The organism is Clostridium sp. AF27-5AA (assembly GCF_003478415.1).
In the GTDB taxonomy this organism is placed as follows: Bacteria; Bacillota; Clostridia; order Lachnospirales; family Lachnospiraceae; genus Otoolea; species Otoolea fessa.
In genome coordinates, this window is record NZ_QUFH01000013.1 from 1 (window position 1) to 57,671 (window position 57,671).

Here is a 57,671-nt window from a genome sequence, read left to right on the forward strand (position 1 = left end):
AAAATATCCGGAAAAAAGAAACAAAAGCTTCATTTATGGAGAAAGCGGGATATTCAGAAACTGTGTGAACATCAGGCACATCGGAACGGGATTCGTGTCTCAAGAGTCAGTGCCCGGAACACCAGCAGGCTGGCCTGTGACGGAAGCGGAGCGGTAGTAAGAAACCAGGAGAACCATAGCCTATGTACCTTCCGGACCGGAAAACAGTATAACTGCGACCTGTCAGCATCCTATAATATCGGAGCGAGATATTTTATACGGGAACTTTTAAAACCCTTGCCGGAAACGGAAAGGTCTTCACTGGAGGTAAAAGTACCTGCAGTGAAGCGTAGAACCTCCTGTGTTTATGCAGATTTGAGAAAGCTTTATGTAGAAGTAAACAATTTAAAAGCGGCATAAATGCAGGCAGATATACAGCGGACTACCTGTAATGTGGAAACCAGCCGTATCCGGCATGGGAAAAGTGCGTATCCGCACGAATTCTAAGTTACTGGCGTATCCGCCGATATTTAGTCTTGCCGTTTAAAACGGCTGAGAAGCATGTGACTTTAGCCATGTGAGGTTCACCCCCATGGACGAAAATGTTATAATTTTTATACTTTGGTTGCCGGAATCCTACGGCACAATAAATCGAAATGAGATGAATAAAATGCAAAAAAATCAAAATGATAAATCATACAAGAGAGTACAGCCAAGTGAAAAGCAGGAATCCCGGATTCCAGCGGAAGGTGTTCGTTTAAACCGCTTTTTGAGCGAGGCGGGCATCTGCTCCCGGCGGGAGGCGGATCGGCGGATCGCGGACGGGCGTGTGACGATCGATGGGCGCGTGGCAGAGGTCGGGCAGAAGCTGATGCCGGGACAGCGCGTGGCGTGCGATGGCGTAGCGGTGTCCGGCAAGGATGCGCCGGTGCTTTTAGCGGTCAATAAGCCGCGGGGGATTGTCTGCACGACTTCTGATAAAGATCGGGCAGAAAATATCGTAGAATTTTTAGATTATCCGGTCCGGATTTACCCGATCGGGCGTCTGGACAAGGATTCAGAAGGGCTGCTTCTCATGACGAATGAGGGCGAGCTGGTCAACCGGATTCTAAGGGCTCGTTACGGACATGAAAAGGAATATCTGGTAACGGTGGATAAACCCATTGATAGTGAGTTTGTCCGGAAGATGAGCGCAGGAGTGAAGATTTTAGATACGGTTACCCGTCCTTGTGAGGTGGAAAAGACCGGGAAGACGAGTTTCCGGATCATCCTGACCCAGGGACTCAACCGCCAGATCCGCCGGATGTGCGAGGCGCTGGGGTACCAGGTGCAGACGTTAAAACGCGTCCGGATGCTGAACATTACGCTGGATGGGCTGAAAACAGGCGAGTACCGGGAAGTGACAGCGGCCGAGAGACAGAAATTAGAAGATATTTTGAACGGGAAGAAGAATGGCTGAGACAATGTTGTCTGGCAGTCAGTGCAGGTTCACATATGAGGTTGCATAGAAATGCTTGAAAACGCATTCAGAGGCAGTTGGAGAGAGCGATGGGAAAGGTGGAGTCAGATAGATGGCAGAGGACAAGACAAAACGGATACGGGAGCTGATTGGGACGCTGCGGGCAGCAGGGCGCGCCTATTATCAGGAGAGCCGGGAGATCATGAGCAACTTTGAGTATGATAAGCTTTATGATGAACTGGTTTCATTGGAGAAAGAGACGGGAATTGTGTTTGCGAACAGCCCGACGCAGAATGTAGGATATGAGGTAGTCAGTGCGCTTCCGAAGGAGCGCCATGAGAAACCGATGCTTTCGTTAAATAAGACGAAGAGCGTGGAAGAGCTGGCAGACTGGCTCGGCGGGCAGACCGGGCTTTTATCCTGGAAGATGGACGGTCTGACGATCGTCCTGACCTATCAGAATGGAACACTTGTCAAGGCGGTTACGCGTGGAAATGGTGAGATCGGCGAGGTTATCACGGCAAATGCAAAGGCGTTCGCCAATGTGCCGTTAAATATTTCCTACCAGGGTGAGCTTATCCTGCGCGGCGAGGCGATCATCCGGTATTCGGATTTTGAGAAGATCAATGAGCAGATCGAGGATGTCGATGCGAAATATAAGAATCCGCGAAACTTATGCAGCGGTTCGGTGCGTCAGTTAAACAGCGAAATCACAGCGCAGAGGCATGTCCATTTTTATGCGTTCAGCCTTGTAAAGGCGGATGGCATTGATTTCAAAAATTCGCGGAAAGAACAGTTTGAATGGCTGAAAACACAGGGGTTTGAGGTCGTAGAGTACCATGAGGTGACAAAAGAGACGCTGCCGGAGACGGTCAAAATGTATTCTGAGGCGATTGCGGAAAATGATACGCCGTCGGATGGACTGGTGCTTTTGTATGATGATATTGCCTACGGCCAGTCGCTGGGGCGGACGGCAAAATTCCCGCGCGATTCGATCGCATTCAAGTGGGCGGATGAGATTCAGGAGACGAAGCTTCTCTATATTGAATGGAGCGCGTCGAGAACGGGGCTGATTAACCCGGTGGCAGTATTTGAACCGGTTGAGCTGGAGGGAACGACGGTCAGCCGCGCCAGTGTTCACAACATCAGCATCATGGAGACGCTGGAACTGGGGTCAGGCGACCGGATTACGGTTTATAAGGCAAATATGATCATTCCGCAAATCGCGGATAACCTGACGCGCAGCGGCGTCCGGGATATTCCGGAGGCATGTCCGGTGTGCGGCGGTCAGACGGAGGTGCGCCGGATCAATGATGTAAAATCGCTTTATTGCACGAACCCGGACTGCCAGGCGAAGAAAATCAAGAGTTTTACTCTTTTTACAAGCCGCGATGCGTTAAATATTGCGGGGCTTTCAGAGGCGACGCTGGAGAAATTTATAGGTGTCGGCATGATTCATGAGTATGCGGACATTTTCCATCTGGACCGCCATCAGGAAGAGATCGTCGAGATGGACGGATTCGGGCAGAAATCGTATGACAATCTGATTGCGGCGGCTGAGAAAGCGTCCCACACGACCCTGCCGAGAATGGTGTACGGTCTGGGCGTTGCAGGCATCGGTCTGGCAAATGCCAAGATGATTTGCCGTCATTTTAAAAATGATTTTGAGGCGATGCGTCACGCCACCGTGGAAGATCTGGTCGAAATTGATGGAATCGGGGAAGTTCTGGCGCAGGCGTGGACGGCATTCTTTTCGGATGGAAAGAATAATACGATCGTCGATCATCTGCTGGCGGAGCTGACCTTTGAGGCAGGAGACGAAGAAAGCAGTGAGGGTGCAGATGAGGCATTCGCCGGGATGAATTTCGTCATTACCGGTTCGCTGGAACATTTCAAAAACCGGAAAGAGCTACAGGAGCTGATTGAGCGCCGCGGCGGCAAGGTGACCGGAAGTGTGACGTCCAAGACGAATTATCTGATCAATAATGATGTGGCGTCGTCGTCCTCGAAGAATAAGAAGGCGCGGGAATTGGGGGTTCCGATTCTTTCGGAGGAGGAGTTTTTGAAGCTATAAGAGAGGTGAAAAAGCTGGACACCAGACAGTGTTTAGCTGGCTTTTTTTTGAAGCTTGTGTTATGATTAGGAATGCTGATATAGTTTTTATTGTAAGTAGAAATGAATCATATCGGTATATAATAGAATCCTAAAATTCAAACGAATTTTATATAAAAAGGGGATATATAACCATGCCAATTAAAATACAAAAGGATCTTCCTGCTAAGGCAATTTTGGAATCGGAGAATATATTTGTGATGGATGAGGATCGGGCGATGAGCCAGGATATTCGTCCGCTTGAGATTTTGATTCTGAATCTGATGCCGATCAAGGAGGATACGGAGACGCAGCTTCTGCGGGCACTTTCGAATACGCCGCTGCAGGTGGACTGTTCATTCCTGATGCTGGAAACGCACGTTTCGAAAAACACATCGCAGACGCATTTGAATAAGTTTTATGTGACGTTTGACGAGATCCGCCGCAAGCGCTTTGATGGTATGATTATTACCGGTGCGCCGGTGGAGAATATGGAGTTTGAGGAGATCAACTACTGGGACGAGCTGACGAAGATCATGGAGTGGAGCAAGACGCATGTGACTTCGACACTTCATATCTGCTGGGGGATGCAGGCGGGACTCTATTATCATTATGGAATCCAGAAACATCAGAGAAAGACGAAGCTTTCCGGCATTTACAGACATCGTCTTTTGAACCGGAAGATCCCGCTGGTCCGTAGTCTCGATGATTATTTTTACTGCCCGCATTCCCGTTACACGGAAGACCGGGAAGAGGATATTCTGAAACATCCGGAATTGCAGATTCTGGCGAAATCGGATGAGGCTGGCGTATTTCTGGTGATGAACCAGGATGGAAGCCAGATTTTCGTTCAGGGGCATCCAGAGTATGATCGCATGACGTTAAACAACGAGTACCACCGCGATCTGAAAAAAGGCTTAAATCCGCAGGTACCGTGCAACTATTACCCGGACAACGATCCATTTTCCATGCCGGTGCTGAAATGGAGAAATATGTCCAACACACTGTACACGAACTGGCTGAATTACTATGTATACCAGATGACGCCGTACGTGCTGAAGGAGGACGAGCAGGAGTAGGAACAGAAATCTGCTATTTTATGAGAGTATAAGATATAGAAATAGAGATTTCGATAAAATTGATCGGGGAAAATATCTTCTTCGAACTGGATGGTGGGAGCCGCCGTCGGAGTGGTGCTGCTGGCAGCTGGAATGTTTTTGATTTGGAAGAACCGCAAATAAGGCTGCAGATTAATAAAACGGTAAAAAGATAGATATAATACAGATATGAAAAAATACAGGCAGGGCTGTCGGAATTTTGCACAGTGTGGTTGAAACCATGTGTGGGAAAGATTCTGACAGCCCTGTTTATGCGGATTTTTGTTTTTATTAATTCCAGAAATCGGTTTCTTCTTTCAACTCAATATCAGCTGCTTTAAAGACCGGATTCTTCCCAGCCTGTTTCTGTGCCCGGTAGTCTTCCAGGCAGCGGAGCGCCGGCTTGGCAATCAGGAAGATAATTGGTACGTTGATGACTGCCATCAGTCCCATCAGAACATCGGCGGTATCCCACACGATGCCGAGACTTGCCACAGAACCGATGAGGACAATCACGATAGCGATCACTCTCTGGGTAATCCGGATGCCCTTGACCGGAGTTTTGCCGCAGAGATAAGCCATGCCGGTTTCAGCAAAATAGTAGTTTCCGAGTAGCGTGGTAAAGGCAAATAAAATCAGGGCAACTGTGATAAATACAACACCTGCGGTGCCGAATACGTTATTCATAGCTGCCTGCACATATGCCATGCCAGCCATGTCTGCACTCGGTGCAACGCCGGAGCAGAGCAGTAAAAATGCGGTTGCAGAGCAGATGACAACAGTATCGATAAATACGGATAATACCTGAACAAGACCCTGTTTGACCGGGTGGCTGACACCCGCGGAACCGGCTGCGGTAGCGGAAGCACCGACACCTGCCTCATTGGAGAACAAGCCTCTCTTGATGCCGAGCATCACAACGGATCCCATGAAGCCGCCGAAGATAGCCTGAATATCAAAAGCCCCTTCAAAAATGCTTGCGAACATACCCGGAATCATGTTTCCGTGGAGAATAATCATCAGCAGGGCAGCTGCAATGTAAAGTCCGCCCATTACCGGAACAAGAATTCCTGTGATTTTAGCGATCTGTTTGCCGCCGCCGCTGATGCAGATGCCGAAGATAACAGCCTGGATGATACCGATGAGAATCGGAGTCAGGCTTGGATTGTAGAAACTGTATACTTTAAAAGAATCTGCCACATTGAAGGATGCAACGAGGTTAAATCCAACCATGTAAGTCAAAATCATGAAAATAGCATAGAGAACACCCAGCCATCTTTTTTTCAGAACGGCTTCAATATAGTAGGAAGGACCGCCGTAGCAACTTCCGTCCTCGGCACGGCGTTTGTAGATCTGTGCCAGCGTACTTTCTACAAATGCGGTTGCACTTCCGAGGATCGCGGTCATCCACATCCAGAAGATAGCGCCCGGACCGCCGAAACAGATGGCGGTAGAAATGCCGGCGATATTTCCGGTGCCGACGCGCGAAGCAGTGGAAACCATCAATGCCTGAAAGGCGGAAATAGACTCATCTTCCTTGTCGGATGGCTCCAGGATAACCCGGATAGATTCAAGTAAGTAACGAAGCTGTACCCCTTTGGTGCGGATGGTAAAATAGATGCCGCCGCCTACCAGCAGGATGATTAACACGTAGCTGTAAAGATAGTTGCTTGCTGTGCCGATTATCTTTGCGTATAAATCTGCCATTTTAAAATACCCCTCTCATACAATTTACATATCGTTTTTGCTATAAAGTGTGCCGCTGCGGATCAAACATATGGAGATGCAGCTCATGTGACATATATTCCAGTACGCATTCTCCAGCGACGCTGTTCCCCTTTTTATCTAACGCCGGTCCGAAGATGCCGATTCCCATCTCGCCGTCTACCACTGATAAAATACCGCCGCCGACGCCGCTTTTGGATGGGATGCCGACCCGGACGGCAAATTCGCCGGAACCATCGTACATACCGCAGGTAAACATGAGTGTTTTGACGATTTTAACCGCCTGGCTGCTTAAAAGCCGTTTTCCCGTGTCTGGATGAATGCCATCGTTGGCGAGAATCAGTCCCAGTCCGGCGAGGCTTTCTGCCGTCACGCTGAGAGAGCACATTTTGACATAAAAATGCAGGCTGTTTTCCACATCTTTATTCTTTTCGATGTACCCCTTGCTTTCCAGCAGATAGGCGATTGCCCGGTTGCGGGAAATATGAGACATTTCCGAGTGATAAACCTTTTTGTCGAGGTTGATGTCCGGATCCATGCAGAGAGCCCGGATGGTATCAAGCATGGTATCGAAACTGATTTCGGAAGCAAGGCAGCTTGCCACTACGATAGCGCCTGCGTTGATCATCGGGTTGTAAGGCGAACTGTCTGTATTTTCCAGTTTCATCAACGAGTTGAATGGATCGCCGGTCGGCTCCATGCCTACTTTTTTAAATACCTGGTCGAAGCCGCAGATTTCCAGCGCGACTGCAAGGGTGATGATTTTGGAGATACTCTGAATACTGAATCGGACTTTCGTATCTCCGACGGAAATCCGTTTGCCGTTCCGGCAAAAAACACTGACTCCGAGCTGACTGCCATCTACCTTTCCAAGCTCTGGTATGTAGGTGGCAACTGCACCCTCATGGGTATGTGTTTTTCCCAGTGCAACGGCCTGTTCAAGTACATCTCTCATACTTAAACGCCTCCTGTTTTTTATTCGGTGTTGCTTTCTGATAGTATGGTAGCATGGGGAAGACAGTTTGTATAATGCGTGTCAGCTTTAAGGGATATGACAAAAAGGTATAACGGGATATATATGTCAGATATGAATAAATATTTATGATGAACGGGGAAGAGGTGCTGAAAAGGATCAAAAAAAACTGCCGGGACGGCTGTGAATGTCCGGCAGCTTTGATGGTGTTTTTTTAGAGAAGTTTTTTCTTTAAGTCATAAATAAATTCTTGTACGATCGCCGTCATTGGCGTGTCTTTCCGCATTGCATATCCAAATTCCAGCATAAAACCACAGTTTGGAATCGGAATAGAAGTGGAGTGGTAGGAGGCTTCTTGTTTGGCGAAATCGTGGATGCCGATGCTGTAGCAGTCACTGATCGAGATCATGTACATCAGGGTGGCGCGGCTGGAAAGATAGGTGATTTTCGAGCGCATTTTTTCTGCATCCTGATCCCCTTCGGAGAGAAGCTGGTAAATATAATCATCGCATTGTCCAAGATACCAAAGAAAGCCGTACTCTGCCAGTGTGTGCAGGTTGACCGGTTTCTGTTGCAGCAGAAGCGGATGTTTGCGGGAAATGATAATGTGTGGTTCGATGTTGGCAAGAAAATGGTATTCCAGCCCTTTTGATTCGAGCAAGGCCTCCATTTCACGCCGTTTGCGGCTGTCAAAATGAAACACGCCTACATCGACACGCCCGGATACCACATCCTCGATGACTTCGTCTGAATTGCCTTCATACAGTCGATGGGAGAAGGATGGCTGATCGCGGTGACGCAGGACTATTTCACTGAAACTTTCCATGATATGAGAAAAACGTGTCATGGAGACAGCCAGCGGATCAGAAATTTTGATTTGTTCCTTCTTTTTCTGAAACCAGAGCTGTTCCATTTCGTCAATGATTTTTTCGGAATGTGTCAGAAATTCCATTCCTTCAGGCGTTAATGTTACGCCTGAGCGGCTGCGGTTAAAGAGCCTGGCGCCGAGATTTTCTTCCAGATCGTGCATGATTTTTCCAAGATACGGCTGGGAAATATAGAGCGCCTGGGCGGCTTTATTGATGGATCCGAGGCGCGCTACCTTGATAAAATATTCTAAATGCCGAAAATTGATATCGTATTTCAAAAAAGTTCCCCCTTTGTAAATCCCCCTGAATGTAATAAGTATAAAATAAAAAAATGTAAATTGCCAGAAAATACCTAAACATATTGCATTTAAGGGATATAGCAAAATAGCATATAATTTATTGTTTGACTGTACCTGTATGTAAGAGAAGCAGTCCTCCTATATACAGCAGGCAAAGGATACCGGACTGGATGAGGACAGGCGGAAACAGGTGAGGCAGGTAAGACGCGTTTGGAATAACTTCTAACATCCCAATCGAAACCAGCAGGCAGAATGCCGGTTTTACAATGCCCTGGCTGACTGGTAGGCGGATCGGGACTTCGCAGGCGAGGGCGTGGATGTGGAGAAAGGCGAGTACCAGTTCGCTGATGAGAAGCGCCGCCAGATAGGCGAAAATCCCCCATCGCGGGATGGCGAAAAGGACGAGCGACAGGGTGAGAAGCATGGAAACCGTATGGTGGATGAAGACGGTTCCCGTTTTCCCAAGCCCGTTTAAAATACTTCCCATGGTGGTGGAGAGGTAGAGAAACGGGCAGAGCCAGGATAAAATCTGGATGAAACGTCCGGCATCGGCGTTGTGGTAAAAGGTTTCGCCCAGTGCTGGACCGAAGCGGGTGAAGAGCCCGACGCAGAGAATTCCCATGTACAGGCTGTATCGGAGCGCCATGGAGATGGTGTGTTCGATTTTGTCCGGCTGATTCTGCGCCTGCGCCTCCGAGACTGCCGGGAGCAGGACGACGGCGAGGGAGTTGGTGATGGCGGATGGAAAGAGGACAAAGGGGAGTGCCATGCCTGTGAGGACTCCGTAAATACTGACCGATTCAACCCGCGAGAGCCCGGAGAGGAGAAGCTGGTTCGGTACAAAGATGGCTTCGAGACTCTGGAGAAAGCTGAGCGTGAGGCGATTCGCCATGAGGGGGAGTGCCATGGTGAGGAGGGGGAGGAGCAGGGGAGTAATAGGTGTGTTTGCATTTGGCAGTATGGCAACGGACTTCGAGCATCCATAAACTAACAGACAGAACACCGCCGAAGCCGCTTCCCCGATCAACAGCCCCCAGACAGCCAGCAGCACCGTGATCGGAATCCTGTTCGTGCGGCAGACATGGACGATCAGCAGGACGGAGAAAATGCGGATGCACTGCTCGACCACCTGTGAAAATGCCGGGACTGCCGTTTTTTTGAGCCCATAATAATACCCGCAGCAGCAGGCATGGATCGCGCAGAAGGGGATCGAGAGGGCGAGTGCGGGCAGAAGCGGCGCACATTCGGGCGCAAGAAGGACGCGTGCGGCGAGAAAATCGGCGAAGGTGTAGATCAAAGAGGTCAGCGGCAGGGCGATCGATAGTGAGAGTGCGAGGCTGACCCGCAAAAAGGCGCGTCCCTTTTCCGGGGAGGCGGCGGTCAGGCGGGAGAGCGAAGTCTGGATTGGACCGGCGCAGAGAGCAAATGCGATGCCATGTATGGGAAAAATCATCTGATATAAACCCAGACCTTCGGCGCCGATCGTCCGGGAGAGAAAGATGCGGTAGAAAAAGCCGAGAATCCGGCAGAAAAATCCGACTGCCGTCAGGAGCAGGGTTCCGGTAATCAAAGGATGAAATCTTCGCATGGCAGATCTCCGGGGAGGGTATGTCAGAAAAGTATATGAGGAGGAAGATGAAAGTAGAAGAAAACCAAGATGTTTATAAAACACTGGGGACACATTTTTTGGGAAACTGAAAGAAGACCCGAGTTGGCAGAAGGGCAGAAATAGCTTAAATTAAAGGATACAAAAATAAACTGTATTTAATACATAAATTAACAGATGGACATTGAGTTAGAACAGGAATATACTAAAAACATCAAAAAATAAAAAATTACTGCGAAAAATAACTGGTTGGTAGGGAAAAGAGTGTGAAGCTATGTTAGAAGGAATTGTATTACTTGCATTTATCGCGGCGCTGGCAGGCTGCGTGTTTACCGGCGTATCGGTGCTCTGGGCGCTGGCGGGCGGCTATCTGATCTTCTGTGTGTACGGTTTGATTCGGAATCACAGCCTTGCGGAACTCGGAAAAATGTCGCTTTCCGGCGTTAAAACCGTCCGCAATATCCTGATGATTTTCGGACTTATTGGCTTTATCACAGCGCTGTGGCGGGCGTCCGGCACGATCGCCGTGATCGTGTGCTGGTCGTCGAAGCTGGTGTCGCCGTCGGCATTTCTTGTGATCGCGTTCCTTCTTAACTGTATGGTGTCGATCCTGACCGGAACCTCCTTTGGAACCGGCGCGACGATGGGTGTTATCTGTATGGCGATGGGACGTGCGATGGAGCTTGACCCGTTCTGGATCGGCGGCGCGATTCTTTCTGGCATCTATTTTGGCGACCGCTGTTCACCGGTATCGTCCAGCGCGAATCTTGTCTGTGTGCTGACGAAGACGGATATTTATGAAAATATCCGCGAAATGGTAAAGACATCGCTGGTGCCATTTGTGGCTACATGTATTCTCTATTATATAGTGGGACGTTCCATGAGTGCCGGAAACGGACGGATGGATGTGGAAGGGCTGTTTTCCAATCGTTTTGTACTTCATTGGAGCGCGGTGATCCCAGCGGCGATTATCCTGGTGCTGTCTGTGTTCCGGGTGGAGGTCAAGAAAACGATGCTGATCAGCATTGTGTTGGCGGCGTTTCTGAGCGTGGTGCTGCAGGGGCGGACAATCGAAGAAATTTTACAGATGTGCCTGACCGGTTATCAGGCAAGCGATCCGGCGCTCAATTCTATGATGAACGGCGGCGGCCTGAAATCAATGATTAAGGTGGCTGCGATTGTGAGCCTGTCCTCCTGTTATGCAGGAATTTTCGAGGGAACTGGGCTCTTGAAGCCGATTCAGGGGAAAATAGAGGCGTTGAGCCGGAAAATTACTCCGTTTGGTGCGACCTTTGCGGTGGCGGCAGTTGCTTCCATGATCGCTTGTAACCAGACGCTTTCGATCATGCTGACCCATCAGCTCTGCAAGGAAGGAAATCCAGATAATAAACGATTTGCAATCGATCTGGAAAATACGGCGGTTGTGCTGGCACCGCTGGTTCCGTGGTCGATCGCCGGAGCCGTTCCTCTGGCAGCCGTCGGTGCTCCGATTGCGAGTGTGGTGGTGGCGTCGTATCTGTACATACTGCCGATCTGGAGTTTTTTGGTTCGTCTCATAAGAAGGCCGTAGGAAAAGGAGGAAGAGCCATATGAATTTACTCGAACTTTGCAACCTACAGGGTTCTTTATTCTTGATGATACTGGCGGGTGCGGTACTGAAACGGCGCGGGATCATCAGCAAGGAAGGCGAAAAATGTCTGACGGATCTCTGCGTGAATATCGTGATTCCCTGCAATATTGTGAAATCGTGCCTGATTTCATTTGATGCTTCGATTTTTAAAACGTGCGGGTTGCTGTTGGCGGTTGGATTTGTCTTGCAGCTTGTCTGTGTGGCACTCAACAAAGTGCTGTTTAAGGGATATTCAGAGCAGCACCGGAAGGTGCTTCAATACTGTACGATCGTTTCCAACGGCGGATTCCTCGGAAACCCGGTTGCGGAAGGCGTATATGGAAGTATGGGACTTCTCTACGCATCCATTTTCCTGATTCCGATGCGCGTTGTCATGTGGTCGGCGGGTACATCCTATTTTGTTGGAGGCGGTTCTGACCGGAAAAAGGTATTGAAAAATGTCCTGACGCACCCGTGTCTGGTCGGTGTCTACATCGGTATGTTCCTGATGGCGACACAGCTGCAGCTTCCGGGCGTGCTGAAATCGACGGTTACCTACATTGGAAACTGTAACTCGGCGCTGACGATGTTTATTATCGGTACGATTCTGACCGATGTGAAACTGCGTGAGATTATTAATCCGACGGCCCTCAAATTCAGTGTGCTCCGTCTGTTCCTTCTTCCGCTTCTGGCATATGGAATCAGCCTGGCGGCCGGATTGGATTCGGTGGCAGCAGGTGTGGCAGTCATCATGACGGGAATGCCAGCCGGTGCAACTGCAGCGATCTTTGCGGCGCGCTATGACAGCGATGCACCGTTTGCAGCGAAAACGGTAGTGCTCACGACGCTGATTTCGATGATTACGATTCCGGCGTGGTGTCTGTTTATAGGATAAAAAGAATAGGTAAGAAGCAACAATAATAGAAAGAATACTAGAAAAATTGAGAAAATAATGTAAATATGGTAAATGAATATAAAAAGACCTGAAAGGTGCGGTAAATGGCTGCTCTTCAGGTCTTTTATATTTTAAAATGAATCAAAGGTTAAGCAAACAGAGGTTGAAAGAATTAGTTTATGATTCTTATTCATTCGTTTCACTCTTTCGTGAAATCCGCGCTTCTTCCAGATAATTATACAGTGTATACTTGGAAATCTGCATCGCGTCGCACAGGAGCAGGCTGGTTTTTGTGATCTTGAAGACGCCTTTCTGGTCAAGATAGTCGAGTGCACGAATTTTTTCTTCCTTGTTCATCAGCATCATCGGTTTTCCGATCATGGACTCTGCCTGATAAATATAGTGCTTTAAAATATCATCGACATTCTTTTTGAGAATAAAGTCGCGGTCAGACATGGCTGCCTGATTTGCGCCATTCGTGCCGTCCGTGCTGCCAGTTCCGGAAAAGGTGCCATCAGAAGCCATTCCGGATGGTGTGCAGCCAGACATGCCGTCGATCTGTGCGCCCACAGCTGCCGATACGCCGATGGTGCCCGGGCGTCCGATCAGATTTTGCAGGGCGCTCTGTGCCAGATAGAGATCGCGAACATCCATATTTAAGCAGACAGATCCGATAATTTTGTGATGTTCGTCCTCGATGAGCGTTGTGCAGGACTTAAAAAGCCGGTCTTTCTGGCTGGTATCGAGGGAAATGATCGAATGCTTGAGCGGCTCGATATCATTGCCAAGCTGTGTGATCATGCCGCCGCGCGGGGAACCGCCGACGTCGCGCCCGCTTAGCTGTGAGTTGAATGCGTAGACGATCGTGTGATCGTAGCCTTTGCGGTAATCGTGGACGATGATCTCACAGTTATCTCCGAGAAACTTTTGAAGTCCTTCGAGAAAACGGATGAGAAACTGAAAGTCCATGTAGTTGGAAATTTCCATGAATACCTCCTTTGGGGTGCTCTGTGCCTCGAGTGTGTATCGCAAAATTTTGCGTCTTAAAATAATTCGGAAAATGAAATGCACAGGGATTGTCTTTCTTTTGTCAAAGTTCCTGAAAAAAATTTTATCGCGTTCATTTTGCTGCGTCAATCCTGTTTCTATAGAAAAAAGTTAGTAGATAGGGAACATAAATAAGAGAATGTTCTCCTTTTTTGTTTAAAAATCAAAAATTCAGGTACAAGATAACGGGAAATGAGAGCAAACCTGTTTCTTTCATCATACTCTCAGACAAACTGTTTGTCAATTAACAAACCAAACTGTAAGTTTTTCTTGACAATTTGTCAGTGCATCCCTATAATTGAGAAAAAATCAAACAGACAGTTAGTCAAACAAAAAATAAGTTTGGAAAAATACAAACTGAAAGTGAGGGAGCAGGATGGACAGGGACAGTTATGTATATAAGACACCGGCTTCAAAGCTGGTACAGGTGGCTGCGATTGCGGCGGAATACAAGGGCAGACCGGATATGCTGATGACAGTGATCATCCGGGCGCAGAAGGTTGTGTCGGCATTTTCCAAGGAGGTGGCGTCAGTCATCGCCAGGGAGATGGATATTCCGATGAACAAGGTGTACAGTTTCATCACCTTTTATGCGATGCTGTCGGTAAAACCGAGGGGGCGCTACATCGTCCGAATGTGCAAGAGCGCGCCGTGCCACGTACATGGGGCGCAGGCGGTCGTGCAGGCGCTGGAGGATCAGCTTGGCATCAGCATCGGGGAGACGACCGAGGACGGACGTTTCACTCTGGAATACTGTCCCTGCCTGGGACTCTGTGAAATATCCCCGGCGATCATGATCAATGAGCACGTGTACGGCAACCTGACGCCGGAATCGGTGCGGGATATTATCAAACAATATATACGGGAGGATGTGGAATAGTATGGAGGAAATGCACGTATTGCTGAAAAACCGCGGCAAGATTAATCCGAGAAGTTCACAGGAGTATGCGGACCGCGGCGGATTTGAAGCGCTGAAAAAAGCACTTTCGATGGACAGTGAAGCGATTATTGATGTGATCCGCGCCTCCGGACTTCGTGGACGCGGCGGTGCGGGATTCCCGACCTATCGCAAGATGGAGTTTACCGCCCACGCATCTGACCCAACGAGATACATCGTTTGTAACGCCGATGAGGGAGAGCCGGGAACGAATAAAGACCGGATTCTTCTCTCGACCGACCCGTGTGCGGTCTTCGAGGGCATGGCGATTGCTGGAAAAGCAGTCGGCGCCCATACCGGATATATCTATCTGAGAGCCGAGTATACATATTTGTTCCCGGTATTAAAAGATGCGCTGGAGGATGCGGAAAAACGCGGATTTTTAGGAAAAAATATGATGGAGAGCGGTTTTGACTTTGAAATCAAGTTCCGCTCCGGTGCGGGTGCTTACGTCTGCGGCGAGGAGACGGCATTGTTTGAGTCCATTGAGGGAAAACGAGGCGAGCCACGTTTCCGTCCGCCGTTTCCGAGCATTCACGGACTCTTTGGAAAACCGACCATGTTAAATAACGTAGAGACGCTGGCGAATATTGCACCGATCCTCTTAAACGGAGCGGAGTGGTACCGCAGCATCGGCACGGCAAACAGCCCTGGCACGAAACTTTTTACGGTTTGTGGAAATGTGGTCCGCAGGGGCGTATTTGAATTTCCGATGGGCGTGAACCTCAAAGATATCATTTATGAGGTGTGCGGCGGTATCGCGGATGGAAAAGGGCTTCTGGGCGTGCAGACCGGTGGTACCTCCGGTGCGATCATCAATGCAGATCAGATCGATATGACACTGGATATTGATACAGTTTCGGCATCCGGCGGACGTCTTGGCTGCGGTACGATTCTGGTCATCGACGACAGCAACTGTATTGTAGATATTGTGCGAAACAATTTGGACTTCTTCCGCGGCGAGTCATGCGGAAAATGTACACCGTGCCGCGAGGGCGGCCAGCAGCTTTACAACCTGGTAACCCGCATCAGCCGGGGGCTGGCGACTCTGCCGGATTTGGAAAAAATCGATGAGCTGACGGAGACGATGCGCCTGACTGCCCTGTGTGGTCTGGGACATTCGACCGCTGTTCCGGTGCAGACGAGCATCCAAAACTTCCGTAAGGAATATCTGGCGCACATCGACCGCGATTACTGCCCGGTCTGCGCTCAGGCAGCCGTGGCGGAAGGAATTTATGAAGCAGAAGAAGATTATAGAAACGATGGAAACAGCCGGATGGGAAGACGGCGTGCAGCAGTCGGTGAACGCGATGTCATGTATGATTCGTATGACGCGTATGCGAGACACCGCAGCCGGGGAACATCCTACGCGGGACGATTTGAGCGGAGAGGAGGAAGAGAAGCATGATGGTACATCTGACAATCGACGGGCAGCCGGTAGAGGTGGAGGAAGGAACGACGATCCTCCAGGCGGCGAAAAAAGCCTGTATCCACATTCCGACTCTCTGTTATCATGAGGATCTGAGCATCAAGGCGGTCTGCCGCATCTGCGTGGTCGAGGTAGAAGGACAGAGACTGCTTCCGACGGCGTGCAGTACACCGGTTTCGGAGGGAATGGTCGTGCAGACGGCCTCCCCGAAGGTACTGAAAGCGAGAAGAAATATTCTGGAACTGATTTTTGCGAGACATCCGCAGGAATGCCTCGTATGTCCGAAGGACGGAAAATGCGATCTGCAGAAGGTAGCGCAGGATGTCGGAATGCACCTCGATATCCGCTATGACAAGCAGCTCCGCCATCAGAAGGAGGACTGGAGTTCTCCGGCCATCATGCGGAATCCGCAGAAATGTATTCTGTGCGGGCGTTGTATGGAGGTCTGCAATGAGATTCAGGGAATCAACGTCCTTTCGAAGGAAAACCGTGGATTCCATACGCTGATTGCCCCGGCCTATGGGGAAAAACTGGCTGATACCAATTGTATTAACTGCGGCCAGTGCGTGCAGGTGTGTCCGACCGGAGCATTGACGGTGCATTATCATACCTACGGGTTATATCGCCAGAAAGAATTAGGCAAAAAACTGATTATCCAGGTGGCTCCGTCCGTCCGCATTACGCTGGCGGAGGCACTGGGTGAGCAGCCGGGTGTTGTCAGCACGGGACGTCTGGTGTCGGCACTTAAGCGCCTGGGCTTTTACAAGGTATTTGATTCTGATTTTTCCGCGGATCTGACGATCCTGGAGGAGGGAACGGAACTGTTAAACCGCCTGCAGAATGGCGGAACTCTGCCGATGATCACCTCCTGCTGTTCGGCGTGGGTCAAATATTGTGAAACCTATGCACCGGAGTATACAAAGCATTTATCGACGGCGAAATCTCCGCAGCAGATGTTCGGCGCGCTGATTAAAACCTGGTTTGCAAAGCGCGAGGGAATCGATCCGGGTGATATCTGCAGTGTTTCCGTTATGCCATGTACAGCAAAGAAATTTGAGTGTACCCGTCCGGAAATGAAGGACAGCGGCTACCAGGATGTGGATATTTCCATCACGGTTCAGGAACTGGCTGCCTTGATCCGTGCCGGTGGAATCGATTTTGCCGAGCTTCCGGATACACCGTTTGACGATCCATTTGGCGAAGGAAGCGGCGCGGGACTTATTTTCGGTGCGACTGGCGGCGTCATGGAGGCGGCACTCCGCACCGTCTACGCGGTGGTAACCGGCAAAGAGATGGAACATCTCGACTATACACCGGTCCGCGGCTTCGAGGGAATCAAGGAATCACAGGTTGATTTGAACGGCAGAGTCATCAAGGTAGCGGTGGCACATGGCATTAAAAATGCGAAAGTTTTGCTGGAAAAGGTAAAAAACGGAACCGCCGATTATCAGTTTATCGAGATCATGGCATGTCCGGGCGGCTGCATCGGCGGCGGTGGAAATCCGCCTAAGACATGGTCGATCATGGAGAAGCGGAAGAAAGCCATCTATGAGGCAGAGGCAGAGCTTCCGGTCAGACAGTCGCACAAGAACCCGGCGATCCAGAAAATTTATGAGACGTATCTGGGAGAACCGTGCGGGGAGCTGTCACATAAGCTGCTGCATACAGAGTACTGCAACCGGCAGGATCTGTTGCAATAAATTATTTTATTCCAACCATCATTTTCTTAAAAACAAGGTGAAAACCTGAGAACGGCTTCCAGTGCTGCCGCTCTCAGGTTTTTCACGTCCCACTACGGCTCCTCCCAGGTTTCAATCCGCGCCTTACGGTTCAAAATTCCTTTCTCCCATATCATTAAATGCATCTTAAATTCAATCGAATCCTGCGCTGTCGTAAAGGGTTCTTCACGCAGCAGTTCGGAGCGGATGCCGCGCTTTTCAAGCTCTTTCTGTCTTTTTTTGGCAAGAAGTTCGAGAGCCAGGTGACGGGTCTGCTGGGCTTTTCCGAAGGTGCGGGACGGGTAGGCGGAAGAGGCTTTTTGAAGCTTTCGGGTCAGGAGATCGACTGTCTTGGCATGGGCGTTCCGGTGCAGGAGGCGGGCAATCTGACGGGCGCGGCGCTTGGTGGGGTGCTGCTCATAGTCCTTCAGGCGATGTAGCAGTTTTGGATCACCGGCTTCGACGGCGATGGACTGGAAGACGCGCGAAGCGTCTTCGGTGAGATGCCAGGGATTTTCACGGATGACGCGGTATTTTTCCGGGACCGCCGGGTAGCAGCAGACGTTCAGTGGGGGAAATTCCGCGAGGGAGGCAAGCTCCTGCTCGTTTGCGTTGCAGGAGTTTTCCCCCAGATAGTCGAGTTTGTCGCGCAGGATGGCGATGCGGTATTCGAGCTGGCGGAGGTATTCGTAGCCTTTCATCCAGAAGTGCCCGATCTGACTGTAGTCATAGTAGTGATTTTCGAGAGTCAGATCTTCGAAAAAGAGTGTGACAACCGAGTCTCCCTGATGGACGATCAGGGCATAGCGTTCGTTTTCATCCTGGGTTAAGAGGGCATCGAGTTCGCCCTCGTATGCCGGATCGTAGGTACCGGTCAGGCGGACGTTATGGAAGAGGAGGAAACTTTCGACTGCATCATTCATCAGGTAAACCAGGCGGATCGTGTCGGGAGCAGAAGTGCCGGTTTCCGGGAGAATAAGTTCGAACTGGTTTTCGGATAATAGTAATTCTAACATGGAAAAGGGATCCATTTTATAAAACTCCTTAATGTATAAAAATCAAAATGTTTTCCGACACAGGCAGAAAAACGGAGCCAGTGACTATCGTATTCTCAATACAGGAAAACATAGAACAATCATGGTAATTATAAGAGAAATAAGAAGAGGATGCAAGAGAAGAGCAATGCTGCTGCCGGATTGTACAAAATTTTCAGCTCAGAAAAATTTTTCCAGTGAATCGTAACATTTTCTATGTTTCACAAAAAAAGATAGTAAAACCGCGCGATTCGTGTTAATATAAGAAAGCATAAGAATAATCGCGGTGTTTTTGCAGCGGCGGTGAAAACCGCAAAGCTGCGTAAGAGACTGCAAGTATGAATAGAAAGGAAAATTTATCATGGAAATCACAAAAGCAACCACGATGGGCGAGATGCTTCAGTATGATATGGGTATTGCATATGTTCTGATGGAGGCAGGTATGCACTGTGTTGGCTGTCCGTCTTCGATCGGTGAGTCTCTGGAGGAGGCCTGCATGGTACATGGTCTGAACGCAGACGAGGTTATGGCAAACATCCAGGAGTACCTGAACGCAAAGAAAGAGTCTGAGCAGGCTGAATAATTCAAATTTTAGATTTTAATAAAATTCTGGATAAAAAGACGCTGTGTACGAAGTAATGAGGCTTCAGCATAGCGTCTTTTTCGTTGTTTTATAGGAAAGAACGCCTCATAAAGCAAGAGTGAAAAATGCTCGGATTGTTGTTTAGAGACTGAAAATTGTGTAAAATTAGTATACATTACAGAATTGACGTGATAAAAAGAACTCGTTATAATGGCATAAAAAATATTTTTACTTTTTTTCGGAGAGTGGCTTAAACATATAACCGGACAAAAGATAAAGTAGTACGTAAAGATACAATGGAGGGATGGGAGTATGTTCAGTAAGCGAGAGTATGAATACGTGATGGAAATTGCGAAGGAAGGAAGTTTTTCAAAAGCAGCCCAGAAACTCTATATTTCCCAGCCAGCCCTCAGCGGCGCGATCAAGAAGATAGAGAAGCAGTTATATGGAATCGCTCTCTTTGACCGTAATGTGAACCCGGTGGCACTGACCCCGGCGGGGCAGTATTATCTGGAAAAAACGCGGAAGATATACGAGCTCAGCAATGAGATGGAGCAGCATTTTGCAGAGCTGGCGGGTATCCGTTCCGGTGTGATTAACATCGGAAGCTCCGGATATTTCTGTGCGTATTTTCTTCCGGAGGTGATCCGGGGCTATTGCAGACTGAATCCAAAGTGCCGGATCAACGTGACGGAGACGGATATTTCAGGGATGGATGCTGGGCTTAGAACCGGGCAGTTTGATATCACGATGGATGTCGAGGCACTCGACCCGGAGATGTTTGAGAGTGTGACGCTGGGGTATGAGTATATGATTATGGCGGTTCCTGCTTCCTTTGCTGTGAATGAGAAGCTGAAAGAGTTTCAGATCTCCAGGGAATCAATCCTGGAGCGGAGTTTTCTGGATGAAGCGGTGCGTGCGGTGGACCTTTCCAAAGTCTCGAAAGAACCATTTCTGATGCTGAAAAAGAATCAGGATTCTTATAAAAGGAGTATGGATATCTGCGCCCACGCTGGTTTCGAGCCGAAGGTGATTATGTATTTTGATCAGCTTCAGACTGCCTATAATGTGGCGCGGAGCGGACAGTCCGGTATCATCTTTTTTAGGGATGCACTGCTGAAATACACAGAGAAAACGGAAAAACTCTGTTATTACAAGATTGGCGATCCGCTGGCAAAGCGTGCAATCCTTTTGTCGATGAAGCGCTATCCGGGCGTGGGGGCAACAGTAGATGATTTTATCAAATACATTCTACTGGCTAAAAAATAGTTTAAAATTTCACAAAATACTGATAGGAAATTGCTTATAGTGCCATATTTAAAAATAACTCGGATTTTTAACCAGATAAAATACTGGAGTATATCCCATAGCTGAAAAAATAGAAACTCGGATGCAGAGCCTGGGCGGCGGCTATTCCCATGACTGTGCGAAAGCGATTGCACTGGTGCCGTTTTTCAAGGCTACATATTAAAATAAGTGTTCAAATTCTCAGTGCCATGGACAGGCATAAGGATTCTCCTATGGACATCAAACATACTACTAGAATGATTAACTTATAAAAGCCATAAAGTACAGTTTACAAGGGACTACACAGGGTAGGTATCTGACGGGGGTTGCACCCGTCAGACTGTCCACCAGCTTTTCAATCTCGCTGTCCACATGGGCAAGCTCCACTTGCAGTGCTGCAATTTTCTGGTTTGCCTTTGCCGCTTTCTTTCTGCCTGTCAGAGTCTTGTAGCTTGCCAGTTTCTTTACCATCTGCTGATAAACAACCGCTTCCAGCTCCGAAGTGATGATTTTCCCGCACCCGGCACAGCTTTTATTGTCCAGCCGTTTCGTACAGCGAAGGTATTGCTTGCCGGAGGAATTGAAGATACTCATAAGGGCATACCCTCAGTTCCCGCACTTGATTTTTCCCGCCAGCCATGTATGGGTGGCTTTCCGGGCAGACTGGATTTTCATGTTGTTCATCAGCTTCTTGCGGCAGGTCAGCCAGATGTAAGAGGGGACAATGCCCTCATGGGGAGCCAGTACCAGCATTTGGTCTTTCAAGTCGTTCTTTTTGCTGGGCTTCACATCCCGCCCTTGATACAGATAGCAGCCGTTCATGCCAGTAAAATCGGCAGCGTCATTGACAATGACCGTCCCTTGACTTTTGAAAAACTCATACACATCAAGGTCTGCCTGCACATAGACAGGATTGCGTAACATCTGCGCCAGCGTGGGGCGTATCAGATCTTTGCCATGGAACAAAATCCCCTGTTCGGCAAAGTACCGGGTAATGTCCCCGTAGGAGGTTGTGGGCTGAGCATACATCTCAAACATCAGCCGGATATTTGCCGCTTCGTCTGGATTTACCACCAGCTTTTTTGTATTGATACCGTCCATCTTAATCGGCTCTGTATGGAAGCCGTAAGGGGCTTTCCCACCCATCTTGAAACCTCGCTGGCTGCGGGAATAGTAAGCGTCCGTTACTCGCTTCTGTATGGTTTCCCTCTCAAGCTGGGCGAACACGATACAGATATTTAACATCGCCCGCCCCATCGGGGTGGAGGTATCAAACTTTTCCGTAGAGAACACAAACTCTACATTGTACTGCTGGAACAGCTCCATCATGTTGGCAAAGTCCAGAATGGAACGGCTGATACGGTCGAGCTTGTAAACCACGACCTTTGCAATTAAGCCCCGCTTGATGTCCCGCACCAGTTCTTGAAACTTCGGACGGTCTGTATTCTTGCCGCTGTACCCTTTGTCTGTGTATTCCTTGCAGTTACCGCCTTTCGACTCGTATTTGCAAAATTCAATTTGGCTTTCAATGGAAATGCTGTCCTTTTTGTCTACCGATTGTCTTGCATAGATTGCGTCTATTCGATTATTCATATTGTCGCTCCTTTTCTTAAAAAAGAAACGGAGCTGCTGACACCTTTATTATACCGTCAGCAGCCCCGCAAATCAACGATGGCTTTGGAAAACCTTATGCCCCGGCTTCCTCACTCTGCCGTTTGTCGGCATACTTGCGGAACACCTCATAAAGCTGCTGTTCCAGCTCCCGGCGTTTTGCCGCTTCCTGCTCCGGCGTGAACACCGGGGAGAGATTTTCCAGCGTGATTTCCTTTCTCTGAAAAGTCACGACTTCGGTTTCTTTCTTGTATCTGATATGCTCCATAGTACCTCCGTATTTAATTTTCAAAGTGTAGTGCCGTCATACCGCGGCGTGAAATGTTTTCTGTCATCGATCACCGTTCCCTTGTGTGCCGCTGCTGCCGTTTCAGTTCTGCCAGCACCTCCGGCGGGATACGGTCTACCAGCCGCTGAATGTCTTTCAGCTCGCTTTCCAGCTTTGCCCGTTCCATCGTATCTTTCATCTTGCCTTTTTCGCTGGCTTTGGCTCTGGCTTCCAACTGTTCATTTTCTGCCAAAAGGTCGTTTATCGTGACCTTGTATTTTTTGAACTGTCCGAAGAAGTTCTCCATCTGCGGAAACCACTTTTTCAGCAGGGAGAGGGCTTCCTCTTTCTTCTTTCCGGCATTGAACGGGGTAATACCGTCCAGCGTGGCTTCAATGGCTCTTGCCTGTTTGGAGAGATTGACCGCCTGCTTAAACAAACGGGTGGGGATATGCTTCCTGCCTGTCTTGCTGGCACTTTCCCCACGCTCCAAGTCGGGATATTTCTCCACCATATAGGCGTGAAAATCGTCCTGCCATTTTGTGAGGTTGGCTCTATTCCCAATAATCTCCTTTGCACACAGGCGGTTGTCCTCTGTCAACGGGACAAAGACCAAATGCAGGTGGGGCGTTTTCTCGTCCATGTGTACCACCGCCGACACGATATTTTCTTTCCCTACCCGCCCGATTAAGAAATCAGCCGCCCTCTGGAAAAACGCCTGTATCTCCTTTGGGGATTTTTTCTTGAAAAACTCCGGGCTGGCGGTTATCAGCGTATCGACAAAGCGTGTGCTATCCTTGCGGGTGCGGCATCCGGCTTGTTCAATGCGGCTCTGAATGAAATGGTAATAGCGGCTCTCCGGCTTGACGATATGGAAGTTGTATTTACTCCGGCTTGTGTCAATGTCGGGATTGCTGGCGTACTGTTCCTTTTGCCGTTCGTGATGGGCTTCCAGCGGTCTTGCCGGATTGCCTTTGTGTTCTTCAAATCGCAAGATTGCGTGTTGTGCCATGAAACTCCTTTCCCTATTCCGTTCTTTTCCGGGACTTTTCCACAGGAAAATCCCGCAGAAAATATCTCAGATAGGATAGGAATGGATAAGATATAAATAAAATCGTTTTAATCTCTGTATTTCTATATACCGTCCGGTTTTCGTACTTCAAGAGGATTGATTATCGTACTTGTGGAGTGCGGTTTTCAGTCCTCCGGCGTACCATAACCGGATTTCTTGAAGTCGGTGTTTGGAACCGCTTCATAGGATTTGGGGTAAATGCGGTTGGGTTTTCCACAGCCCTGCTTCTGGATCTCCACCAGTCCGGCATATTGCAGCTCCCTCAGGGTGTTGACCGCCTTCTGCCACCCGCAGTGGAGCAGTTCCACTACCTCATTGATGGGATAGTAGAGGTAAATGCGCCCATATTCGTCCGCCCAGCCGTTTTTCCGGGACAGGTCTGTCCGGCGCAGGATAAAGGCGTACAGTACCTTTGCTTCGTTGGACAGGGGTGTGAATGTGGGGGCTTCAAAGAGGAAATTGGGAAGCCGGATAAAGCTGACCACCTTTTCCGGCTGATGGATATAAATGGTGTTTGTCATATCGTGTTTTGTGGACGGTTAGAAGCCTGTTTCCGGGGGCAGACGGTAGTTTCTATTGCCTACCCCTGTTCTGTGCTTGTAAAGCCTTGTAAATCAAGGACTTTTCAGCCCCTAACTGTCCACACAAGACCTCCTTTTCCGTTCACTTTCTGTTTTCTGCCGCCTGTGAACTCTGGCGGCGCAGTCGGGACAGTATTTCGCCCGGTTGGACTTTGGGACGAACACTCTGCCGCAGACCGCACAGCGTTTTAGCTCCTTATCCCGGAAAACCTCCGCTTCCAGCGTTCCGATTTGCGGCAAGACCGACCAGCGGAACCACTTGCAGCAGACCGAGAAAGAAATGGTCTGGGGGCAGGCGTGGATGTCTCCATCGTCAAGGAACATACAGTTCCCGTCCTCATAACAGCAGCACTCCCGGCGGATCAGGGCGTTTGCCTGTTTCCTCTGTGTCGGTGTCATGCGGTAAAGGGAGCCGTCCGGCTTGCGCTCTATGGGCGGCAGTTGTTTATATGGGTTCTCTCTCATGTGTTCCCTCCATTTTTCCTTTGCCGTTCTCCCCGAAAAGGCTTCCTGCCCCATTCCTGCGGCGTGTTCCAGCGTTGGCACGCTCCCCGGACTTCGGGACATTTTGTCCCGAAGTGGCTCGTTGCGGTGCTTCCCCTGCCGGGGTATTCCTTTTCGGATGGTCATTCATTTTTCAAGGTGCAGTTCATCGATGAACTACCCTAAGTCTACACGAAAAAAATGCAATTCCCGGAATCTTGCGAGAATTGCATTTTAGGGCAATATTCAATTTCAAAATTGCAGTTCTGCAATTTTCTTGTATAATGGGAAATAGGAAAAGGAGGTGCTGTGTATGGCTTTACCCGGAACACCCGGACAAAGGATTTCTGATTTGTGCAACGGCAATCATATTTCTCAAAAGCAACTTGCGGAGAAGATAGGCGTATCTGCTTCCCAGTTGAGCCGCATTGTCAGTGGGGAAACAAAGACGGTCAGCAGCGATATTCTCATAGGCGTGGCAAAGGAATTTAAGGTATCAACGGACTACATATTAGGCTTGTCCACCTTGAGTGTCCGTAAAAGTTATGATATTTCTGAATTAGGATTGTCCGAGGGAGCTGTGAGAGGGCTTGTGGCAGGTACAGTCGATGTGCAAATCCTTAACCGTCTGTTGGAACACAGGAACTTCCCGAAACTGATGGATTTGATACGGATTTATTTTCAAGACACAGCGGCAAAGGGTATCATGGCACGAAATCAGCTGATTGAACTGGAAACGGCTTCCTTGTCCGATCTGATGAAAGAACACCCGGAACATCGGGCAGAAGCAAAACAGGATTTGCAACTTCTGAACGCACAGAAGATGGGAGAACATGAAGCGGAAATTGAAAAAATCAAGAATGTATTTCTTGCTATCCTGCGAGATATTAAGAAAGATATGGACAACAGAGAACAGCCAGGAGAAGCTGTGACCACCGCTATGTTCCAAACCATGCAGGAAACCATGAAAGACCACCAGCAGGAGCTGCTTTCTATGGACGATGTAACTGCTATGATTGCCGGACAGATTGGGAAGTTTCTTCCGATGGACGAGGAAACGGCGGAACAGTTCCGGCAGTTGGCAAAGAGGATGATGGAGCAGGTAGGAAAATAATTGCAGAAAAATATATGTAGTTTTATAAAACAATCAGGAGGATTACATGAGACGGGTAAAAAAAGAAAAAAGGAATAAAGTGCTTATTTTTAGTGTGATTATCTTGCTTCTTGTATGTGCAGGCATTGCGATAGCCAGTTTGCATAAAGTAAATAATATTTTGTTGGAAAACTCGTCTGAGGCAACAATAGAAATTATTGGAAATTCAAGTACAACTGAACCTGCACAAGAGCTTCGAGGAACTGTAAAAGATGCAACAATGAATACTCTAACTGTTCAAGGTGAGGATAATCGTGAATATTATTTTGGAACAGAAGGTGTAAATATTTCAACTGGTGAGACAGGAATAGTGATTGGGAATCCAGTGACAGTTTCATATCATGGCAAATTGGATTTGAATGCATCTGTACAAGAGGTTGAATTACTTTCCATTACGGTTACGGATTCCAGTTTGAATACCGAAAATCCTGAACCAACAACTGGTGAAACAGAGCCAAGTCCCCCTTCTGCTTCCGTGACACAGAAAGCACAAGAAATTCTAAATGCAATGACGCTGGAAGAAAAAGTTGGACAGATGTTTATTGCACGCTGTCCCGAAATAAATAGCGTACAGAAGGTAAAGGAGTATAATCTTGGAGGTTATATTCTTTTTAGCCGAGACTTTTCTGGAAAAACAAGAGATGAAATTATCCAGAATATTCAAAGTTACCAAAGTGCAGCAAAAATCCCCATGTTTATCGGAGTAGATGAAGAAGGAGGCACTGTCAACCGTGTTAGCACAAACCCTAATTTGCGAGCTGTGCCTTTCTGGTCCCCTCAAGAACTCTATGCTGAAGGTGGCTTTGATTTGATTCAAAGTGACACACAAGAAAAATGTGAATTATTGAATAGTTTGGGGATTAATTTGAACTTTGCCCCAATCTGCGATGTTTCGCAAAATCCAGAGGATTTTATTTATGACCGGAGTTTTGGACAGAACGCAGAGCAAACTGCCGCTTATGTCCACTTAGTTGTGCAAACCATGTTTCAAGAAGGTATGGGGAGCGTCCTAAAGCATTTCCCCGGGTACGGAAATAATGTGGATACACATACAGGTATTGCTTATGATAATCGCACCTATGAAACATTTTTGAACTCAGATTTCTTGCCGTTTCAAGCAGGAATTGATTCTGGAGCCAATATGGTATTAGTTTCTCATAATGTGGTATCCTGCATGGATAGTCAAACCCCTGCTTCGCTGTCTTCACAGGTACACAAAATCCTGCGGGAAGAATTAAAATTTACTGGAGTTATTATTACAGATGACTTAGCTATGGATGGTGTGCGCAATTTTGCAGAAGACACAAAAATTGCAGTTCAAGCTGTGAAGGCAGGAAATGATATGTTATGCTGCACAGATTTTGAGGTGCAAATTCCAGCCATACTTGAAGCAGTCAAACAGGGAGAAATTACAGAGGAACGAATCGATGAATCTGTTTTACGCATATTAGAATTAAAAATTTCACTTGGGATAATATAAAGGTTTATTTACAAATAGTCTAAAATTTCAGTTTTTACGGGAGTGTGTCCACAAGTTCGGTGTAGAACGAGGAACGGGGACTTTCATATACGCCCTGTCTGCTGATGAAACCAGTCCTGCGCTTGCGGCTCCACGTCACGCAATCACAACCCTGTTTTCCTGCTGCTTCAAACGCCTTTGCCCTCCCCGGCGGCAACCTTATTTTCGCAGCAACGCCGACAGAGCGTATAACACACTACACTTTGCAAGCAAAGTCGTGTGCCAAGGGGCAAGCCCCTTTGGAAACCCCGGACAACAAAACAGGCTGAATATCTCGCACTTTCCCGGTGCTTGATACTCAGCCTTTATTTGTTGTCAGCAGCCCCCGTTTCGTGGTCTGCGTGTAGTTCCTTGTAAACTGGCCTAATAAAACGATTATATATATTTAAAATCATACGTCTGGAACAGGCATTTCCACTTCCTCCAACCACAAGGAAAGCCTGTATCCAGGCGTATTTTCGCTTATTAGGGAAGGTCAAGTATCATTTTAGACACGTTATGGTCCATAACCATTTACCTATACGTCCATATTCGAAAGAGAGTTGGAACATTTTTGGTGGGAATGGTAAAGTAATGTCAGAAAGAAACAGAGAGCTTCAAGAGGTTGGGTTTCAGACGCTGAAACAAAATGAAAAGAAACAGACAAATAGAACTTCTGAAGAAGCAATCTCTGACAGATAAAGGAGGAAACCATATGAGATTTGCAACTATCAAAGTGAACGGAACAGAAAAAGCCGGTATCGTCTTAAAGAATGGAGTGCTTCCGATTGAGGCACTGAATGCAGCAAAGGGAACTGCATGGGCCGAGGATGTCATGAGTCTCATCCAGAAGCAGCAGATTCCGGGACTGACAAAATGGTATAACGCAGGCGGCAAGGAAGAGCTGGAAAGTATTCCGGGACTGGTTCCGAGCGAGAAAGTTGTATACGGACCGCTCTACCGCAACCCGAAACGTATCTTTGGTATCGGCCTTAACTATGTAGACCATGCCGGAGACATCGGTTCTGCAGCTCCGAAGGGATTTCCGGGAAGCTTCTTCAAACAGGCAGACACCCTGATTGGTCCGGACGATGAAATCCTGCTTCCGAAGTTGAAAGAAGCACAGAAAACCACCGCAGAGGCAGAGCTTGGAATCATCATGGGCAAGGATTGCAGAGATATATCCGAAGAAAACTGGCAGGATGCCATCGTCGGTTACACCACCATCCTTGATATGACTGAGGAATCCATCTTAAAGGGAAATGATTATGTAAGCGGCAACCCGAGATATTTAACCATCGTAAAGAACTTCCCGACCTTCTTCTCCTTCGGTCCGGAGCTTGTAACCCCGGATGAGGTACCGGATGTCAATGAACTTCTGGTCCAGAGTGTTCACAACGGTGAAGTTCATGCAGAAAACGTAGTAGCAAACATGACCCACAGACCGCCGCGTCTGGTATCCCTGCACAGCAGCATCCAGGGCTGGTACGCCGGAGACATCCTTTCCACCGGAACACCGAGAGCGTTCCACATCCAGGATGGCGATGTAGCAGAGTGCCGTATCACCGGACCGGACGGATTCGAGATGACACCACTTGTAAACCCGGTTGTTGACTTAAAAAAACATCCGGAAAAGGAAGTGTAGGAAAATAAAAAATTCAAACAGAACATTCAAATCATTTTATATATTCATTTTACAGGAGGTAACAGTATGGATTTAGGATTAAAAGACAAGGTAGTTCTCTGTATGGCATCAGCAGCCGGACTTGGCAAGGGAATTGCAACCGAGATGGCAAGAGAAGGTGCAAAGGTTATGATTTGTACCGCAGAACCGTTTAAAGATCAGCTTCTGGAAGCACAGGCTGAGATTGAGAAAGAAACCGGAAACCGTCCGGAGACCTTCCTCTGCGATGTTAACAAGGCGGAGGACATCGAGGCACTTGTAAAACACACCGTTGAAACACTGGGCGATATCTACGCACTCGTAAATATGTGTCCGGGTCCGAAGCCGGGACCGTTCGTAAGCTTTGATGATGCGGCATGGGAGGGCGCTTTTGAGATGTGCCTGCTCTCCTACGTAAGAACCATCCGTGCGGTACTCCCGTCCATGAAACGTCTCGGCGGCGGCCGTATCGTAAACTCAACTTCTTCTTCCGTTAAGGACTGCCTGGACAACCTGATTCTTTCCAATACCATGAGAATGGGCGTTGTCGGCATGAGCAAGACCCTGGCGAGTGAGGTCGGCAAAGACAATATCTTAGTCAATGTCATTGGACCAGGTCGTATCGGCACCGCAAGAATTGAGAATCTGAACAAGATGCGTGCAGACAAGGCTGGCATCAGCGTAGCAGATTACGAGAAGGAAGACCTGAAGAAGTTCCCGATGGGACGCTACGGCACCATCGATGAATACGGACGTCTGGCTACATGGCTGTGCTCCGAGGCGAATACATACGTATCTGGTCAGACCATCCTGTTAGACGGTGCGATGACAAGAGCATACTAATTGCAAAACATGGCAAAGATGCATTTCCGGAATGCAGGACATCCGGAAGAGTTCACGGAAGGCATGTTTTGCAGGTGAATTGGGAAATTTACCCGGAACTGCAGATACCTCTCTCCCGGAGGACATTTGGGGAAATGAAATCTGGGAGAGAATATAGCATAGAGGAGGTTGTTTAAAGCAGGCACTTTTGAAATAGAAAGTGCTGTGAAACAACATGGTGGTCACATATGTGTGAACAGTAAGTGAGGGTATTGCATAAGAAGGGGAATATTCATGAAAGAAAAAAAGAAATTGAGCTTGGCGACAAAGACGTTCATCGGTTTTGGCCTTGGTATTGTCATCGGACTCGTATTTGGAGAAAAAGCAACCATTGTAAAACCTCTGGGAACCATCTTTTTAAATATGATTAAAATGATTGTCGTTCCGATGGTATTCTTTTCCATCACAGCGGGAGTCGCGAGCTTAGGAGACTTGAAAAAGCTTCGGAACATTGGCGTGAAGGTGGTTGGACTGTATGCGCTGACATCTGCACTCTGTGTAGGATTAGGGCTTATCATGGCAAACATCATCAATCCAGGAAAAGGATTTGATTTAACCGCGTTATCACAATCGACTGATTATGAGGCGCAGGCGATGCCGAGTATCATTGATACGTTAATCGATATGTTCCCATCCAACATTTTCACTTCTTTTACCAACACAAATATGCTGCAGATTATCGTATTTTCGGTATTCTTAGGCGTAGCACTTATCATGATGGGAAAAGAGGGGGAACGCCTTTTAGCAGGTGTACAGAGCTGTGCCAATGCAATGTATAAAATCACAGCTATTGTTATGGAGTTTTCTCCGATTGGTGTATGTGCACTGTTAGCAGATTCAGTTGGTGCATATGGTCTGAAAATCTTTGGACCGCTCGGAAAGCTGATTCTCACGGTTTATGCTTCCGATGTAATCCTTGTTTTACTGATGTATATTCCGATGGTAGCGCTTCTGGCAAAGTTCCCGGTAAAGAAATGGCTGCAGGGTATCTGGAAAGTATGGGTTGTAACGGCCAGCACCACCAGCAGCAGCGGTTCTCTTCCGATCACAACCTCTGTTACGAATGATGAGTTTGGCGTATCTTCCGAGTTATCATCGTTCTCCCTGCCGCTTGGCGCAACCATCAACATGAATGGTGGATGTATCTACTATGCAGCAGCTATCGTAATGACGGCACAGATTTATGGAATGAACCTGACACCGTCCGCATTGGTAAACATTATTATTTCTACTGTATTAGTAGCTATGGGCTGTCCGGGTGTTCCGGGAGGCGCGATCATCATGACCACGATTCTTCTGACGAACATGGGACTTCCGCTGGAGATTGTAGGTCTGATTGCCGGTATCTTCCGACTGATTGATATGGCAAATACAACCTTTAACGTAACCGGTGATGTGGTAACTACCATGGTAGTAGCACGCAGCGAGGGCATGATGCATACGCTGGGAACTGGTGCGGAAACCGAGACGAAGGCAGCGTAAGGGCTGGAGAACAGAAAAACGGAATTCCGGCCGGCTACCAGGAAAAATAAAATATTCTTGGAAAAGTGTCAGCAGATGCGGACCAATGAGAATCTGAGAGTATATGCAGAATGAAAAGGAGATTTTATTATGGATAAATTATTCGCAAAAAGAATGGATGAACTGGTTCCGTCTGGAATCCGTAAAGTAAACGAAAAGGCGCTGGCAATGGAGCGCGCAGGAGAGACGGTCATTCACTTTGAGTTAGGGCGTCCGGATTTCGATACACCGGAATACATCAAGAATGCCTGCATCGAGGATATCAAAAAAGGCGATGTATTCTATACTTCCAACTTTGGTACCATGGAGCTGCGGGAGGCGATTGCCTGGAAATTAAAGACGCAGAACAATGTAGAGTACAAACCGACTGAGATCATCGTCAGTGTAGGTCTTTCCGAGGCAGTTTTTGATGTCATGGCAGCAATTCTCGACGAGGGCGATGAGGTTCTGGTTCCGAATCCGGGCTGGTTAAACTACTTAAATGTTCCGAAGCTTCTGGGCGCGGTTCCGATTACCTATACATTGAAAGAGGAGAATGATTACCAGATTGATCTGGATGAGATTCGTGCAAAGGTTACCCCACGGACCAAGGCACTCGTTCTTATCACTCCGAGCAATCCGACCGGCGGTGTGCTGGCAGAGGATGTGCTGAAAGAACTGGCAGAGATTGCTGTGAAGAACGATATCATGATTATATCAGATGAGGTATATGAGAGACTGTTATACGATGATGCAAAACACATCAGCATCGCCTCTCTTCCGGGCATGAAGGAGAGAACCATCACATTAAACGGCTTCTCCAAAGCATACTCCATGACCGGCTGGCGTCTCGGCTACGCAGCCTGCAGCGAAGAGATTGTCAAGACTGTCAATAAGCTGCATCAGCACGTGGTTACCTGTGCAAGTTCCTTCGTACAGAAAGCCGGCGTCGTAGCGCTGAAAGAAGAGAAGAACGAAGTAGCAGACATGGTAAAAGAGTATCAGAGACGCCGCGACTATGCAGTTAAAGCAATCAACGAGATCGACGGACTGAGCTGCCGTTGCCCGAAGGGTGCATTCTACATCTTCATCAACATCGAAAAGCTTGGCATGAGCGGCCAGGAATTTGCTCCGCTGCTTCTTGAAAATGCCAAGGTAGCAATGGTACCGGGCGATGTATTCGGAAGCGAAGGCGACCACTATATCCGTATGTCCTTTGCAAACAGCTATGAGAATGTTGTTGAGGGATGCAAGAGACTGAAGGAATTTGTGGAGAAGATTCGTAAGTAAAAGTTACTTAAAAAATTTGCTTTACGAATTGAAAGACCGAGTGAATGGTCGGAATCTGGATAAGGAAGAATAGTAGAATAAAAATTCTTCAAATGTTAAATAAATTCGACCAAGAAATGATAGAAAAATATGAAATAAAACACAGGCAGCTTCGACGGATATCGTCTAGGCTGCCTGTGTCTATTAGGGGCTGAAGTCCCATTTTGTACGTTTTGTGCAAAAATTCTAAAATATATGTAGAAACAGAATGCACAGAGAAAGAGCAAATTCTTATGCCTTAATCTTCTTTTCCTCCAGATTCCGGTAATACTCCTTCACCATATCGATAAAATCCTTCGCGTGTGGTGAAATAATGCTGTTCTTCTTATATAAAAGCAGCAGCGGCACGCTGAACGGTGGATTGTCTACGGTGAAGAATGCAAGCTGCTCCACGTGGGCAGTGTGGCGGATTCCGCCTTCCGGGAGGAAGGTGATGCCGAACCCTCTTGCCGCCAGGTTGACCGAAGTCGTACTGCTGGTGGTGTATAGGGCATCCTTTGGTTCCATATTCATCTTGGCAAAGAGGTTTTTCATGGCGTGTCCCATGACCTGATCCTCCTGCAGCAGGATGAAGCGTTCCCGGCGCAGCTTTTTCATGTCGATTGGAAGCGGATGGTCCGGAGTGCCTGCTTCCAGACCGCGGATAGCCGGATGGTCCTTGCTGGCTACCAGAAGGAGGCGCTCATTGAAGATGGTGTCATAGACGAAATCATCCAGATTGAGCGGCATATTCATCAGGGCAAAATCGATCTGATCCTCCTGTAACAGCTTGGAAAGCTGGGCAGTGTGGTGTTCACGTAAGGTGATGCGGACATCCGGGTGGCTTTCAGAGTAGCTTGGCAGGATATCCGGCAGCAGGACGGATCCGCGCCACAGCGTCATGCCGACATTCAGAGTACGGCTGCGTCCCGTTTTCAGCTCGCCGAGCTGTTCCTCAAACTGCCCGGTCAGGACTCCGACACTTTCCAGATAACGCATATAGATTTTTCCTGCCTCAGTTAGTTTGAGCGGCATATGGCTGCGATCGAAGAGCTTGACACCTAATTCCTTTTCGGTTCGTGCGATACACTGGCTTAAATATGGCTGTGACAGATATAATTTTTCAGCCGCTTTGGAAATGCTTCCCTCACGGACGGTGGTAATAAAATACTCCGGGTTTTTAATATACATTTTTCCGCCTCCATTTAGCTTAATTAGCCTTTGCTTTATAGGACTATTTTTAAATGCTTATATTATTGTAAAAAAACAATATTTATATTCTCGTTCCGGGGATGGTATTTCAAGTTGATGCGTGTTATATTATAGCCATCAGGAAAAAACAAGAGTTTTCACTTAGAAGTATCCTAATAATATATAATAATATTACAATAGCGATATGTCAAGTGAAGAACCGACCTGATTCTATACCAATCCCTTTTATGTATAAGTATTGACAGGTATCCGTTACCAGTTTATTTCTTTTTATTTATGTAAACCCTATTGCATCAACCCTCCATGTGCGGTCAGAAGCCAATGACAGCACTACAGCAGTTATCCGAAGATTCCCTCTTGGAGGATAACATGCGTTTCCACGGAATTGCTGCCGATTGGGTAACGGATTTCAAGGCAGAAGTGGAGCAAAGATTTAATAAAAAACCGTTTAGTCAGGAGTTGACCCCTCCTAGCTGGACGGTTTTTTATTGTCTGGATAAGTAAGGTGGAATAGCTTGAGCACATTATATACCCCATTTTTAACTAGGTTTTTTCAAAAACCCGCTCATTCTTGCTTGTATTTTTTCAATTTTCCTATATAATAATAAAGAACGTAGATGAAGCTTTTACCTTTATTGCTACAAACTATGTACGCAGCAAATGTTTACAGGCGGGGAGTTCCTGCCGTGAGATTCCGTGTGATACAATCACAATAAAGGCAGGCGTGCATACACTAAGAAGAAAGGCGGATTTATTAGTTATGAAACAGTTGATTTATCTGGACAATGCGGCGACAACCAAAACGCGTCCGGAAGTAGTGGAGGCAATGCTCCCGTATTTTACGGAGTATTACGGCAACCCGTCTTCCGTTTATGAATTTTCGGCAGAGCCGAAGAGAGCGATTGCACAGGCTCGCGAGACGATCGCGAAAGCGCTGGGCGCAAAGTCCAACGAGATTTACTTTACCTACGGCGGCACGGAGTCTGATAACTGGGCGCTGATTTCCACAGCAGAGGCATATCAGGCAAAGGGCAAGCACATTATCACGACCAAGATTGAGCACCATGCGATTCTGCACACCTGTGAGTACCTGGAGCAGAGAGGTTTTGAGGTTACTTATCTGGATGTAGATGAGTTCGGTGTTGTTAAATTAGACGAGCTGGAGAAGGCGATCCGTCCGGACACCATCCTCATCTCTGTTATGTTTGCAAACAATGAGATCGGTACGATTGAGCCGATCAAGGAAATTGGTGAGATTGCGAAGAAACACGGCATTTTATTCCACACCGATGCGGTACAGGCATTTTGTCATGTTCCGATCAATGTAGATGAGTGCCATATCGATATGCTCAGTTCTAGCGCCCACAAGTTAAATGGACCGAAGGGAACCGGCTTCCTTTATATCCGTACCGGATTAAAGACTCGTTCCTTCATCCACGGCGGCGCACAGGAGCGTAAACGCCGCGGCGGTACCGAGAATACGGCTGGTATCGTAGGATTCGGCAAGGCAGTTGAGATTGCGATGGCGACGATGGAAGAGCGCACAGCAAAAGAAAAAGCGATGCGTGACCACCTGATCGAGCGTGTATTAAAAGAAATTCCATTTGCACGCCTCAACGGACATCCGTCCCAGAGACTTTCCAACAATGCAAACTTTGCATTCCAGTTCATCGAGGGTGAATCCATGCTGATCATGCTTGACATGGAAGGCATCTGTGGTTCCAGCGGTTCTGCATGTACCTCCGGATCCCTGGATCCGTCCCATGTACTTCTGGCGATCGGACTGCCGCATGAGATTGCACACGGTTCCCTGCGTCTGACCCTGTCAGCCGAGACAACCATGGAGCAGATTGATTTCACGGTAGACTGCTTAAAGAAGATTGTAGAACGTCTTCGTTCTATGTCTCCGCTGTATGAGGATTACATTAAGAAACATCCGCAGCAGTAAGATTTAGACATTTTAAGCAAAATGAACATCTACAGATAGGTACTTTTGCAACTGAAAGTGCCGTAGGATAACGTGGTGGCAGCAGAAATTTGCCGTATTTAAAGGCGAAAGCACGGCAAATTCCGTTACTGTACACGTACACAGTGAATGAAGATATAGAGAGGAAACACCCGATGTATTCAGAGAAAGTAATGGATCATTTCCAGCATCCGAGAAATGTAGGCGAGATTGAAAATGCCAGCGGTATGGGTACCGTCGGCAACGCAAAATGCGGCGATATTATGCGTATTTACCTGGATATCGATGACAACCAGATCATCCAGGATGTAAAATTTAAAACATTTGGCTGCGGTGCAGCCGTTGCGACCAGCAGCATGGCGACCGAGATGGTAAAAGGAAAAACCATCCAGGAAGCGATGGAAGTTACCAACAAAGCCGTTATGGAGGCACTGGACGGACTTCCGCCAGTTAAGGTACACTGTTCTCTGCTCGCAGAGGAGGCAATTCACGCTGCTCTCTGGGATTATGCTCAGAAGAATGGCATTGAGATCAAAGGACTCGTAAAACCGAAGACGGATATCGGCGAGGAAGACGTCGAAGAAGAGTATTGATGAAAAAGAAAAAAGTAGTAGTCGGCATGTCAGGAGGAGTTGACTCCTCCGTGGCTGCCTGGCTTTTAAAAGAACAAGGATACGATGTGATCGGCGTCACAATGCAGATCTGGCAGGATGAGACGAATGTAGAGCAGGAAGAGCACGGCGGCTGCTGTGGTCTGAGCGCTGTCGATGATGCCAGACGGGTTGCGGAACGGCTTGAGATCCCGTATTACGTGATGAACTTCAAAAAAGAGTTCAAAGAAAATGTCATGGATTACTTTGTACAGGAATATCTGGACGGACACACGCCGAATCCATGTATTGCCTGTAACCGATATGTAAAATGGGAGTCCCTTTTGCAGAGAAGTCTGGAAATTGGGGCTGATTATATTGCAACGGGACATTATGCGCGCGTGAGAAAGTTGCCGAATGGCCGCTATGCGATCTGCAAGTCTGCGACGGCGGCGAAAGATCAGACCTACGCGCTTTATAACCTGACCCAGCATCAGCTTGCACACACTTTGATGCCGGTCGGCGAATATACGAAAGACAAGATTCGTGAGATGGCGGAGGAGATTGGACTTCCGGTGGCACACAAGCCGGACAGCCAGGAGATCTGTTTCGTGCCGGACAACGATTATGCAAAATTTATCGAGGAAAATAGTGATTGCCGGATTGACGAAGGCAATTTTGTAGATAAGTACGGCAATATTTTAGGTCGTCATAAAGGAATTACCCATTATACGGTGGGACAGAGAAAGGGCTTAAATCTGGCACTCGGTCATCCGGTGTTCGTGACGGAGATACGTCCGGAGACGAACGAGGTTGTGATCGGGGAAAATGAGGATGTCTTTTCTAACCGCCTGACCTGCCGGAATCTCAACTGGATGGCGATTGAGGATCTGGGCGATCAGGAGATGCGCGTCAGTGCGAAGATTCGTTACAGCCACAAAGGGGCGCTCTGTACGATCCGCAAGATTGGCGAAGATCGGGTGGAATGCGTATTTGATGAGCCGCAGAGAGCGGCGACGCCGGGACAGGCAGTCGTTTTTTATGACGGCGAATATGTCGTAGGCGGCGGTACGATCGAATAATTTAGAAATGAAAGAAGATTTTAATTGGGCAGAAATCTCTGTCGGCATCAAAGTTGTGCTGCGATCCGATTGATTGGAAACAGTGAATGCGCGGATCATGGAGAGGTTAGAATCTTCTGTAAGATTGGAGTTTTTTATAAATGGCAAGAGGAGAAAGCAGAAAAAGAAAGCCAGGCACACCGGATTACCGGAAACGTTTCTGGGCGGCGGTGACCGCGATTGTGGTCACGGCGGGTTCCATTGGCGTAAGCCATGCTGGATTTACCCTTCCGAATCAGGCACAGAAGCAGGTGCAGATGGCGGCTGCTGAGACAGAACCGGCGGAACAGACAGCGAAGAAACAGGTGCCGAATGCGGCAAAGCGAAGTCTGGAGCTGGAAGATGCACAGGGCATTCAGGAGGCGGATGCAGCGGCGGTTGCGGACCAGAGCGAGCTGGAGAGTGACAAAACGACGGCGAGCGGCTTCCGGAGTGTCGATGAGACAGTGTATGCGACTGAGAACCTGCTCAACGTGCGTTCGGGCTGTGGAACGGAGTATGAGATTGTGACACAGCTGAATCAGGGCGACAGCGTGCAGCGCGTCGGTATCGGAGACGGCTGGAGCGAGGTGCTTTATAAGGACAAGAGCTGTTTTATCCGTTCCGAATACCTGACGACGACCGAGCCGGGCAGTGAGGAAGCGACGGTCACAGCGCAGGGGGCAGAAGCGGATGCACAGGGTGCACCGGTGTCCAACGGACGTATCGTAGCGATCGACGCGGGACATCAGGCAAAGGGCAATCCGGACAAAGAACCAGTTGGACCGGGCTCCTCGACCATGAAGGCGAAGGTGGCTTCCGGCACCGAAGGTGTATCGACGAAGCTGCCGGAATATGAGCTGACTTTATCAGTTTCGAAGAAGTTAAAACGGATTCTGGAAGAGAGAGGCTATCAGGTCGTCATGATCCGGGAGTCCAACGATGTCAACTTAAGCAATGCGGAGAGAGCGGAGATCGCCAACAAGAGCGGCGCCTCCATTTTTGTCCTGATTCATGGCAATTCGCTGGATAACACGACAGTCAACGGAACACTCTCCATGTGCCAGACGGCGACCAACCCGTACAACGGCGGGCTTCACGCGGCAAGCTATTCTCTTTCCAAGAAGATCACGGACTCTGTCTGCGCGGCAACCGGCTTCAAGAACCGCGGTGTGCAGGAGACAGACAGCATGAGCGGCATCAACTGGTGTAAGATTCCGGTTTCCATTGTCGAGATGGGCTTTATGAGCAACCCGGAAGAAGACCAGAAGATGGCACAGGATGATTATCAGGAATTGATTGCCGGGGGAATTGCGAACGGAATTGATGCGTATTATCAGTAAAATCGTTCAACAGGTAGAATAGAGATAAAATCAAAAATACCAGTTATTTGAGAAATGTTTCTTTGGAATGAAGACGCATATTTCAGGTGACTGGTATTTTTTTGGTCACAGAAAGAAATTAAAAAGGATAAGGGAAACATTTTGAATAAAAATAAAAAAGTGTTCTAAAATAGGAATTGGAGTTTCTAAAAGGTTGACAAAGAGACTGGTTTTTCGTAGTATAGAAAGAAATGACAACTATTCGACGGATTTTAGAAGGGAAAAAGGTATAATGGTTGTGAAGCGAAGGGAGAGGAGCCTATGAATTCATCGGAAAAAACGGCAACTTTATTAAAATTATTGGGACGGGCACCTTATGTACATAGTGTGACGGAGCTTGGCGAGCAGATCAGCTGTAGTAAGAGTGGGACCTTTAAATTGCTTGCATCACTGGTAAAAACAGGACTGGCAGCGCAGACACCGGAACATAAATATACATTGGGACCGGCGGTTTATGTGTTGGGACGTACATATGAAGACAAGATTGGTTTATCAAAGATGGTGAAACCATATCTGGTTCGTCTCCGGGATATGACAGGGGAAAATGCTTCATTCAGTATGCTGATCAATGGAAAGGCAATTCTGATCTACCGGGAAGAAAGTCAGCAGCTTGTTCGTGTTATGGGAAATGTTGGACAGGAACGTCCCTTATATGCAGGAGCAACCGGCAAGATTCTGGGCGCTTATCAGGAAGAAAGTGTGATTCGCAAACGTTTGATGGAAGAACCGATGAAAGCGTTTACAGAAAATACAATCTTGTCCCCAGAGGGACTTTTGAACGAATACGCGAAAATACGTGAGCAGGGATATGCGATCAGTGATGGAGAACTGAATTCAGAAACAATCGGAATCGGCGCACCGATTTATGATGAATCTGGAAATGTCTGGGCGGCGGTTTCGATCGGCGCGCCTAAAATGCGGGTGGATGCAGTCAAGATGGAACGTTATATCTTCCTGATCCGGGAAATTGCGAAGGAAATGTCGGAGCAGATGACGCAGGGAGAAAGCATTTCTGAATAAAAATACTGAATAAAAACAAAAATAGTAGATGACAAACAGGGAAAAATCGGGTATAATAGTACAGGTGTTTCGAGTAGAAGCACCTGTATAATTGGAGACGTAGCGAAGCGGCCGTAACGCGGCGCACTCGAAATGCGTTTGTCGGTTCATCCCGGCACGAGGGTTCGAATCCCTCCGTCTCCGCTTTCTATCCCCTGAACAGACTCAGGGGATTTTTTTTGTTCTTCTATAGGAAATCGTCTCTTATGAAATAGATAGTGGAAATAAAGAAACAAAAAAAGAGAAAAAGAAAATATAGAAGCATATAGGAAACAGTATACAATAATGTACTCAAATAAGAAACAAATTGAATAAAAATACTCAAAAATATATTTTTCGTATTGACTTTTTTCGTCATTAGTGATAGTGTTTCTTATATAGAAAACAAGGTTTTTTATTAGAGAACGTTCGCCAAACGATTCATGTAAATCAATTTGTAAAGGAGCAAGCAGATTAGTGAAGTTTTAGGGTCAAAGGAGAATGTAAGATGAAAAAGGTAATTTGCGCGGCAGCTGCAGTTTTGATGGTAGCATCCCTGACCGCTTGCAGCGGACAGAGTGGAGAATCAGCAGCGGCAGGAGAGGGAAACACGCAGCAGGCAGATGGATATCCGAATAAAACGATTCAGGTAATTGTACCGTTTAACGCGGGCAGTACGACCGATACACAGTGCCGATTTATTCTTCCGTATCTGGAGAAAGAACTGGGAGTTTCCATGGCAGTAGTAAATAATGGTGGCGCTTCTGGTGTTATCGGAACAACTGATTTCTTAAGCCGGGAGGCAGATGGATACAATGTTCTGTTTTCACTGCCGACACCTACTCTTTACAAACCAGCAGCGGGAGAGACTGAATATACGGTGGAAGATTTACAGCCGGTTTCGGAAGTGTTCAGCGCTCCGATGTACTTAATTGTAAAGAACGATTCGCCGTATGAAAATGCAGAGCAGCTGATTGACTTTATCAAAGAAAATCCGGGCAAGTTTTCGTATGCAAATGCAGGTAACGGAGGAATTGCCCAGCTTGCATTTAGCGTTTTTCTTCATGGCGAGGGGTTAGATGCAACGAGCGTACCGTCTGCAGGCGGTTCGGCTGACAATTACACAGCTGTTATGGGCGGTCATGTAGATTCTTATTCAGGAAATGAGAGCGAACTTTTAGGAAGAGACGATGTGCGCCCGGTTATCAACCTTGGAAGTAAATCCAATAATCCGGAATATGCCGACATACCAACCTTAGAAGAACTGGGATATAAAGGATATTGCACAGATACATATTCAGGCTTCTATTTCAGCAAGGATGTAGCACCGGAAATTGTAGAGACGTTTGATGCGGCAGTTAAGAAAGTATTAGAGGATCCGGAGGTAATTGCAGAAGCAAAAAAGCAGTCCCTGACCTTGTCTTATGCAGATTCGGAAACATTTGCGGCTGAGATCAGCCAGTCAAAAGAAGCGATCATTCCGGTTCTGGAAGAACTTGGCTTTAAGAAATAGGAGGACGCGATGAATCGAAAAAATTGTGTTTCTGGTATTTTTTGGACACTTTTTTTCCTTTTCTTTCTTTATCTGGATGTACAGATGGGAGAAAATGCATCGTATTGGCCGGGGATCATTGCGAAACTTGGCATTGCCCTCTCCCTTTTGTCAACGCTGGTATCAGGAATGAAATGGAAATCGGAAAAAGATGAGAAATTATTTCCGTTCACCGGCGCACAGTTAAAACGTCTGGGGATTGCATTGGCGCTTTTAATTATCTGGGTTGTATGCATCCGTATTCTGGGCTTTTTAACTTCCTCTGTGATTGTGATGGCGGCAACGGGGCTGATATTTGAACTGGCGCTTTCGTCGAAAACAGTGGTGCGTGATTTGATTGTAACAGTTATTTTTGCAGTAGGAATGTACGCACTGTTTACAGCACTTGGTATTACCTTCCCGAAGGGCATATTGATATAGGAGGACGGAAGATGGCAGATATTCTTACATATTTTGGAATGGCATTTACCGGGATCAATTTGCTGCTGGCACTTTTGGGAACGGTAATTGGAATCGTAATCGGTGCACTTCCAGGCTTTACTCCGACCATGGGTATTGCGGTGCTGATACCGGTTACATACACATTAGAGCCGACAGCAGGTCTGGTTTTTCTGGGCGCACTGTACTGCGGTTCTATGTTTGGAGGCTCGATCTCGGCGATTCTTATCAATACGCCGGGAACCTCGGCGGCCGCTGCGACAGCGATGGATGGTTATCCGATGACACAGTCTGGCCGGGCACACGAAGCACTGACAGAGGCAGCGGTTGCCTCTTTCTGGGGCGGCTGTATCAGTCTGATTGCACTTATTTTCCTAGCGCCGCCTCTGGCAAAATTTGCGTTTGAGTTTGGTCCACAGGAACGCTTTATGATGGCGGTGTTCGGGCTTACGATTATTGCATCTTTATCCGTAAAAAATGTTCTGAAGGGTCTTATGATGGGCTGCGCGGGACTTCTGGTTGCTTGCATTGGCATGGATCCGGTTCTGGGGCGGGCACGTTTTACCTTTGGACAGACGTTTTTAATGGGTGGAATCAATATGATTCCAGCAGTTATCGGTCTGTTTTCGGTTTCTCAGGTTCTGGGAAATCTGAAGAATCCGATTGAAATCGCGGACAAATCATCGATTGCACAGTTCAAATCAGCGCGGGTACGGCTGCTTGATTTAGTCCGGTATCCGGTTACATATATCCGTTCGGCAGTTCTGGGAATTATTATCGGAATTATTCCGGGTACAGGCGGAGATGTGGCTTCCTATGTTGCACACAATGTTGGTAAAATGTTTACCAAGGAGGAAAACTTCGGAAATGGAGCAAGAGAGGGCGTGGCGTGCTGTGAATCTGCAAATAATGCGGTAACAGGCGGAACCCTGATTCCAACTCTGACGCTGGGCGTACCGGGCAATGCGACAACGGCAATTCTGTTGGGTGCGCTGACAGTTCATGGACTGATTCCAGGATACGGGCTCTTTACAACCCAGAAAAGCATTACATATCCATTTATTGCGGCACTTTTTATTGCTAATGTGATTATGATGCTGATTGGCCTGTTTGGTGCAAAACATTTTGCGCTGGTTACATTGACCCCGAAAAATATACTTTCAGTCTGTGTTTTGATGCTGAGTATTATGGGATCCTACGCAATCCGCGGAAACGTGGGCGACGTCTTCGTAATGCTGGTATTCGGCGTAGCAGGCTTCTTTATGAGGGCATATCAGTATAATGTTGTTCCGATTGTACTGGGACTGATTTTAGGACCGATTGCGGAAGAAGGACTTTCTCAGGCATTGACCCTAAATCAGAATTCATTATCACTGGTTTTAGGTTCCTTGTTTACGAGACCGATTTGTGTCGTATTGATGATATTTATGGTTATTTCCGTTGCATATCCATTTTATACAGAATGGAAAGCGGAGAAGAAAAAAGAAACGAAATAAAGAGATAGAAAAAATGCTGTTGTGCGGGAAAGCTGCATGACAGCATTTTTTTGCAAGAAACAAAAAGAAGTCCAATGACACATAGTTTCTTAATAAGAAATAATAAAGCATAGATAGAAAACAAAATGTACAAAAAGTGAAAAATTATTTGTGCATGACGACAAAACGTGTCGAAATAGAAAAAATGGATTGACAATAAAAGATTGGTGTAGTATTGTTTAATTACAAATTGAGAACAAGGTTTTCTAATGGCGAACAGATAACCGAAACAAAAATAAATCTGGTAAAACCAGTGAAGGGAGAACAAAAATGGATTTAGATCAGGTAAAATCTTACAATGAGGATGTAGCAAAACTTCGCGAGCAGAGAGATGCAGATTATGCAGAATATGAGAAAGCTGGAAGAATCTGGGGACTGGTTCCAAGAGAGAGAATTACCAAGATTAAATTCCCGCGTGTTAAGAAAGAGATTATCGATCGTTATTATGCACTGGAAGATATGTCCACAACCGTTTCGGATATTCTGGATGGATATGGAATCGACGGAGCTATCCCAACTTCCTATTTAAAACCGGTCATCCCGGGTTCCAAGATTGTGGGACCGGCTGTTACGATTCGAAATATTCCGGTTCGTAAGACTCCGACACAGGGCGCACATGACCATGATTTCATTGCAATGTCTACCCGTGATATTTATTATATCGGCGAGCCGGGCGATGTTCTGGTATCTGACTTCGGCGGAAACCTGGAAGTATCCAATATGGGCGGACAGAGTTGTACTGTTGGTAAAAGCTGCGGATTTGCAGGAAACATCGTAAATGGCTGCTGCCGTGATGTAAGCTCCATCCGTGAGATGGGATATCCGGTATTCAGCTGCGGTACAACCCAGGTGACCGGAAAGTATCGTATGGAGTGCGTAGAGATGAATGGACCGATTACCCTGTGCGGCAAATTGGTTGAGCCGGGCGATCTGATGGTTGCAGATGATTCTGGTGTCTGCATTGTACCGGCAGAGCTGGCAGAGGCAGTTATCGAGGAAGCAGAGAAGATTGCAGCATCTGAGGAAAGAATGCGTCAGTTAATCGAGGAGAAGAAACCGATCAGCGAACTTCGCCCACTGTTCAGAGCACGTTACAAATAAATCGAAGCGTGTAGGGCGAAGTAAGAAAAGGAGAAATAGTTATGATGGATCCGAAGGTAGAAGCGGAGTATGAGGAATATAAAGCGGCTGGAAGAATCTGGGGAGTCATTGATAAGGAAAATATCAAAAAAATCAAATTTCCACGGGTTCCAAAAGAAATCGTAGATGGTTTTAAGACACTGGAAGACGATCTGACCGGTACAGTCAGCGATATTCTGGATGCACTGGGATATAATAAAGTGATTCCGGGAAGCTATTTAAAACCGATTGAACCGGGACATATGATTGTCGGAACAGCAGTGACACTTCGCAGTATTCCGATTGAGAAAACAACTACACAGGGTTTGATAGACCATGATTTTATCAAAATGGCATCGAGAGAGGTAAATTATCTGGCAGAGCCGGGTGATGTCCTGGTCGGAGATGCCGGTGGAATGACCGATATGAGCAGCATGGGAGGACAATCCTTCGTATCTGCAAAAGCACGTGGTCTGGAAGGTGTTGTAATCGATGGCGCGGTACGCGATGTGGGTGAAATTCGAAAATATGGCGTTCCTACCTGGTGCCGTGGCGTGACACCAAAGACTGGAAAATGCCGTATCGAAGCGATGGAGATCAATGGACCGGTTGTCCTGAACCGCATTCAAATTAATCCGGGTGATTTGATTATCGCAGATGATTCCGGTATCTGTGCGGTTCCGCCGCAGCACGCAGAATTTGTCCTGAAAAAGTGTCAGGAGATTCTCCCGGATGAGGAAATCATGCGTGAGTTGATTGAAAAAGATGCTCCGATTGCGGAAATCAAAAAATTGTTCCGGAAACGATATGTATAAGTAAGTTTGAATAATCGTGAAAACTATATAGTACGCTTAACAGAAAGTACGACTTCCTCATGCTAGGAAAGATGTTAAGTGTATTATATAGTTTTTTCGTCATTTAAGAAATGTTGCATTTACATACTATTTGGGGACATTTTTTAAATTTTAAATTGAACGTATTTAACATATTTTTCACAAAATACTATCATTATGGTAACGTAGATCTCAGCGTATAGATTTCAGCAAAGGAAAAGGATACAAACGTATGGAACGAGACAGCACACAGGAACAATATGAAGAAATGACGCAGACGCCGGTTCCGAAACTGGTACTGCGGCTGGCGGTTCCCACCACCATCAGTATGCTGGTAACTAGCATTTACAATATGGCAGACACTCTGTTTGTCAGCCAGCTTGGAACGAGTGTCAGCAGTGCGACCGGAGTGGTATTTGCATTAATGGCAGTAATCAATGCGTTTGGATTCATGTTTGGACATGGTGCGGGCAGCAATATCAGCCGGAAATTAGGGGCGCATGATGTGGAGAGTGCCCGTGTGTTTGCTTCCACCAGCTTCTTTTTAGCGTTCTTAGCCGGAGGTTGCATTGGAATATTAGGACTTTTATTTCATGTTCCATTTATGCGGCTTTTGGGAAGCACAGATTCTATTTTGCCTTATGCGCTTGAGTACAGCACATGGATTCTCATTTCCGCACCGGCGATGGCTTCCAGCTGTGTGATGAACAACATTCTTCGTTATGAAGGGAAAGCTTTTTTCGCCATGCTGGGGCTGGCATCCGGCGGTATTCTCAATATTTTTGGTGATATGTTTCTGATTTTTGAACTAAATCTGGGAGTGCGCGGTGCCGGTATCTCTACGGCTGTTTCGCAGTACATCAGCATGGCAATCTTGATCAGCCCGTTCTTTAGAAAAAAGGTACAGAGCCGGATTCATATCCGCTATATGACCCGGAGACTTTCCGATGTGACCAACATTATCGCAACCGGTTTTCCAAGCCTGATGCGTCAGGGACTTAACAGTATTTCTGTGATGATTTTAAACCAGTGTTCGGCTCCTTACGGTGATGCCGCCATCGCTGCCATGAGCATTGTGACCCGGGTCATCATGTTCCTGTTCTGTATTGCACTTGGCATCGGTCAGGGTTTTCAGCCTGTCAGCGCCTTCAATTACGGCGCGAAAAAATACAGCCGTGTGCGTGAAGCATTCTGGTTCAGCATCCGAAGCAACCTTGCTGTTATGAGTGTTTCTGCTTTGTTTGGAATAGTATTTGCTGCTCCTATTGTAAAAATGTTCCGCGATGATCCGGCGGTTATTTCCATCGGAATCACCGCGCTGCGTATCCAGTGTATTGCCCTGTTTTTCATGCCATTTTCCCTCTGTGGAAATATGCTGTTCCAGAGCATCGGACAGAGTGGAAAAGCAACTTTTTTGTCCATGATTCGAAGCGGTCTCGTCTTTATTCCGGTTTTGTGGATTCTCAGTTATCTGATTGGGCTTTTTGGAATTCAGACGTCACAGACGATTGCGGATGGGATAGCTGCGGCGATTACCATTCCGATGGTGGTGAGGTTCCTTCGGCGGATGCCGGAGGATGGGGAAGAATTTAGCAATAAAAGCGGATTTCTCTAAAAGTTGAATACCACAAATCAATAACCGATTTATTCCGGGCTTCGATGATCTGCATGATGATTCGGAGTTGTTTGTCTGGAATTTTCGAATTATTGTGGCACAAAAGACATTTTCCGGACTTTGTAATCCATATTTTGGTAGCATTGGGAGAAGGAACGCCCTTAGCAATATGAACGTGGACTGGTTCGAGCGGATTGTTTTCATTGACCCAGAAATAAACCGTATATCCAGCAATTTTAAAAACCTGCGGCATGATCAAGACCTCCTTCGATTCCACCTTCTCTTGCCAGCTGCAAAATGATGTGGGCGACGGATTCCAGAAGCTCCTGAAAATAATGGATATCTTCCTGAGAGAATCCCTGAATGTTTTCCCAGCGGTATTCCGGAAGCCAGCAGGTGGCGGAATAAAAGCCGCCCTGAACTGGTTTTTCGATTCGAACTTCGACTTCTTCTTTTCCTGAATTTTCCAGTATTTCGGAATGGACAATTTCTGTATTGTCATTTAAGGTCATAAAAGGGTATAACATTTTAAAAACGCCTCCTATATTTTTATATATTGCAAGTGATTCTATGTTGAGTTTGATTTTGTGAATTTTCAGCTATATGGTTGAACTTCACAGAATTTAAATGTTGCAGATTTTAGTGATTCTTTAACAAATCATTGATTTTGATGCTCAGACCCGGATAGATCCCAACCGGAATATCAGAATCAAACGAGTAAAGACAAGGGTCACTATCACGGTCATAATAGTAAACCACAACTTTTTCCTTTGCAGGATCGATAATCCAGTATTCCCGGACACCTGACTGGGAATAGATTCCATTCTACAGTTCGATTTCTATTACTGTTAAAGTAGCATATGAAAATAAAAATTGCAAGATACTTCGGTAATCTAAGATGAGGCGGCACTAAGATTTCAGACGGACAGCGGGAAAAATATGAAAAGAATTAAAAAAGAGCTGCCACGTTTTGAGTGACAGCCCTTGATTGGCAAATTTATGGATTTTTACCGTACCTTCGTATCTTCCGCATAAAACTCCGCATAAGCATCCTGCAAAGTCTTCAGCGTCTTCGGATCTTTTCCTCCGATTGGTTTTCCATCGAGTTCAACGGCCTGGATGCAGAGCCCACCGGAGCTGCTGACGATGATTTCGTCGGCGTCTGCCAGTTCCTGCATGGTAAATGGTGCCTCGCTGGTCGGGATGCCGTTTTTCTCAGCTAACATCAGCAGGTGTTTTAACGTGATGCCCGGAAGAATCAGATTATCTCTCGGTGGGGTGCAGAGAACGCCGTCCTTGATGATTAAGATATTGCTGTGGGCGCATTCGGTGACGCGTTCGCCGCGGTGGAAGACCGTTTCCTGGCAGCCCTGTTCGATGCAGCGCTGGTAAGCGATGACACTTGGAATCAGGTTCAGCGTCTTGATGTTGCAGTGCAGGAAACGGGTGTCCTCCATCGAGATCAGGCGGAAAGTCTTATCAAATGGAATCAGGTCGCACGGAACAGTAAAAATCATCAGATTTGGTTTTACGGTAGCAGGTGGAAACTGATGTCCACGATAGGTAGTTCCGCGGGAACACTGCCAGTACAGCATACCGTGGTCAATCTCATTGGCATCGATGCATTTCTGCAGCTCGGCACGCAGTTCTTCGCGCGACATTTCAAACGGGATTTCCAGCAGCTTGCAGCTGTTGTAGAAACGGTCGAGGTGGTCGTCTGCGGCAAAAATGTTGTTGTTTGCAAAGGTGGTGGCATCGTAGCAGCCATCTCCAAAATAAACGGCGCGGTCCAACATCGGGATTTTCATTTCCTCGAGGGGGCCGATTTCTCCATTGTAATATCCGACATATTTCATTGCATATACTTCCTTTCTATGTTGATTCGAAAATACCTCGTCAAGTGTTTACATTATACCACATCCGCCTATAAGATGAAATCTCCCACAGGCGGATGTGTTCTTATCATTACATATTTATTTGTCTTTATGTTTAATAATCTTATATCCGCCTACCAGCAGCGTCGGCAGCAGGTAGAAGAGGATAAATCCGTAAGACAGGTACGAATAGCCCTGCTCGATCAAGGTGACAACGCCGACGCGGGATAATACGAGTGCAGCGATCAGCGTGATGACCGTAATCAGACCGCGGTTTGTATCGGACAGCTTGGCAGCGCCCTTTTCCTCCATGGCAACGTCGAAACGGTCGATGATCATGTGGATGCAGCCAGTTGCCGTCTCAACCAGCGTCCAGCCCATAACGAGACTGAACAGTGCCATCAGTGCCGGTCCGCCGTTGACTGCCTTGATCATTTCCATCCACGGGGTTGTGACATCCGCGCCGACGATGGAGGTGTCACCGTAGAAGCACATCATCGCAAAGTAAGACAAAAACCACGGAATAACCATCAGAAGACCGGCGATCAGACCGGAAATAAAGGTTTCTTTCCGTTTGGTCTGGCGTGTCAGGGAGAACATGCCCATCGGGATGGAATTGATGTTGTAGGCAACATACAGGATACCGGTGTAAATGCACAGCGGAACAGTGACAGAGCCGTCGTAGGTGCTGGTGTCCATCGTGCTGAATACATGGGAAATGTTGCTGCCCTTGTTGACGAGTACCAGAATTGTAAACAGAATATAGCCGCCATACAGTAAAATAGTACCGATCGATTCAAATTTCTCGATCACCTTGGAACCCTTAAAGTTCAGGAGTCCGCAGATCAGAACGATCACAACGGAGCCGAGAATATTCGGAAGTCCGACCTGCTCGAAAATACTTCCAGTTGCGGCTGCCATAACGGCAATCAGCAGAATCGCGATGAGGACAGTTAAAATATCCATCATCGGCCAGAGCGGTCCAATGACCTGCTTGATATAGTTTTTATAATCGTAAACCTTGTAGATCCGGCAGATCTCAAAGGTCAGGAAGGCAAACAGGGCAAAACCGATGCCGATCGTCAGTCCGGAGATCCAGCCCATCGCTCCGAATTTTGCACCGTAAGAATAAATCTCACGTCCGGTTGCATAGCCGCCGCCAATCAGAACCGATTGCAGCAGGACGCCCGGCAGAATGTACTTGGCGTATGTGCCTTCGTAGAAATTTTTGAATTGTTTCATACCTTTCACTCACTTTCTTTTGTTGACTATTAAAAATTATAAAGGATGAATGAAAAACTTGCCAATAGAAAGAACAGATATTATAATAAGGGAAACTTATAACAAAACAGGAAAAGCCAGATCGAAAGCCCGTAAATTGGACGGCGTGATTCATTTTTCTGCTCGATCGAAAAGACGCGATTACATATAGGATATAGAAATGGGGAAATGAGATGAATTTAAAACAAATGGAATATTTTGTGGCGGCGGCGGAGCAGCTGAATTTTACGCGGGCGGCGAAAAAATGTTTTATTTCGCAGACAGCGATGACGCTGCAGATTCAGTCGTTGGAGGAGAAGATCGGGGTGCCGCTTTTTGTGCGGGACAAGCACCATGTCGAGCTGACGGCGGCGGGAAAGGTATATCTGAACGAGGCGCGGGCGATTCTGGTCCGCGCCGAGGAGGCGGCGAAGCTCGCGCGGACGGCAGCGGAAGGCGTAGCTGGGGAGCTGACGATCGGATTTATCCGGGGATATGAGCAGAGCCGTTTTTCGGAGACGCTCAGAAGTTTTCATGAGGCGTACCCGAATATTTCGATTCATCTGCTGCGGGAAAATATGAGCGCGCTCTATGAGCTGTTAGATAATGGAACCTGCGATCTTGCTTTTAATCTGTCTTTGTACACGCAGAATTACGAGGATTTAAAGCACCGGTTCCTCAAACGGTTTCCGATGATGGCGGTTCTTTATCCGGGACATACGCTGGCGGGAGAGAGCCATCTGATGTACCGTGACCTGGCGCGGGAAGACTTTATCATCATGCAGCCGCAGGGACGTTCCAACGATGAGGCGGAAGAAGTATTGATTTGTTACAATAAGGGCGGTTTTATACCGAATATCGTGGCGCGTGAACGGGAGGTACAGACGGTGCTTCTGGAGGTGTCAGCGGGATTTGGCGTGGCGATTCTCCCGGAATATGCCGTCCGCCATTATCGGAATGCGCGGAATCTGGTGGTGGTTCCGCTTCTCCGCGCGGACGGCAGTCCGGAAGAACTTGATTTTGAGATCGCATGGCGTCAGAGCAATCCGAATCCGGCGATTGAAAAACTGCTGCAGTGGGTGGAGACACATGAGTATGTGGAATAATGAAAGCTGGAAGCTGCTGTTCATATCTGTTGAAGGGAGATTAACTGGAAAAATGAACACAACCATGTGCTTATAAAATGAAAAACAGGCATATCGCAGAGAAAAGGATGAAAATCATGCATGGATTCCTGCGGTATGCCTGTTTTGGAATAAATGGATAAGGGCTGCTATCAGTCGGGCTGCATGGTAAAAAGAGTTTGAGCGCAGTCTTTATTTAAATGGGAAAACAACCGTCAACATCCATTTAAATGCTTCCGGTGCATAAACGGCGTGCGGCTTTTTCGCCGGCATGACGAGAACTTCGCCTGCGTGAACCAGGTGCTCGACGCCATCGACCGTGAAGCGGCCGGTGCCTTCCAGAACGGTCACCATCGCATCTCCGGTGGAATCATGGGTGGAGATTTCTTCGCCTTTTGCAAATGCAAACAGAGTAACGCTGACAGCTTCGTTCTGTGCCAGAGTCTTGCTGACGATCTGACCGTCTTCTGCGTTTACCAGGCCGGCTAAAGACTGCACTTTTTCGTGAGTAATGTTTTTGATGTATGGGTATTCCATAATGAACCTCCTTAATAAAATCTCGTTTAGATATATAAATTTTCGTATTCTTTTGAGTCTGATTGAGTCCATTCGGCAGGTGTGTATGGAGAGCGGAACCTGCACGAAATGGTTGGGTAGGTCAATCGGGGGAATGGCAGATATTAATCTAAAATCCGCCCATCGATCGAAATGGTTGTTACCTGCCATGGAATGAATTTTCCGCTTGCCTGCAAGGCATTTTTTACTGCCTGTTCAATGCCTCCGCAGCATGGAACCTCCATGCGGACAACGGTCACGCTCTTGATATCGTTGCTGCGGATAATTTCGGTCAGTTTTTCGGAGTAATCGATGCTGTCCAGTTTCGGACATCCGATCAAGGTTATTTTACCATGGATAAAGTCCTGATGGAAGCGGCTGTATGCGTAAGCGGTGCAGTCGGCAGCGACCAGGAGCTTTGCCCCATCGAAATACGGTGCATGGATCGGAGCTAATTTAATCTGAACCGGCCAGTTTTGAAGGGCGCTCACCCGGATGGATGCTGAATCAGAAGGATTAAAAGTCTCGGCGCTATCTGCATGAGTATCGTCATGTTCAGAAGGAGCGCTTTCAGTGCGCTTCAGGAAACGGCTCATGGATCCTGGACATCCGCTGAATGCAGGGCGGGCGGAAGCGTTTGCAGAAGCAGCAGTATTTGCATTTTCCAGCACCTGTTTTGCCTTGCGGGCAGCCATATGAACCTGGACGGCCGCTTCATCGTAAGCCGCTGCTTCGCGCTCGACAAAAGAGATGGCACCGGTCGGACAGGCTGGCAGGCAGTCTCCCAGACCGTCACAGTAATCATCTTTTAAAAGAGCTGCCTTTCCATCAACCATGCCGATGGCGCCCTCGTGACAGGCAGAAGCGCAGAGCCCGCAGCCGTTGCATTTTTTTTGATCAATTTCAATAATTCTTCGTATCATGATAAAAACCTCGTCTTTCTTAACTTTCATGTATGAATTTCCTGTCCGTGAGGATAAAAGCACGGAACAATTACTGTTTCAATTACGAGATTAAGTATAATTGTTTTGCTGAGAAAAGTCGGTTGTTTTTACAACGTTTTTAGAAAAGCTACGGCAAATTCCGTTGTTGGACACGCCTTTACTTTCCTATATGCTTGTACTATAATTAATACTTATATAGCCAGATAAAAAGAATGGCGGAGAAAGGCTGAGAACCAGAAAAATCAAAGATAGAACGATGGAGAATGACAGAGTCAGGGGCTGTTGACTCAGCTGGTGGATAGAAGAACTTCTGAAAGCGAGGAAAAACATAAGATGAAATTTGCAAATAGAATGGACCGGTTTGGCGAGGGCGTATTCTCCATGCTGGCACAGATGAAGAAGAAAAAGCTGGAAGAGGGAGAGACGATCGTAGATCTGAGTATCGGCGCGCCGAATATTGCACCAGCACCTCATATTTTAAAAGCGCTCAGCGATGCCTGCCTGGTGCCGGAGAATTACCTGTATGCAATTCAGGATCAGCAGGCGCTCTTGCAGGCAGTGTCTGACTGGTATGAGCGCCGCTATGGGGTGAAACTGGATCCGGAGACGGAGATCTGCTCTCTGCTTGGTTCCCAGGAGGGACTGGCGCACATCGCACTTTCGATCGTGGACGAGGGCGATGTGGTTCTGGTGCCGGATCCGTGCTATCCGGTCTTTGCGGATGGTCCGTCGCTGGCGGGGGCAGAGCTTTACTATATGCCGCAGCGGGAAGAAAATCACTACATCATTGATTTGAAAGAAATTCCGGAGGAAGTGGCACAGAGAGCGAAATTTATGATTGTCTCCTACCCGAACAATCCGACGGCAGTGCTGGCACCGGACAGTTTCTATGAAGAATTGATCGCATTTGCAAAGAAATATGATATTATCGTGCTGCATGACAACGCCTACAGTGAACTGGTATTTGATGGAAGAACCTGCGGAAGCTTTCTGCGTTTCCCAGGAGCGAGAGAAGTCGGAGTGGAATTTAATTCCCTGTCAAAGACCTATGGACTGGCGGGGGCACGTGTCGGCTTCTGCGTGGGAAATAAGGAAGTTGTCAGTCATCTGAAAACGTTGAAATCCAATATGGATTACGGTATGTTCCTGCCGATCCAGAAGGCAGCGATCGCGGCGATTACCGGTGACCAGAGCTGTGTGGCTTCGACCAGAGCTGCTTATGAGAGACGGCGTGACTGTCTGTGTGATGGTCTTGCATCGATCGGATGGAAGATGGAGAAACCGGAGGGAACGATGTTTGTCTGGGCACCGATTCCGGCTGGATTTAGCGATTCGATGGAATTTGTAAAAACGTTATTTGAAAAAACAGGAGTTCTGGTGACACCGGGAAGTGCGTTTGGTCCATCGGGAGAAGGACATGTGCGGATGGCGCTGGTGCAGGATGAAGATGCGATCGCGCTGGCGGTACAGCGGATTGACGCGAGCGGAATCTTAAAATCAGAGCAGTAAAGGCGTAAGCGCATAGAAGAGTCAAGCGAATACAGGGATTGATAGATGAATACAGGAAAAAATATCCGGGAAAAACAGAAAGCACTGGGAATGGCATGGATCTGGCATGTGATCTTAATATTATACATTTTATTTATCTACTCCAATTCCATGCGCCCGGCAGTGCAGTCATCGGCGGAGAGCGGACGGGTTCTCCGGCTTTTGCAGAAGCTGGCAGCAGATACCGGAATAGCCGTACCATGGCTGACCGAGCATATTGTGCGCAAATGTGCTCATTTTATTGAGTATACAGGATTGGGGATTTTGCTGCGGCAGAGTGCTCTCTGTGTGCGTGTGAACGGAGCTATTTTGGAAGAAATGTGGACAGAGGATCCGGCTGATGGGAAAGATAGGACTGGGAGAATGCGTGCGATGGCACCGTGCGGGTCTGTATGGCTGGAAATCCACCGCATCGCTATATTTGCGGTTCCATTTCTGGATGAGACGATTCAGTTGTTTACCGAGGGGCGTTCTGGTCAGATCAGCGATGTGTGGCTGGATATGGCAGGAGCGCTGACCGGAACGTTGCTGTATCTGGCGGCGGGACAGATATATTTACGAATAAAAAAGAATGAAAATGGATAACACATGGAGAAAAATATGCCGGATCGAAATATAAAAATCACCCTGCAGTATGACGGAAGCCGCTATGACGGGTGGCAGAAACAGGAAAATACAGACAAGACAATTCAGGGAAAACTAGAACAGATTCTTGAAAAAATGGCAGGTCAGCCGGTTGAAGTACACGGTTCCGGGCGGACCGATGCAGGTGTCCATGCCTGGGGGCAGACGGCAAATTTTCATCTGCCGTCATCCTGTGATGAAATGAGTGCAGAGGAGATAAAGGCGTATATGAACCGCTATCTCCCGGATGATATCGCTGTTTTATCGGCACAGGAGGCGGGAACGCGTTTTCACAGCCGTTTAAATGCTGTTTCCAAGACGTACTGCTACCGGATTGAGACGGCAGCGAAGAAAAATGTATTTGAGCGCCGATATGTGTACGGTCTGGGGGAACCTCTGGACATAGCGGCCATGAGGCGGGCGGCTGCGTATCTGACAGGTGAGCACGATTTTAAAGCATTCTGCTCGTTGAAACGGATGAAAAAATCGACGGTGCGGAATCTCACTGCCATCGAGATTGCCATGCGGGAAAGTGTGTGCGAACTACATTTTCGTGGCAATGGCTTCCTATATAATATGGTAAGAATCCTGACCGGAACACTGATAGAGGTAGGACTTCATAAGCGGACACCGGAATCGGTGGCGGAGACGCTTTTTTCCTGTGACCGAGCGTTGGCGGGCTTTACGGCGCCGCCGGAGGGGCTTTTTCTGGAACGGGTCGAGTATGAATAAAGCTGCATTGATTTTTGCCAGCTGCTGCGAGGAGCTGGACAGGAATCAGAAAAAATTCATAACAAATGCAATAAGAACTGGTTTATCTGCATTAAGTTATATAGAAAGGAAATTTCGTCCATGTTTTTGATGGGGCTTTTAACGACCATGGAAGAGACGGTCGCCTATGATAAGATGAGCGATGAAAAGCTGCTTTTGCGAGTGGCAGAGGGAGATAAGGCGGCGTTTCAGCAGCTTTATCAGAATACGGATAAAACTATATACGGTTTTATTCTGTCGATTTTGCGGAATCCGCAGGACTCTGAGGAGGTCATGCAGGAGCTTTATTTAAAGGTCTGGACTTCGGCTGGAAGCTATCAGTCGCAGGGCAAACCGCTGGCGTGGATGTTTACGATCGCTAGAAATCTTTGCTATATGCGTTTCCGTGACCAGAAGCATGAAGCGGATATCGGGCTTTCGGATCTTTCTGAGATGGAGACAGGGGAATTCTGTCCCCAGATAGAGGATGCTGCGGATAAGATGGTATTACACGCAGCACTCAAAATATTAAATGAAGAAGAACGGCAGATTGTACTTCTGCGGACATCAGCGGGGTTAAAACATCGTGAGATCGCGGCAGATTTGGAGATGCCGCTGGCAACGGTGCTTTCCAAGTACAACCGTGCTATGAAAAAACTGAAAAAACACCTGAGAGAGGAGGGAGTACATTGACCGATCACTCTGAAACAGCGTGGGAACAGGATGAGATTGAGTCACATCTGCGGTCGGCGATGGACGCCCTGACTCCCAACGTATTTGATAAAATCGATCTCTCGACGCCACAGGAGATCTATGTAAAACCATCCAGACGTGTACGGATGTACCGCCGGATGCGGACCGTGGCGATGGCAGCAGCAGCCTGTCTGTGTGTGGCTGTGTTAGGAGGCGGTGTTTCATTTTACCAGAATCACCGTGTCGATTCGGTGATTGGCATCGATGTCAATCCGAGTATTGAGCTTTCCGTCAACCGGAACGAGAAAGTATTGCAGGCGAATCCGCTTAATGAGGATGCGGAGACGATCCTGGATGATATGAATTTGAAAAATGTAGACCTTGATATTGCGGTCAACGCATTGATCGGTTCGATGGTCCGGAACGGTTATCTGGATGAACTGGACAATGCGATTCTGGTTACCGTGTCCAATGAGAATGAGAAAAAGGCATCATCTTTGCGTCAGGATGTCGTAGGGGATGTAGAGTCTTCCCTGCAGGAACACGCGGTACAGGCGGTTGTCTATGACCAGCGGATGAAGGTAACCGGGGAGATTCAGGATCTGGCGGAGAAATACAATATTTCTTATGGAAAAGCGTATTTTCTGCGAGAGCTGATTCGGGATAACGACCTGACCGAAAATGATATGAAAAAATTTGCCGGTATGACGATGGAAGAGATTGCGCGGGAGATCGCGGATCGTGCTTATACGGTAGGTTATTCGAAGACGGACAGCACCATTGAGACGGATGCGGCTCTGGTTCGTGAGGTGACATTGCCGCAGACCGAGGAAGAAACCTTAGCGGAGACGACCGTGGAAAGCACCGGTCAGCCGGAAAATGAACCGACGCCGGCAGAACAGCCATCGACTGCAGTACGCCCGGTGGAGACAACCGCCGCAGCAGATGAGGACGAGGAAGAAGTCGATTCGGGAGGCAAGAAAGCGAAGATTGACTATGTAGATTACGAGAGCGGTTCGCTGAACATCGTTTTTAAGGAAAAGGTTAAATGGAAAAATCCGACCGTGTCGGTGGTAGATCCGGACGGTCAGAGCTATTCGGCGAGAATCACGGACACAGGCGGAACCTCCTGTGAGATTCACGTCAAAGGGCTTCCAGCCAATACGGAGTGCACGTTTACGCTCGGCGGAGTGGCAGTGCGGGACGGCGGTTCCTTTGGTACGGTAAAAGGCTATTTCGAGACGCCGGATATTGCGGACGATC

The 57,671-nt window shown here is 47.6% G+C and carries 50 protein-coding genes, 1 tRNA gene and 1 pseudogene (1 of these 52 running past the window's edge); 34 read left to right on the forward strand and 18 right to left on the reverse strand.

The window, feature by feature from the left end:
* Nucleotides 1–649 precede the first annotated feature (649 nt).
* The 3 genes from DWY89_RS12075 (at nt 650) to metA (ending at nt 4,608) form a co-directional block, all read left to right on the forward strand.
* On the forward strand, nt 650–1,438 hold the full coding sequence (locus DWY89_RS12075; protein ID WP_117796006.1) for a pseudouridine synthase: 789 nt from the start codon (nt 650–652) through the stop codon (nt 1,436–1,438).
* A 112-nt stretch (nt 1,439–1,550) separates the two neighbouring features.
* The gene (gene ligA, locus DWY89_RS12080; RefSeq protein WP_118524706.1) at nt 1,551–3,512 is read left to right on the forward strand and encodes an NAD-dependent DNA ligase LigA; all 1,962 of its coding nucleotides are present in this window, start codon (nt 1,551–1,553) and stop codon (nt 3,510–3,512) included.
* Between the two features lie 172 nt (nt 3,513–3,684).
* Entirely contained in the window at nt 3,685–4,608 is a 924-nt protein-coding gene (gene metA, locus DWY89_RS12085; protein WP_107001283.1) for a homoserine O-succinyltransferase, read from the forward strand.
* Between the two features lie 309 nt (nt 4,609–4,917).
* Here metA and DWY89_RS12095 read toward each other — a convergent pair whose 3' ends face one another.
* From DWY89_RS12095 to DWY89_RS12110, 4 genes are all read right to left on the reverse strand, one after another.
* The gene (locus DWY89_RS12095; protein ID WP_118481985.1) at nt 4,918–6,333 is read right to left on the reverse strand and encodes an alanine/glycine:cation symporter family protein; all 1,416 of its coding nucleotides are present in this window, start codon (nt 6,331–6,333) and stop codon (nt 4,918–4,920) included.
* Between the two features lie 40 nt (nt 6,334–6,373).
* A complete protein-coding gene (gene glsA / locus DWY89_RS12100; protein ID WP_107001281.1) occupies nt 6,374–7,306 on the reverse strand; it encodes a glutaminase A in 933 nt (310 codons plus the stop codon).
* Nucleotides 7,307–7,538: 232 nt separating this feature from the next.
* Complete coding sequence (locus DWY89_RS12105) at nt 7,539–8,471, reverse strand: LysR family transcriptional regulator (RefSeq protein ID WP_107001280.1); 933 nt, start codon at nt 8,469–8,471, stop codon at nt 7,539–7,541.
* Nucleotides 8,472–8,589: 118 nt separating this feature from the next.
* Nucleotides 8,590–10,080, reverse strand: coding sequence for a polysaccharide biosynthesis protein (locus DWY89_RS12110; protein ID WP_118524707.1), 1,491 nt, complete (start codon nt 10,078–10,080; stop codon nt 8,590–8,592).
* Nucleotides 10,081–10,372: 292 nt separating this feature from the next.
* Here DWY89_RS12110 and DWY89_RS12115 point away from each other — a divergent pair, with 292 nt between their 5' ends.
* Together DWY89_RS12115 and DWY89_RS12120 are read left to right on the forward strand one after the other, a co-directional pair.
* Entirely contained in the window at nt 10,373–11,668 is a 1,296-nt protein-coding gene (locus DWY89_RS12115) for a Na+/H+ antiporter NhaC family protein (protein ID WP_118523996.1), read from the forward strand.
* Between the two features lie 19 nt (nt 11,669–11,687).
* Nucleotides 11,688–12,602 carry an AEC family transporter gene (locus DWY89_RS12120; RefSeq protein WP_118523995.1) on the forward strand — a complete coding sequence of 305 codons (915 nt, stop codon included), beginning with the start codon at nt 11,688–11,690 and terminating at the stop codon, nt 12,600–12,602.
* A 186-nt stretch (nt 12,603–12,788) separates the two neighbouring features.
* Here DWY89_RS12120 and DWY89_RS12125 read toward each other — a convergent pair whose 3' ends face one another.
* Complete coding sequence (locus tag DWY89_RS12125; RefSeq protein WP_118523994.1) at nt 12,789–13,589, reverse strand: helix-turn-helix transcriptional regulator; 801 nt, start codon at nt 13,587–13,589, stop codon at nt 12,789–12,791.
* Nucleotides 13,590–14,025: 436 nt separating this feature from the next.
* On the opposite strand from DWY89_RS12125, the gene DWY89_RS12130 reads away from it, so the two are divergent.
* From DWY89_RS12130 to DWY89_RS12140, 3 genes are read left to right on the forward strand one after another with little or no spacing between them, the layout of a single operon-like run.
* Nucleotides 14,026–14,529, forward strand: a complete 504-nt coding sequence (locus DWY89_RS12130; protein WP_107001275.1) for an NAD(P)H-dependent oxidoreductase subunit E — start codon at nt 14,026–14,028, stop codon at nt 14,527–14,529.
* A gap of 1 nt (nt 14,530) precedes the next feature.
* Nucleotides 14,531–15,994, forward strand: a complete 1,464-nt coding sequence (nuoF, locus tag DWY89_RS12135) for an NADH-quinone oxidoreductase subunit NuoF (RefSeq protein WP_181986212.1) — start codon at nt 14,531–14,533, stop codon at nt 15,992–15,994.
* Nucleotides 15,991–17,715, forward strand: a complete 1,725-nt coding sequence (locus tag DWY89_RS12140; RefSeq protein ID WP_333491467.1) for an NADH-dependent [FeFe] hydrogenase, group A6 — start codon at nt 15,991–15,993, stop codon at nt 17,713–17,715. Before nuoF ends, DWY89_RS12140 begins: the two co-directional genes overlap by 4 nt.
* 92 nt (nt 17,716–17,807) lie before the next feature.
* Here DWY89_RS12140 and DWY89_RS12145 read toward each other — a convergent pair whose 3' ends face one another.
* Entirely contained in the window at nt 17,808–18,764 is a 957-nt protein-coding gene (locus DWY89_RS12145; protein WP_118524708.1) for a DUF3878 family protein, read from the reverse strand.
* A 364-nt stretch (nt 18,765–19,128) separates the two neighbouring features.
* Here DWY89_RS12145 and DWY89_RS12150 point away from each other — a divergent pair, with 364 nt between their 5' ends.
* Both DWY89_RS12150 and DWY89_RS12155 read left to right on the forward strand, forming a co-directional pair.
* Entirely contained in the window at nt 19,129–19,350 is a 222-nt protein-coding gene (locus DWY89_RS12150; protein ID WP_107001272.1) for a DUF1858 domain-containing protein, read from the forward strand.
* A 312-nt stretch (nt 19,351–19,662) separates the two neighbouring features.
* Nucleotides 19,663–20,619, forward strand: coding sequence for a LysR family transcriptional regulator (locus DWY89_RS12155; protein ID WP_118523988.1), 957 nt, complete (start codon nt 19,663–19,665; stop codon nt 20,617–20,619).
* A 345-nt stretch (nt 20,620–20,964) separates the two neighbouring features.
* Here the strand turns inward: DWY89_RS12155 and DWY89_RS12160 are convergent.
* The 5 genes and pseudogenes from DWY89_RS12160 to DWY89_RS12180 form a co-directional block, all read right to left on the reverse strand.
* Nucleotides 20,965–22,230 (reverse strand): annotated as a pseudogene (locus DWY89_RS12160) (recombinase family protein); the annotation flags it as partial.
* A gap of 94 nt (nt 22,231–22,324) precedes the next feature.
* Nucleotides 22,325–22,516, reverse strand: a complete 192-nt coding sequence (locus tag DWY89_RS12165) for a hypothetical protein (RefSeq protein ID WP_118467024.1) — start codon at nt 22,514–22,516, stop codon at nt 22,325–22,327.
* 70 nt (nt 22,517–22,586) lie between these two features.
* Nucleotides 22,587–23,528, reverse strand: coding sequence for a MobV family relaxase (mobV, locus tag DWY89_RS12170; RefSeq protein WP_118523987.1), 942 nt, complete (start codon nt 23,526–23,528; stop codon nt 22,587–22,589).
* Nucleotides 23,529–23,713: 185 nt separating this feature from the next.
* Nucleotides 23,714–24,109, reverse strand: a complete 396-nt coding sequence (locus DWY89_RS12175) for a replication initiator protein A (protein WP_118467027.1) — start codon at nt 24,107–24,109, stop codon at nt 23,714–23,716.
* 111 nt (nt 24,110–24,220) lie between these two features.
* Nucleotides 24,221–24,634 (reverse strand): cysteine-rich VLP domain-containing protein, encoded by a 414-nt coding sequence (locus DWY89_RS12180; protein ID WP_117558696.1) that lies wholly within the window; start codon nt 24,632–24,634, stop codon nt 24,221–24,223.
* Nucleotides 24,635–24,965: 331 nt separating this feature from the next.
* On the opposite strand from DWY89_RS12180, the gene DWY89_RS12185 reads away from it, so the two are divergent.
* From DWY89_RS12185 to DWY89_RS12215, 6 genes are all read left to right on the forward strand, one after another.
* The gene (locus tag DWY89_RS12185) at nt 24,966–25,766 is read left to right on the forward strand and encodes a helix-turn-helix transcriptional regulator (protein WP_118481993.1); all 801 of its coding nucleotides are present in this window, start codon (nt 24,966–24,968) and stop codon (nt 25,764–25,766) included.
* A 46-nt stretch (nt 25,767–25,812) separates the two neighbouring features.
* Complete coding sequence (locus tag DWY89_RS12190; protein WP_227589721.1) at nt 25,813–27,285, forward strand: glycoside hydrolase family 3 N-terminal domain-containing protein; 1,473 nt, start codon at nt 25,813–25,815, stop codon at nt 27,283–27,285.
* Nucleotides 27,286–28,018: 733 nt separating this feature from the next.
* Nucleotides 28,019–28,948 carry a fumarylacetoacetate hydrolase family protein gene (locus DWY89_RS12200; protein WP_117795997.1) on the forward strand — a complete coding sequence of 310 codons (930 nt, stop codon included), beginning with the start codon at nt 28,019–28,021 and terminating at the stop codon, nt 28,946–28,948.
* Nucleotides 28,949–29,014: 66 nt separating this feature from the next.
* Entirely contained in the window at nt 29,015–29,809 is a 795-nt protein-coding gene (locus tag DWY89_RS12205) for an SDR family oxidoreductase (RefSeq protein ID WP_107001269.1), read from the forward strand.
* A 273-nt stretch (nt 29,810–30,082) separates the two neighbouring features.
* Nucleotides 30,083–31,330, forward strand: a complete 1,248-nt coding sequence (locus DWY89_RS12210; RefSeq protein WP_107001268.1) for a dicarboxylate/amino acid:cation symporter — start codon at nt 30,083–30,085, stop codon at nt 31,328–31,330.
* Nucleotides 31,331–31,459: 129 nt separating this feature from the next.
* Complete coding sequence (locus DWY89_RS12215; RefSeq protein ID WP_107001267.1) at nt 31,460–32,638, forward strand: pyridoxal phosphate-dependent aminotransferase; 1,179 nt, start codon at nt 31,460–31,462, stop codon at nt 32,636–32,638.
* A gap of 270 nt (nt 32,639–32,908) precedes the next feature.
* Here the strand turns inward: DWY89_RS12215 and DWY89_RS12220 are convergent, their stop codons facing one another.
* The gene (locus DWY89_RS12220; RefSeq protein ID WP_107001266.1) at nt 32,909–33,847 is read right to left on the reverse strand and encodes a LysR family transcriptional regulator; all 939 of its coding nucleotides are present in this window, start codon (nt 33,845–33,847) and stop codon (nt 32,909–32,911) included.
* Nucleotides 33,848–34,628: 781 nt separating this feature from the next.
* Between DWY89_RS12220 and nifS the strand changes: the two genes are divergently transcribed.
* From nifS to DWY89_RS12280, 12 genes are all read left to right on the forward strand, one after another.
* A complete protein-coding gene (gene nifS / locus DWY89_RS12225; protein WP_022358754.1) occupies nt 34,629–35,816 on the forward strand; it encodes a cysteine desulfurase NifS in 1,188 nt (395 codons plus the stop codon).
* Nucleotides 35,817–35,989: 173 nt separating this feature from the next.
* Nucleotides 35,990–36,427, forward strand: a complete 438-nt coding sequence (gene nifU, locus DWY89_RS12230) for a Fe-S cluster assembly scaffold protein NifU (RefSeq protein WP_022358753.1) — start codon at nt 35,990–35,992, stop codon at nt 36,425–36,427.
* Entirely contained in the window at nt 36,427–37,506 is a 1,080-nt protein-coding gene (gene mnmA, locus DWY89_RS12235) for a tRNA 2-thiouridine(34) synthase MnmA (protein ID WP_107001265.1), read from the forward strand. Before nifU ends, mnmA begins: the two co-directional genes overlap by 1 nt.
* Nucleotides 37,507–37,646: 140 nt before the next feature.
* Nucleotides 37,647–38,867 (forward strand): N-acetylmuramoyl-L-alanine amidase, encoded by a 1,221-nt coding sequence (locus DWY89_RS12240; RefSeq protein WP_243022829.1) that lies wholly within the window; start codon nt 37,647–37,649, stop codon nt 38,865–38,867.
* A gap of 300 nt (nt 38,868–39,167) precedes the next feature.
* Entirely contained in the window at nt 39,168–39,926 is a 759-nt protein-coding gene (locus DWY89_RS12245; RefSeq protein WP_118467037.1) for an IclR family transcriptional regulator, read from the forward strand.
* A gap of 93 nt (nt 39,927–40,019) precedes the next feature.
* Nucleotides 40,020–40,109, forward strand: a tRNA-Ser gene (locus DWY89_RS12250).
* Nucleotides 40,110–40,452: 343 nt separating this feature from the next.
* Entirely contained in the window at nt 40,453–41,457 is a 1,005-nt protein-coding gene (locus DWY89_RS12255; protein WP_118467039.1) for a tripartite tricarboxylate transporter substrate binding protein, read from the forward strand.
* Nucleotides 41,458–41,466: 9 nt separating this feature from the next.
* Nucleotides 41,467–41,916, forward strand: a complete 450-nt coding sequence (locus tag DWY89_RS12260; protein ID WP_118467041.1) for a tripartite tricarboxylate transporter TctB family protein — start codon at nt 41,467–41,469, stop codon at nt 41,914–41,916.
* A gap of 11 nt (nt 41,917–41,927) precedes the next feature.
* Complete coding sequence (locus DWY89_RS12265; protein ID WP_118467043.1) at nt 41,928–43,430, forward strand: tripartite tricarboxylate transporter permease; 1,503 nt, start codon at nt 41,928–41,930, stop codon at nt 43,428–43,430.
* Nucleotides 43,431–43,739: 309 nt separating this feature from the next.
* Nucleotides 43,740–44,570, forward strand: a complete 831-nt coding sequence (locus tag DWY89_RS12270) for an RraA family protein (RefSeq protein WP_118467046.1) — start codon at nt 43,740–43,742, stop codon at nt 44,568–44,570.
* A gap of 41 nt (nt 44,571–44,611) precedes the next feature.
* The gene (locus DWY89_RS12275; protein ID WP_118467048.1) at nt 44,612–45,403 is read left to right on the forward strand and encodes an RraA family protein; all 792 of its coding nucleotides are present in this window, start codon (nt 44,612–44,614) and stop codon (nt 45,401–45,403) included.
* A 250-nt stretch (nt 45,404–45,653) separates the two neighbouring features.
* The gene (locus DWY89_RS12280; protein WP_118467050.1) at nt 45,654–47,036 is read left to right on the forward strand and encodes an MATE family efflux transporter; all 1,383 of its coding nucleotides are present in this window, start codon (nt 45,654–45,656) and stop codon (nt 47,034–47,036) included.
* Here the strand turns inward: DWY89_RS12280 and DWY89_RS12285 are convergent.
* From DWY89_RS12285 to DWY89_RS12305, 4 genes are all read right to left on the reverse strand, one after another.
* Entirely contained in the window at nt 47,011–47,289 is a 279-nt protein-coding gene (locus DWY89_RS12285) for a DUF4160 domain-containing protein (RefSeq protein ID WP_118467052.1), read from the reverse strand. The two genes, DWY89_RS12280 and DWY89_RS12285, sit on opposite strands and share 26 nt — an antisense overlap.
* On the reverse strand, nt 47,273–47,563 hold the full coding sequence (locus DWY89_RS12290) for a hypothetical protein (protein ID WP_118467054.1): 291 nt from the start codon (nt 47,561–47,563) through the stop codon (nt 47,273–47,275). Before DWY89_RS12290 ends, DWY89_RS12285 begins: the two co-directional genes overlap by 17 nt.
* Before the next feature lie 480 nt (nt 47,564–48,043).
* Complete coding sequence (locus DWY89_RS12300; RefSeq protein WP_118467058.1) at nt 48,044–48,892, reverse strand: aminotransferase class IV; 849 nt, start codon at nt 48,890–48,892, stop codon at nt 48,044–48,046.
* Between the two features lie 117 nt (nt 48,893–49,009).
* On the reverse strand, nt 49,010–50,152 hold the full coding sequence (locus DWY89_RS12305; protein WP_117795991.1) for a hypothetical protein: 1,143 nt from the start codon (nt 50,150–50,152) through the stop codon (nt 49,010–49,012).
* Between the two features lie 212 nt (nt 50,153–50,364).
* Between DWY89_RS12305 and DWY89_RS12310 the strand changes: the two genes are divergently transcribed.
* Nucleotides 50,365–51,276, forward strand: a complete 912-nt coding sequence (locus tag DWY89_RS12310) for a LysR family transcriptional regulator (RefSeq protein ID WP_118467060.1) — start codon at nt 50,365–50,367, stop codon at nt 51,274–51,276.
* Nucleotides 51,277–51,486: 210 nt separating this feature from the next.
* Here the strand turns inward: DWY89_RS12310 and DWY89_RS12315 are convergent, their stop codons facing one another.
* Together DWY89_RS12315 and DWY89_RS12320 are read right to left on the reverse strand one after the other, a co-directional pair.
* A complete protein-coding gene (locus DWY89_RS12315; RefSeq protein WP_107001261.1) occupies nt 51,487–51,831 on the reverse strand; it encodes a cupin domain-containing protein in 345 nt (114 codons plus the stop codon).
* Between the two features lie 143 nt (nt 51,832–51,974).
* Nucleotides 51,975–52,772 (reverse strand): 4Fe-4S binding protein, encoded by a 798-nt coding sequence (locus DWY89_RS12320; protein WP_118524002.1) that lies wholly within the window; start codon nt 52,770–52,772, stop codon nt 51,975–51,977.
* Nucleotides 52,773–53,126: 354 nt separating this feature from the next.
* Between DWY89_RS12320 and DWY89_RS12325 the strand changes: the two genes are divergently transcribed.
* The 5 genes from DWY89_RS12325 to DWY89_RS12345 form a co-directional block, all read left to right on the forward strand.
* Nucleotides 53,127–54,302 (forward strand): aminotransferase class I/II-fold pyridoxal phosphate-dependent enzyme, encoded by a 1,176-nt coding sequence (locus tag DWY89_RS12325; RefSeq protein ID WP_118523986.1) that lies wholly within the window; start codon nt 53,127–53,129, stop codon nt 54,300–54,302.
* A gap of 45 nt (nt 54,303–54,347) precedes the next feature.
* Complete coding sequence (locus DWY89_RS12330) at nt 54,348–54,926, forward strand: VanZ family protein (RefSeq protein ID WP_243022830.1); 579 nt, start codon at nt 54,348–54,350, stop codon at nt 54,924–54,926.
* A gap of 15 nt (nt 54,927–54,941) precedes the next feature.
* Nucleotides 54,942–55,697: a tRNA pseudouridine(38-40) synthase TruA gene (gene truA / locus DWY89_RS12335; RefSeq protein ID WP_118523985.1), complete on the forward strand. Its 756-nt coding sequence runs from the start codon at nt 54,942–54,944 to the stop codon at nt 55,695–55,697.
* A 120-nt stretch (nt 55,698–55,817) separates the two neighbouring features.
* Nucleotides 55,818–56,408, forward strand: coding sequence for a sigma-70 family RNA polymerase sigma factor (locus DWY89_RS12340; protein WP_118471852.1), 591 nt, complete (start codon nt 55,818–55,820; stop codon nt 56,406–56,408).
* On the forward strand, nt 56,405–57,671 hold the 5' portion of the coding sequence (locus DWY89_RS12345) for a hypothetical protein (protein ID WP_107001257.1). It continues 188 nt past the right edge of the window; 1,267 of the gene's 1,455 nt are visible here — the first part of the coding sequence; it begins with the start codon at nt 56,405–56,407; its stop codon lies beyond the right edge, outside the window. The genes DWY89_RS12340 and DWY89_RS12345 overlap by 4 nt, the downstream gene beginning before the upstream one ends.

Excerpts from the sequence above, each read along its gene's own strand:
- glsA (WP_107001281.1), bottom strand. The coding sequence starts at position 7,306 with ATGAGAGATGTACTTGAACAGGCCGTTGCACTGGGAAAAACACATACC.
- nifU (WP_022358753.1), top strand. The coding sequence starts at position 35,990 with ATGTATTCAGAGAAAGTAATGGATCATTTCCAGCATCCGAGAAATGTA.
- DWY89_RS12265 (WP_118467043.1), top strand. The coding sequence starts at position 41,928 with ATGGCAGATATTCTTACATATTTTGGAATGGCATTTACCGGGATCAAT.
- DWY89_RS12275 (WP_118467048.1), top strand. The coding sequence starts at position 44,612 with ATGATGGATCCGAAGGTAGAAGCGGAGTATGAGGAATATAAAGCGGCT.
- truA (WP_118523985.1), top strand. The coding sequence starts at position 54,942 with ATGCCGGATCGAAATATAAAAATCACCCTGCAGTATGACGGAAGCCGC.
- DWY89_RS12145 (WP_118524708.1), bottom strand. The coding sequence starts at position 18,764 with ATGGATCCCTTTTCCATGTTAGAATTACTATTATCCGAAAACCAGTTC.
- DWY89_RS12125 (WP_118523994.1), bottom strand. The coding sequence starts at position 13,589 with ATGGAAATTTCCAACTACATGGACTTTCAGTTTCTCATCCGTTTTCTC.
- DWY89_RS12115 (WP_118523996.1), top strand. The coding sequence starts at position 10,373 with ATGTTAGAAGGAATTGTATTACTTGCATTTATCGCGGCGCTGGCAGGC.
- DWY89_RS12305 (WP_117795991.1), bottom strand. The coding sequence starts at position 50,152 with ATGAAACAATTCAAAAATTTCTACGAAGGCACATACGCCAAGTACATT.
- DWY89_RS12255 (WP_118467039.1), top strand. The coding sequence starts at position 40,453 with ATGAAAAAGGTAATTTGCGCGGCAGCTGCAGTTTTGATGGTAGCATCC.
- DWY89_RS12270 (WP_118467046.1), top strand. The coding sequence starts at position 43,740 with ATGGATTTAGATCAGGTAAAATCTTACAATGAGGATGTAGCAAAACTT.
- DWY89_RS12315 (WP_107001261.1), bottom strand. The coding sequence starts at position 51,831 with ATGGAATACCCATACATCAAAAACATTACTCACGAAAAAGTGCAGTCT.
- mobV (WP_118523987.1), bottom strand. The coding sequence starts at position 23,528 with ATGGCACAACACGCAATCTTGCGATTTGAAGAACACAAAGGCAATCCG.
- DWY89_RS12150 (WP_107001272.1), top strand. The coding sequence starts at position 19,129 with ATGGAAATCACAAAAGCAACCACGATGGGCGAGATGCTTCAGTATGAT.
- DWY89_RS12175 (WP_118467027.1), bottom strand. The coding sequence starts at position 24,109 with ATGACAAACACCATTTATATCCATCAGCCGGAAAAGGTGGTCAGCTTT.
- nuoF (WP_181986212.1), top strand. The coding sequence starts at position 14,531 with ATGGAGGAAATGCACGTATTGCTGAAAAACCGCGGCAAGATTAATCCG.
- DWY89_RS12095 (WP_118481985.1), bottom strand. The coding sequence starts at position 6,333 with ATGGCAGATTTATACGCAAAGATAATCGGCACAGCAAGCAACTATCTT.
- DWY89_RS12330 (WP_243022830.1), top strand. The coding sequence starts at position 54,348 with ATGAATACAGGAAAAAATATCCGGGAAAAACAGAAAGCACTGGGAATG.
- ligA (WP_118524706.1), top strand. The coding sequence starts at position 1,551 with ATGGCAGAGGACAAGACAAAACGGATACGGGAGCTGATTGGGACGCTG.
- DWY89_RS12155 (WP_118523988.1), top strand. The coding sequence starts at position 19,663 with ATGTTCAGTAAGCGAGAGTATGAATACGTGATGGAAATTGCGAAGGAA.
- DWY89_RS12260 (WP_118467041.1), top strand. The coding sequence starts at position 41,467 with ATGAATCGAAAAAATTGTGTTTCTGGTATTTTTTGGACACTTTTTTTC.
- DWY89_RS12185 (WP_118481993.1), top strand. The coding sequence starts at position 24,966 with ATGGCTTTACCCGGAACACCCGGACAAAGGATTTCTGATTTGTGCAAC.
- DWY89_RS12310 (WP_118467060.1), top strand. The coding sequence starts at position 50,365 with ATGAATTTAAAACAAATGGAATATTTTGTGGCGGCGGCGGAGCAGCTG.
- mnmA (WP_107001265.1), top strand. The coding sequence starts at position 36,427 with ATGAAAAAGAAAAAAGTAGTAGTCGGCATGTCAGGAGGAGTTGACTCC.
- DWY89_RS12180 (WP_117558696.1), bottom strand. The coding sequence starts at position 24,634 with ATGAGAGAGAACCCATATAAACAACTGCCGCCCATAGAGCGCAAGCCG.
- DWY89_RS12210 (WP_107001268.1), top strand. The coding sequence starts at position 30,083 with ATGAAAGAAAAAAAGAAATTGAGCTTGGCGACAAAGACGTTCATCGGT.
- DWY89_RS12245 (WP_118467037.1), top strand. The coding sequence starts at position 39,168 with ATGAATTCATCGGAAAAAACGGCAACTTTATTAAAATTATTGGGACGG.
- DWY89_RS12320 (WP_118524002.1), bottom strand. The coding sequence starts at position 52,772 with ATGATACGAAGAATTATTGAAATTGATCAAAAAAAATGCAACGGCTGC.
- DWY89_RS12215 (WP_107001267.1), top strand. The coding sequence starts at position 31,460 with ATGGATAAATTATTCGCAAAAAGAATGGATGAACTGGTTCCGTCTGGA.
- DWY89_RS12165 (WP_118467024.1), bottom strand. The coding sequence starts at position 22,516 with ATGGAGCATATCAGATACAAGAAAGAAACCGAAGTCGTGACTTTTCAG.
- DWY89_RS12220 (WP_107001266.1), bottom strand. The coding sequence starts at position 33,847 with ATGTATATTAAAAACCCGGAGTATTTTATTACCACCGTCCGTGAGGGA.
- DWY89_RS12190 (WP_227589721.1), top strand. The coding sequence starts at position 25,813 with ATGAGACGGGTAAAAAAAGAAAAAAGGAATAAAGTGCTTATTTTTAGT.
- DWY89_RS12200 (WP_117795997.1), top strand. The coding sequence starts at position 28,019 with ATGAGATTTGCAACTATCAAAGTGAACGGAACAGAAAAAGCCGGTATC.
- nifS (WP_022358754.1), top strand. The coding sequence starts at position 34,629 with ATGAAACAGTTGATTTATCTGGACAATGCGGCGACAACCAAAACGCGT.
- DWY89_RS12110 (WP_118524707.1), bottom strand. The coding sequence starts at position 10,080 with ATGCGAAGATTTCATCCTTTGATTACCGGAACCCTGCTCCTGACGGCA.
- DWY89_RS12130 (WP_107001275.1), top strand. The coding sequence starts at position 14,026 with ATGGACAGGGACAGTTATGTATATAAGACACCGGCTTCAAAGCTGGTA.
- DWY89_RS12075 (WP_117796006.1), top strand. The coding sequence starts at position 650 with ATGCAAAAAAATCAAAATGATAAATCATACAAGAGAGTACAGCCAAGT.
- DWY89_RS12300 (WP_118467058.1), bottom strand. The coding sequence starts at position 48,892 with ATGAAATATGTCGGATATTACAATGGAGAAATCGGCCCCCTCGAGGAA.
- DWY89_RS12240 (WP_243022829.1), top strand. The coding sequence starts at position 37,647 with ATGGCAAGAGGAGAAAGCAGAAAAAGAAAGCCAGGCACACCGGATTAC.
- DWY89_RS12290 (WP_118467054.1), bottom strand. The coding sequence starts at position 47,563 with ATGTTATACCCTTTTATGACCTTAAATGACAATACAGAAATTGTCCAT.
- DWY89_RS12120 (WP_118523995.1), top strand. The coding sequence starts at position 11,688 with ATGAATTTACTCGAACTTTGCAACCTACAGGGTTCTTTATTCTTGATG.
- metA (WP_107001283.1), top strand. The coding sequence starts at position 3,685 with ATGCCAATTAAAATACAAAAGGATCTTCCTGCTAAGGCAATTTTGGAA.
- DWY89_RS12285 (WP_118467052.1), bottom strand. The coding sequence starts at position 47,289 with ATGCCGCAGGTTTTTAAAATTGCTGGATATACGGTTTATTTCTGGGTC.
- DWY89_RS12140 (WP_333491467.1), top strand. The coding sequence starts at position 15,991 with ATGATGGTACATCTGACAATCGACGGGCAGCCGGTAGAGGTGGAGGAA.
- DWY89_RS12340 (WP_118471852.1), top strand. The coding sequence starts at position 55,818 with ATGTTTTTGATGGGGCTTTTAACGACCATGGAAGAGACGGTCGCCTAT.
- DWY89_RS12325 (WP_118523986.1), top strand. The coding sequence starts at position 53,127 with ATGAAATTTGCAAATAGAATGGACCGGTTTGGCGAGGGCGTATTCTCC.
- DWY89_RS12205 (WP_107001269.1), top strand. The coding sequence starts at position 29,015 with ATGGATTTAGGATTAAAAGACAAGGTAGTTCTCTGTATGGCATCAGCA.
- DWY89_RS12280 (WP_118467050.1), top strand. The coding sequence starts at position 45,654 with ATGGAACGAGACAGCACACAGGAACAATATGAAGAAATGACGCAGACG.